This window comes from Prevotella sp. FD3004 (assembly GCF_000746155.1).
Lineage (GTDB): Bacteria > Bacteroidota > Bacteroidia > Bacteroidales > Bacteroidaceae > Prevotella.
This window is the reverse complement of record NZ_KN050820.1, coordinates 369,983-427,653: the sequence shown is the minus strand read 5'-3', so window position 1 is coordinate 427,653 and position 57,671 is coordinate 369,983. Positions and strand designations below refer to the sequence as shown.

The following is a 57,671-nucleotide window of genomic DNA, read 5'->3' as shown; positions in this document are numbered from 1 at the left end:
CGAACCCTGCCATGTGTAGCTCCAGCCACCATGCAGGCAGCGCATCTGGTTGGCGTTAGGACCAGTCAGCAGAATCTTCTTTCCCTTGGCCAGTGGCAGAATACCTTCGTTTTTCAGCAACACCTCAGACTCTTCTGCAGCCAGAAGAGAGGCTTTGGCAAACTCGTCGCAACCAAACTTCTCGAAACCTTTACCACCAGTGTTGGGCTCATCGAAGAGGCCGAGGCGATATTTTGCACGGAGGATACGGCGAACGGCATCGTCGATACGAGTCATCTTCACCTTGCCTTCGTTGACAAGCTCCTTCAGCAGGATGCAGAACTCAACGCTATAGGGGTCCATCGACATGTCGATACCAGCATTGATAGCAATACGGATGGCGTCCTTTTTGTTCTTTGCCACCTTTTCACGGGTGTACAGACTGTTTATATCAGCCCAGTCGGTTACGAGGAAGCCGTCCCACTGCAGGTCTTCTTTCAGCCATTTTGTAAGGTATTCGTAGCTGGCATGAAGGGGCACGCCGTTGATAGAGGCAGAGTTGACCATCATGGTGAGTGTGCCTGCGAGAGCTGCGGCCTTGAAGGGCTCGAAATATTTCTCACGAATCATCTGTGGCGAGAGGTAAGCAGGGGTACGGTCCTTACCTGTCCAAGGGGCGCCATAACCAAAATAGTGTTTGGTGCTGGTTCCAACATGGAAACGGTCGATGTGGTTATTGTCCTCACCCTGATAGCCTCTGATTTCGGCTACTACCATCTTAGAGTTTACGATGGCGTCCTCGCCAAAACTCTCATACATGCGAGGCCAGCGAGGATCGCGGCTCAGGTCTACTACAGGATTGTACACCCATGGGCAGTTAGCTGCACGACTCTCATAGGCAGTAATCTCTGCACCTCTGAAAGCCAATTCGGTGTTGAACGAGGCACCCAGGTTGATGGGTTGGGGGAAGAGTGTTCCGCCTTGAGTATAAGTGACACCGTGATTATGGTCGAGTCCGTAGATATCGGGGATGCCCAGATACTTCATTGACTTCTTCTGAATCAGTTGGATCCACTTCTGCCACTGTTCTACGCTTGAGGCGCGAGTGCCAGGGGCATTGAGAATAGAGCCCACCTTCCACTTTGAAATGAGTGTGTCGAGCATCGTCTCGTTGAGTTTCCATATACGCTTTGTCTCACCCTGATAGATATCAACAGGGAAGTTGCCAAGCTTGTCAAGGATCTCTTGATCCTTCATTTTCAGCACAGCCTCAATCTCAGAATCAGGTCTTCCATATTGCTGAAGTACAGAGCGCACTTTCTCGCGATCGATTTTAGCATTCTCAATTGTCATCTTGCCCATCACGTCGAGATTCAATTCAAGCATCTGTCCGATCTTCTCATCGAGTGTCATACGTGAAAGGGTTTTCTCAATTTTTGCCTCCAATGCCGCATCGCGGGGGATGGCAGGTTTCTGCGCCTGGGCACTGATGCTCACCAATGCAAAGGCTGCGATAAATAGGTTCTTTGTCGTCATATTGTAGATTAATATAAAAAATTTATCTGATTGCATAGAGATAGCCGAGCAGGGCCATCTTGCCACGCATGGTCTCACGAGGAGTGAACTCGCCGTTTACCCAGAAGTAACGCTGGTTGAAATAAGATTCCTGGCGTGGCCAACTGTTGTCCTTGCTATTTACGTTCCACTCTGGATAACAGTATTTCAGGATGACGCGGGCATCGCCTCCGTTATGGCCAGGCGACCATGTTTCTGTGCCGTTGAAAGGCGTCTGTCCTGGATGGCTCTCTGGAGCACCATCGTTGCGACCAGTGGTGTAACAGTCGGTGATATGGCGCTCACCCAGTCCTGTCATCTCTACAATGTTACCAGGATTGCGGCCCATCGCCCAGCTGGCTTCTGTATACATCACATGTTCCAGTTCCTTCTTGTGGGGTTTGTCGGCAATGTAGTGTGCCATCATTACCAGTTGCAGGTTCTGCGAAACCTGCCAGCGATCATCGTTGGCAGTACGGCGTGAAGGGCGTTTGGCCATGTGTGAGATGTTATATGTTTCTGCCTGGGCGTTGATGCTCGACTTCAAATTCTGGTAAACGTCAGCGAAATGGCGCTGATGGGGACAAGTGAGATAAGCTGCTGCGGCCCAAATTTGACAGAAGGGCACGAGGTCTTTGTTCTCTTCATGCATCACTCCGACACCAAAGAAGCCATGACGGCCCTTGCTGAAGATAGGCGACTGTGGGCTCTTAATTATGCTCTCCTCGACAAAAACCTTCTCCCACTGCTCATCACCGGTAAGGTTATAGAGGAAAGCAGATGCAAGCTGACGGAAGTCGCGGCCTCGCATCTGCATGCTACCAATGTCCTGCAGGTCGTCGAGTTGGTTCCACTCCTGCTTGGAGGCATAGCGGAAGGCTTTGATGGCTTCGTCGGTATAGTATTTTTGCAAGGAGTCGTTCTTCTGCAGACGGAAAGCCTCGCCAAGGATAGCACAGTTGGCGGCATTAGCCCATGCTGCCATCGTGGTACAGCCAGCCTGGAACATCACACTCCAGTCGGCACATGGATTGGTTACACCCTGTGAATAGGCTTCGCCATCGCGGATAGAGAGGAAGAAATCAACCTCATTGCGAGCCTCGTCGATGATATCAGGAATGCCATTACCGCTCTCACGGATACCCAGATTGTCGTCGGAAAGACGTCCGCCAGAGAGGATATAAGGCAGTAGCATATCGTAGATATTGCTGACATGTGCCAGATGGCGGTCCCAATCGAATGCATCGGAATGGCCACCCTTTACTTCTGTATTCACAGGATTGCCAGGCAGACGATGCTGCCAGAAGCGGGAATCCTTGAGAGACTTGAAATGGGGCTCGTCCCAAACATCTGTGCGCAAGTCGCGCCATTCCTGACAGAAGGGATGAAAATCGGTCTTATAAACTGTAAATCCCTTGGGATCGGTCTCGGGAATGAACTGGGGCTGACGGGGAACGGGCCATACATGCTCAGGATCTTTAGGCTCGCCAAGACGCATGTAGTAATAACCACGTACGGAATAGCGGAAAGGCTGGTAGTAGATGTCGGAAGCAATGTCGAAGTCCATGCTGCATCCCACATCCTCTACCACTAGGCGGTAGCGCCCAGGAACAGCCGACTTAAAGTCGATGTTCCAGACATCGGTACCTATGAGGTTCTTCTCGCCAGCCTCGTTTTTAGCCTCTGATGCCTGTTTCCAAAACTTGACCACACCAACATTCTTTTTCTTATTGGTCTTGATATTATAAAGGTATACCTTACGACCCTCCCATGAACGATAGTCTCTTTGTCCGCCGTCGCCCAGCCACTGATAAAGGTCGGCTGCATGAATCTGCTCTGTTGGTGAGTAACCTATGATATTGACATGGACAGCCTCTGACATGGTGTTCCAGATGTCGAAACATACAGTAGCAGATGATTGGTCGGAACCGATTCCACTAGGGATATTAACAGTGTAGTTACAACCCTGTTTCATGGATTGTGGTAACTGAAGAAAGAGCCAGTGGTCGCATTCGCTAGTTAGCGTATGGTCAGTATTCATCGGTTTTGATTTTCTCCATACCTTTAGGGGGTGTGAGGCAACAAAAGCTTTATCGTCAGTAGAACTAATCTGCCACAAAGCTGTTTGCTGAGCTTCTGGTAGTCTCAGGCGCTCACCGAATACAATGAGCGTGTCGTCGCCCTCGGCAAAAGAGTGGCCCAGATAGGCACTCGGACCAGTACCGTCATCGCGGTAGTGCACCTCACCGTCACGGAAATGTACCATGAGGTAGTCTTTGTCAATCACTTTAAGGCCTATGAGTTTAGTGGCTTCTGCCGGACTTGCCGATAGCAGGAAAAGACCTGCTAAAAAGGAGTGGAAATAATGTCTCATTTCATTCATATTTTGTTGGTATGGGTGCAAAGATACAACAAAAATGGCAGTTATGCGCACGGATAATAAAAAAAATTGTAAATTTGCACGCGAAAAGAGTCAAGAGTAACGACATGAAGCAATTTGGAGTGTATCTTTTTATACCGCTTATAGCGGTGCTTTTTGTTATGAACCTGCTCATGGGGTCGGTATCGATTCCTATAGAAGATGTGGTGCGTATACTCCTGGGTGATGAGACTGAAAAAGCGTCGTGGCAGTTTATTATTCTGCAATCAAGACTTCCTCAGGCTCTGACAGCGATGCTCTGTGGTGCAGCCCTTGCTGTGAGCGGTCTGCTGTTGCAGACGGCTTTCCGTAATCCTTTGGCTGGACCGAGTGTTTTTGGTATCAATAGTGGTGCTGGTTTGGGAGTGGCTCTTGTGATGCTCTTTCTTGGTGGTGGACTATCTGTTGGCTCGCTGCAGCTAAGTGGTTTTGCGGCCATCCTGATAGCTGCCTTTATCGGAGCCATGACGGTGATGGTAGTTATCTTTTTCTTTTCTTCGCTGGTACGTAACAATGTGATGCTGCTGATTATCGGTATAATGATTGGCTATATCTCTAATTCAGCCATTTCTTTGCTGAACTTCTTCGCTACCGATGAGGGTGTGAAGTCGTATATGGTATGGGGAATGGGGTCGTTTGGCGGTGTCTCGATGTCGAACATGCCAATCTTTGCCTTTGTTACATTGGCAGGTCTTCTTGGCGCTTTACTGCTTATCAAGCCATTGAATGCCTTGATGCTTGGCGACAGATATGCTGAGAATCTAGGTGTGAATATTCTCATGGTCAGAAACTGGTTGCTGATAGTAACCGGTGTTCTGACGGCTATTACAACGGCTTTTTGCGGTCCCGTGGCTTTCATCGGACTGGCTGTTCCTCATATCGCACGCCTACTGATGACAACTGACAATCATCGTCAGCTATTGCCTGCAACATTGTTGTGTGGCTCTGTGGTGGCACTTGTTTGTAATCTCATCTGTTTCCTTCCAGGTGAGAGCGGGGTGATACCCCTGAACGCAGTGACACCCCTGATAGGGGCGCCTGTCATTATTTACGTGATTGCCAGAAAACGTTAGCTAATAGCCGACGGCTATAAGTTGTTCACGCATAACCTTACGGGCTGTGCCAAGACGATGCTCTACCGACTTATAACCTTCACCTAACTCTTTTGATATCTCACCTACCTTCATTCCATTATAGATGTGAAGCCGATAGATGTTGCGACAATTTTCAGGTAGATGTGCTATTCCGTGTTCAAGCTGTTCCATGATTTCATGGGCCGAAAATACAGACTCCATAGAAGTCTCATCGCTGCACACACGCTTGATATAGTGTTCATATTGTTCAAAGGTGGTGTGACGGCGATAGTAGTCGATGATTTGTCGACGGGTTATTGTGTAGATTAACGCAGGCAGGGTTTCTGGGGTAACCATCTTATCGGTGGTCAGTAGGCGAAGAAAAACGTTTTGTACGATATCTTCCGACATACTGCTACCACCAAGACGGCTGCTGACATATGCCAGCAGCTCGTCGCGGTGTGTCATGTAATAGTTGGTTATCAGTTCTTGCATTGTAAACGAGCAGAAATCTATTCATTTACAACCTTTTGAATTGTTCCATCCTCATTGTAGAACAGACGCTGTACTTTTAATGAGCGTAGATGGGTGATATCATTACTCGGAACACAATCGTGGTAGAACAGGAACCACTCGTCCTTATACTCTACTATAGAGTGATGAGTCGTCCAACCTACTACCGGATCAAGGATAACACCCTGATAGGTGAATGGTCCGTAAGGATTATCACCGATGGCATAACACAGCATGTGACTGTCACCAGTAGAATAGCTGAAATAGTATTTACCATTGTACTTATGCATCCAAGATGCTTCGAAGAAACGGTGAGGATCACCGGCTTTCAGAGGCTCACCATTCTTATCGATAACAATGACGTTGCGTGGTGCTTCGGCAAACTGCTTTACATCGTCGCTCATACGAACGACGAAACTGGGCAGAGCAGGAACATCGGCTGGTGCGAAAAGCTGTGTCTTCTTATCGGCGGCAGGGCCGAGGTCGACGCCTTCCTTAATCAGCTTTTCCGGAGCCTGATACCACTGAAGCTGACCGCCCCATAATCCGCCGAAATAGCAGTATATCTGGCCATCATCGTCCTTGAATACACTAGGGTCGATACTCATAGAGCCACGGATAGGCTGAGGCTCAGGAATGAACGGGCCTTCAGGGGTGTCGCTGACGGCAACACCAAGGTGGAACACACCATTGTAGTCTTTAGCAGAGAAGATAAGGTAGTATTTGCCATCTTTCTCCGTTACGTCGTTGTCCCACATCTGCTTTTCTGCCCAGGGAACTTGGTCTACGTGGAGTATCATGCCATGATCGGTCACCTCACCGTTTTCCACATCATCCATGGAAATTACGTGGTAGTCCTTCATCTGGAAATGGCCACCATCATCATCAAAAGCAGCACCAGCCTCCCAGTCGTGAGATGGATAAACATAGAGTCGACCATTAAACACATTGGCAGAAGGGTCTGCATAATAATCTTTAGGGAAAAGATAACGCGGTTTCATATTTTCTTGCTTTGAAATTAATTAGTATTCTTTTTTCTCGGCCATCCGGCGGCGTGCCGCCAGTTCAGCCTGCATATTTTCGTTGAATTCCTTTGTAATCGGGTAGAAATAGAGAGCCATGACGCCTACGCAGAAGAGCAAGGCGGGTACAAGGCTTGATACGAGGCGAATGCCTTCGGTTGCACTTTCATTCTGTACTGACACATTGCCAGAGACATAACCGAACATAGAGATGATGATGCCAGCAATTGCACCGCCAAACCCTAGACCGAGTTTCAGAGCCAGAACGATGCCAGAGAAGCAGAAGCCTGTAGCTCTACGGTGACTCTCGTATTCAATATGGTCGGCTACGTCGCCAATCATTGCCCATAGCAGTGGTATGGTTGGAGCATATGCCAATGAACGGAGGAAATTGAGTACAAACATCAAACTGACATCTGTTGGGGTTGGAATATAAAAGAGGGCCGTAAAGAATGCTGTCATCGAAAGACAGACAATAAAGGTTTTCTTCTTGCCGTATTTGTTGGCGAGATATCGGGAGAAGCAAATCACACCAGTAAACTGAACAACGGCTCCCATCATGTTAAAGGCAGAGAAGCCGACGGAATATACATTCTCTTGCTCAATAGTAATAAAATGGGAAAGGAAATCGTAAAGCGATTTCTGGTCAACATTATATTGGAAATAGAAATTCATGGCTGAACCCCACATGGCCAATGTAATGAAGATAGCAAAGGTGAGAAGCGCCATTGCGTTCCAGGAAACACTTGAGACCGTATTTTTTACATCTTCCTTAATGCTTATCTGCTGCCTGGGAGGCGGTTGGATGCGTTCCTTTGTCACGAGGAAAGTGACTATAAAGAAAATGAGAGCGATGCAGGCAAAAATACCTATGGTACAACTCCAGCCATGTTGCAGAGTGCTACCTTTTGAGAAATGATCTACCAGAGGTAGTGTCAGTCCTTGAACCACAAACTGGGCAATGGTTACAACGACAAAACGAATGGTTGTAATACTCGTGCGTTCATGGATGTCGCTAGTCATCACACCGCCTAACGATGTATATGGTATATTGTTAAACGAATAGATCGACATGAGCAATACATAAGAAATGGTGGCATAAGTAGCAACCATTCCTTTTTCTTGAATGCCGGGGTTGTAGAACGCTAACATGTAGAACAAACAGAAGGGAATTGCAGTCCAGATAATCCACGGACGGAACTTTCCCCAACGTGTTGATGTGAGGTCTGTGAGAATTCCAATAGTGGGATCGACAATAATGGCGGAGATACTTGCAATCATCAGAACACTTCCTGCTATTGCTCCGTCCAGACCGAACACATCGGTATAGAATTTCAATTGGAAAATCATCATCATCTGGAACACCAGATTGGCTGCGGCATCCCCTAATGAGTAGCCGAGCTTCTCGCCTAATGATACTTTTTGTGATGATGACTGCTTCATGAAGAATAATAGAAATTTGCTGCAAAGGTAGTGAAAAATGGCTCATTTGACATTCTGATTTGTTACAGATGCTTTTCTAAATGTTTCATGGCAAAATAAAAAGATAAGTTTTGGCCATTTCAACGGGAGTTTTTAGTAAATTTGCAACTGAAATCAACAATTGTATGAAGAAGATCACATTATTCTTTGTTGCACTTTTATGCACCTCTCTCGCTGGCGCAAAGGTTATTTTGCCTCAGTTATTTCAGTCTGGTATGGTCATACAGCGTGGTAAGCCTGTTCCTGTTTGGGGTAAAGCCGATGCTGGTGAAACCGTGACCATCGCATTTAACAAGAAGGAATATACAGCTATTGCCGATGCAGAAGGTAAATGGCGCATAGACCTGCCCAAGATGAAGGCGGGAGGTCCATATACAATGACTATTGGTGAATTGACGATTGACAATATTCTCGTTGGTGATGTGTGGCTTCTCTCTGGTCAGTCAAATATAGATGTACATATTGAACGGGTTTATCCGCAGTATACCGAGGAGATTGATAACGATGAGAATACACAGATACGTTTGTTTCGTGTGCAGAACGATACCGATACGCACGGTGTCCGTGACGATATCCGTCCTACATCTATCAATTGGAAGACCCTTAACAAGAAGAACGCGTGGCCATTTTCAGCGGTTGGCTACTTTCTTGGCAAGCGTATGTTCGAGAAAAACAAGGTGCCACAGGGCATCATCGTCAATAGTTGGGGAGGTACACCTATAGAGGCATGGATATCGAAAGACTCTCTTGAGAAAGATTATCCCATGCTCGTGAAGCGCGTTCAGTTCTTTCAGAGTGACGACTATGTGAAAGAGCAGATGCAAGCCAATATGCTGGCTGAGCGTCAATGGCAGAAGATGCTTCAGAATGCCGATCCTGGTATTCAGTATAACTGGACGGCAACGCAATACGATGATTCAGGTTGGCAGGCCATAAACCAAAACAATTGGGGATGGCGCGGTACGGGTACCATTTGGCTGCGACAGCATATCAATATAGATAAGATGCACGCAGGAAAGCCTGCCCGATTGTTGCTTGGTACGCTTTTTGATCGTGATGTCACTTATCTTAATGGTCAGCAGATAGGACAGACAGGCTATCAGTATCCTCCGCGTCGCTATGATATCCCAGAGGGCTTACTTCGTGAGGGTGATAATGTGATTACCATTCGCTTTATCAACAAGTATGGTGTGGTTCACTTCCTTCCCGAAAAGCCTTATTTGATAGCTTTTGGTGATGATCGCTGTTCGCAGAATCCAATGCCTAAGGATGTCATCCCTCTTAGTGATATGTGGAAAATGCAGGTTGGAGCCGAGATGCCTAATTGTCCTAGTGGCGATGTATCACTACAGAATATCCCTACTACGCTCTATAATGCTGTGCTTTATCCCCTTGCTCCTTATGCCCTCTCGGGTGTGGTGTGGTATCAGGGTGAGTCAAACACGGGTGATCCTGCTCCCTATGCAGACTATCTGAAAAAGCTAATGGGTAGCTGGCGTAGCTGTTGGCAGGATCAGCAAATGCCTTTTGTTATTGTGCAGTTAGCTAATTATGATGGACGTCAACAGACTGCTTTCCCAAGGCCAATGACTCCCCAACTTATGCCAGTTAATAGCGGATGGGCTCAGCTTCGTGAGGCACAGCGCCTTGTCGCAAAAAGCGATAGTCGTGCAGAACTCGCGGTTATCAATGACTTGGGAGAATCGGTTGACATCCATCCTCTTCGTAAAAAAGAGGTCGCCGAACGTATTAGCCTTTGTTTTGACCGTCTTCTATATAATAATAAGGTGAAGCTTGCTCCAGAAGTCATTGCGTCTGAGGTGAACGACGGAAAAATCTTCCTTACCCTCGATCAACCCGTTCAATCTGGTAAACTTTATACCTTCGAGGTGGCTGGCGATGACGGTAAATTCCAGAATGCTGATGCAACCGCCGAAGGCAATCGTGTTATTATTTCTTCACCTCTTGCTTCTCACCACTCACCTCTCATAATCCGATATGCGTGGAAAGACAATCCTATAGCGGCCAATGTCCGTTCACTCAAAGGTTTGCCCATGAGTTCATTTGAAATAACAATTAATAACAAATAATAATTATGAGTACAACTAACGAAACCAAAGGCTTCTACAAGCTCTCTTGGCTCCAGCGCATCGGCTATGGGTCGGGCGACCTGGCGCAGAATCTGATTTTTCAAACGGTGGCATGTTACTTAATGCTTTACCTTACTACAGTATTGAAGATTAATCCGGCATTTGTAAGCGGACTGATTCTTTCTGTCCGTCTTATCGACTGTTTCTGGAGTCCTGTAGTTGGGCGTTATATTGATAACCGCAATCCGAGGTTAGGTAAGTATCGTACCTACCTTTTGTATGGTGGTATTCCTCTTACGATTGCCGCCTGCTTGTTGATGCTTCCTCAAGCTGCAACCTGGTCTACAGGCATGAAGATTGTCTATGCTACAGTCAGCTACACGACGCTGAGTATGATTTATTCTGTAGTAAACATTCCTTATGGCTCTATTATGGCCAGTATGACTCGCGACAACGACGAGGTACTGAAGCTTACATCTACCCGTATGGTATGTGCCAATATTGGTCAGATCGTAGTTCAGGCAGGTTTCCCCATTGGTCTTGCAATTGTTGCCCATACAGTTATCGACTGGAATCAGGCTTTGTTCATGGCCATTGGTACCATTCCTGCTTTCATAATTCTGCCATCTTTGCCAATGCTTAAGAGATGGTTGGGTAAGAAAGGTCTTTATTATATGCTTCTCTCCATCGGTTTTGTTGGCTTTGCCATCTTGTTCACCATTGGTAAGTTCTTTGATGTTGAGGGTCTTAATACCCTTGTTCAGGCAGCCAAGGTGATGACTGGCGTTGGACTTCTTGTCGGTTCGTTGATGTGGGCACTTGTGCCTGAGGTTATTACCGAGGCCGAATATCGTACAGGCAATCGCCCTGCTGCTACTGTTAATGCACTTGCTGGTGTGGCTTTCAAGGCAGGTTTCTCAATAGCAGGTTGGATTACCCCATTGGTTATGGGTATGATTGGTTTTGATCTGGCCAGCGAAGAGTCGGCTCTTCCTATCGATCCTGTTGCCTGGTTTACGGTTACTTGTGTATTTGCTGTTATCGGCTTTTTGCTTTTGCTTTACTGCTTCACTGGCTGTAAGGAGCGGATTGCCACCACACCCGAGAAACCTGTTACTTACGGCGAGATGTTTGCTGAGTTTAAGGCCAATAAGTGCCTTCAGCTGGTACTGAGCATCTTTGTAACCGTGTTCCTGGCTTCGTTCATCAGCGCACCAGTTAATGCTTATTACACGCACCTTGCCGAATATTCTGCCACAGCACAGAATGCCATTCTGGTGTTTACTTGTATTATTCCTGCTGCTCTTCTGATTGTTGTAGGATGTCTTGTTTATAAGTATCCTCTTACTGATGAGAGACTTGATGAAATAAACAAGGAGATTGAGGCACGTGGATAAAGAATAGCATTATTGCTTAAATAGAATTTAAGCCGAAAGTTTTGACGCTTTCGGCTTTTTTTGTATCTTTGCCGGCAAAATAGGAAACAACATCGATGAAAAGGATTATACGTTTAGGAATGATTGGGCTGTTGGTTGTTGTTGCCATTGCTATTCATGCCCAAGAAACCAAGCAGGTTTTTATTTATTCCCCAAGTGAGCGCGCTGGGCTACACATTGCCCAGCAGACGGAAACAGGTTGGAAAGAACTCGGTCAACTCTGTTCGTCGGATTATGGTACCTGGGGGGCTGAGAAACGGATGTACCATCCCTCGGTGGCTCGTGCTAACGACGGCTCATGGCGTCTGGTATTCCAAGTTAATGACAAGAGTCCGCTTTTTGCGGCGGCCTATTCAAAGGACCTTGTTAGCTGGCGTCCGCAGGATTATCCAATTATGACAACCAGCCAATGTTTGCAGCCCACCGTTTTTGCTAATGAGAATGGTTCTTTCGATATCTATTTCAAGACGAAAGGTGGTGAAAAACGTTGGGTTTCTGCCTCAAATGATTTTCGCCAGTTTAGTAAAGACGAGAAGAGCCTGATAGATGATGTGGCTTGGACACGTGATACTGCTATGGTAAATGGGCTGTCGGTGGATGGATGCCTGTTTGAACTCTCAGCCGCAGAGATGGGGGTGATAACTGATTATTTCAACCGTCTTGCCCAAGATGGGAAACAGAGTCAGGAACGTATGTATGAGGATGCTAAGAATTTTCCTGATTTGCAGCCTGTTGAAGCCGTGCTAACCATCACTAATCAGGAAAAGACGATTAGTGACAAGCTTATTGGCATCTTCTTTGAGGATATTAGCTATGCGGCTGATGGTGGCCTTTATGGTGAACTGATTCAGAACCGCGACTTCGAGTATGTACCCAAGGATCATCGTGGTTGGAAGGCTACGACGGCATGGAGTGCTTCGAAGCCTATTAACGTTGTGCAGGTTGATCCGCTGAGTAAGAACAATCCACGCTATGCCGTATTGGGAAACGACACTATCTATAATGAAGGCTGGGATGGTATTGCTGTGAATGCTGGTGAAAAATATGACTTCTCAATGTTCGTACGCAACTACAATGCCAAGAAGTCGTTCATAATCCAACTTGTCGATTCTAATGATGTAGTGCTGGCCAAAGCTACGCTAAAGACAGAAGGGAGTGATTGGAAAAAATATGATGCAGTGCTTACGGCAAAGCGCTCCTGCACAAAAGCCCGTCTGGCTGTGATTGGCGTAAAGGGTATAAAAGCGGGTATAGATATGGTTAGCCTCTTCCCGCAGGAGACGTTTATGCATCGCAAGAATGGTTTGCGAAAAGATTTGGCTCAGGTCATCGCAGACTTGAAGCCTAAATTCGTGCGATTTCCTGGCGGATGCATGAGTCACGGACAGGGGCTCGAAAATATATATCATTGGAATCACACCATAGGTCCGTTGCAGGATCGTAAGCCCGATTTCAATATCTGGGGCTACCACCAGACACGTGGGCTTGGATTCTTCGAATTTTTTCAGTTTTGTGAGGATATTGGGGCTGAGCCATTACCTGTTTTGGCAGCAGGTGTGCCTTGTCAGAATTCAAATAATAATCGTGATGGTATCGGTGGGCAACAAGGCGGTATCCCCATGGATCAGATGCCTGCCTATATTCAGGAACTTCTCAACTTAATCGAATGGGCTAATGGAGACCCGACCACCTCGAAGTGGGCCAAGATGCGTGTAGATGCAGGTCATCCAGCTCCCTTCAATCTGAAATATCTGGGTATTGGTAACGAGGATATCATTTCTACCGTTTTCGAGGAACGCTACGAGATGATTTGTCGCGCCATCCGTGAGAAGTATCCAGAGATAAAGATATGTGGAACCGTAGGACCTTTCCATGCTCCAAGCGCAGACTATCTTGAAGGATGGGATTTCTCGAAGAAACATTCGGATTTGCAGTATATGGTAGATGAGCATTATTATGAAAGTACTGGTTGGTTTATGCATCATCGTGATTATTATGATAATTATGATCGCCATATGCCCAAGGTTTATCTTGGTGAATACGCTGCTTCAACGCCGGAAAAGCGTCCGAATGTAGAGACGGCCTTGGCTGAGGCTCTGTATCTCACAGATATAGAGCGAAACGGTGATGTGGTGGAGATGACTTCCTATGCTCCTATGCTGGCCAAGGATGGTCATCGTAATTGGGATCCTGATATGATTTACTTCTCGAACACAGAAGTGTGTCCTACGCCAGCTTATGAGACTCAGCGACTGTTCTCTGTCAATAGCGGAGACCGCTATGTGGCAACATCGTTGTCGGGTATTCCTCTGCAACTGAAACATCGTATTGCTGCTAGTATGGTCCGCGACTCCAAAACGGGAAAGAAGTATCTGAAACTCGTTAATGCCTTGCCCGTGGAACTGACCATTAGCCTTAATGGTCTGATGATTCCTGAGGGGACATTGGCTGAGGGTTTCGATGGCCAGCCTGAAGAGCAAAGCGTAGAGGTGAAGAGTTTCGAAGTGAAAGGTGAAAAGATAGTCCTTCCACCTTATGCCTTTAGGGTGATAAGGTTATGAAAAAAGCCCTCGCTTATTGGCGGGGGCTTTTTTATTTCTGATTAAAGTTTGTATCTCAGCATAACCATTGAGTAAGGCTTCAACTGGAAGTCGAACTTCTTCTCAGCCTTGAAGGTCTCACCTTTTGTAAAGATAGGCTGGGCTTCATAGTTGTTCTCGTCGTCTGGCTGTCCAATGATGTAAGACCTTAAAGCAGGTTTCTTCATGGTCTTGAAACGACTCAAGTCAATGTGGGCAGTCTTTGTTTCGTCACTAGCATTGCAGAGCTTGACAAAAAGTTCACGCGTTTTGACGTTTAAGACAACTGACTGGCCGTAGTGTACATTCTCCATGGGTTGGCAAGCATCAGGAGCATCACCTTCAAACTTCACACAGTCGCCATAGTAATACTGACCAGCACTCTGTCCAAACATCTGCTGAATATAGTAGCTGCAAGTGAGATAAGTGCGCTGGTTGTCGAAATAGATGAGATCTGGATTCCAATTGGTGGCGTCCTTTTTGGCAAAGAGGGGAGCATATGAAGTCATAGATACTACATCACCGTTGCGTTCTACATGGAGCAGATACAGACCCTCCGCAAGCGCGTCAATCAGTTTCTTGTCCTTGGCAGCATATTCACCAAGGTAAACCTTTGTCTTGCGATCGCGAGGATAATTGTCATACTGTCGTTTGTTCAGGAAGTAGTCGCGGGGTTCGTAGTAATGTTCGTCGATGATTGGCATACCCGTTTCTTCTGCGAGTTTCCAACCGTTTTGGAAATCAGGATTATTGGCATGCGATCCAGGACCAGCTGTGCCAACGATAACGATTTCCGGATGAGCTTTCATTACGCGTTCATATATATATTTAAAGCGCTCGCAGAATTCTGGAGAGATTTTCTCCTCGTTGCCGAGGCCCAAATATTTCAGATTGAAGGGAGCCGGGTGACCAGCATCTGCACGCATCTTGGCCCACTTCGAGGTCGCAGGATCGCCATTGGCCCATTCAATAAGGTCGAGGGCCTCATCAACCCATTCATCCATCTCTTCCATTGGACAAGCATCTTGAGCCTGAGTGGGCCACATGTTCCAACCGCCGTTGGCGCCCTGACAGCTTACGCCAGCAGGCAGGATGGGTACTGGCTCCATGCCAAGATCCTCGCAGAACTGGAAATACTCATAGAAGCCCAATCCCATGCTCTGGTGGTAACCCCATGTATTCTTCAATCCTTTGCGCTGTTCTTTGGGGCCGATGGTGTTTTTCCATCGATATGTATCCCAGAAGCCATCGCCACCGCCATGAACTACGCATCCGCCAGGAAAGCGCATGAACTTGGGTTGGAGCTCTGCCAGAGCCTCTGCCAGATCTGTGCGCATGCCGTGCCCCTTATAGGTATCCTGAGGCATGAGTGATACCATATCGACATCAATCTCACCCTTATCGAGTACCAATATCTGAAGGACGGCCTTTGGGGAATACTCCTTGACAGAGAGTGCAGCTTCGTATTTCTGCCACGATTTACTGTTGATATTGATGATGGTATCAGCCAATAGTTTCGGATCCTTGGGAGGCCAGCCCATCTGGGGCTCTACGAGGGCGATTCGAATCTGTTTGCCTTTGTCGTCGATATTGCGGAAGAAGGCTGAGAAATTGTATGTCTTGCCGTCCCTTACCGAGATACCATCGAATCCGTCGTTCTGAATACCGAAACCTCTCCATCCGCGATAGTCATGATACTCCTTGGTGCGCTCAACGTGTAGGCGCATATAGGTGGGGTTGTTTGGATGGATACTATTGTCCATGCGTGGCTCAAGCCATCCTGTGGAATGTCCTGGGCGTATCATGCGCCAGAAAGTGCCAGGTCCCCATCCGTCGCGTTCAACGGGGCTGTACTCGAAGGATCCGTTTTGTACCAGTTCGGCATAGAGTCCACCATCAGCAGAACTGCTGATGTCTTCAAAAAAGATACCGATTAATTCGTCACTGATAGCCTTGCCGCCAGCTGGCGCAGTCATAGGCTTTTGGGCGCTGAGTCCCATCGTGGCTACCATCAGAAGGGCAGCTAAAGTTGCTCGTCTATTCATGTTGTATAATAAGTTAGAAAATTCCGACTGCAAAGATAATCAGAAAATCCCAAATAGCCATATAATTAGCAAATAATTATCTCATTTCGAATAGATTTGATACGTTTTTTATCTGACACTCCACTCGAAGAGTCCTGTGGCATTGTCTGTTGGCAGTGTTACCTCTAAACGCAAAGCCTTTGTCTTGACAGGATTGAAGTTGACTGTGCATGCTGTACCCTTGTCAGTGGGGTAATCAGTAACTCCAGTTACGGGCTGCCACAGGCCTTGAGCATTCTGATAGAGGATGCGCCATGACTGAGGTACGCGACATCCGCCCCAGGGGCCATCGTCGTACCAATAAACTGTTGCACTTTGGACAAGACTCTCCTGTGGAAATTCGTAGGCAAGCCATTCTGTGCAGTCTTTTTTAGGCCACCAATGGGTATAGGGTACGGATCGGTCGTTTTCATCCTTAGGAATCAAGCGATCGTTGATGGAGGATATGGCAGGCACTTCGCACGAACTGGTGACTTTGCTCTCTGATGCCAGTGTTACAGGCTGAGAGGGAGATGTGGCATTGAGGTCTTGGGGCAGCCATACACGCATCTTTCCTGAACCACGATGACACCATGCGTAGTATGGGATAAGTGTCAGCGTTTGGTCTTGAGTTTCAAGCTTGCCCGATTTATTGAGGTTCAGTGTCTGGGCATCGGTAATAAGGGTCTGAATGGGTGTGCCTGCTATCTCGCCTTTCCCGATACGGAATTGTGGGTTCTGGTTAATCAGGGTTGCCATAATGTCAAAATCGTTATCAGGATGTTCTGCACAATATACCAGCGGTCCACGCTCAATGCTCACCATGCCCCGATCTGCTTCTACCTTATTATTGGCACGTACGGTACGTGGCTCCATATCAAAGTGGATCTGAATCTTATCACCCTTCTTCCACTTACGGTCGATAGTGTAATACCCGTCATTCGTAACTTTTGCTACAACAGTTTGTCCGTTTACCGTGACTGAATAATCAAGACGCTTGTTGTCGGAATACTTGTAAAGGTTTGAGGGTAAGACCTGATTACGCACCCATCCTGGAATGCGAATCTTCATGGCGAACTGACCTGCTGTATTCTGATCGACAGAGACTGTGATGTCGCCATTCCAGGGATATTCTGTCGTCTGAGTCAGACCAACCTTTTTCCCTGCGACGCTCAGAATGCTTTTATTAGAGAGGAAGAGGTTTATGTATACATTACGATTCTTCACTGCATAAATGTAACCCGGCAGTGAGGGTATGAAACGGCAGATGTTACTTGGGCAACAGGCACAGCCGAACCAGGCCTGACGCTGATGCTGCCCCATTGACTCTAGAGGGTTGGGATAGAAGAATCCATCGCCTTTAAGCGATACACCGCTAATCAATCCATTGTAGAGAGTGCGTTCTAATACGTCATAGTACTTAGAATCACCATGAAGCAAGAATAAACGGTAGTTCACATATACATTGCCAATAGCGGCACAGGTTTCGCAATAGGCACTCATGTTGGGCAATTCATAATTCGCACCAAAGGCCTCGCCATTCGAAGTTGCTCCGATTCCGCCAGTGATATAGAGTTTCTTAGTGACAATATTATCCCAGATGGCATCAATGGCCTTAATGTATTCTTTATCTCCAGTGAGTGCAGCTACATCAGCCATTCCTGCATACATATAGGCGGCGCGAACGGCATGGCCTACAGCTTCATCCTGCTCAACAACAGGTTTGTGAGCCTGAGAATAATCATGAACGATGGTGGTCTTGCCGCGATAATCAAGGAAGAACTTGGCTTCATCAAGGTATTTCTTGTCACCAGTCAACAGGTAAAGTTTGGCGAGGGCCATTTCCGCAATCTGGTGTCCTGGTACGACACATGCCTGTCCCGGATTAGGGCCAACCTCCTTGCAAACGACATCGGCATAGCGGATGGCAATGTCGAGGAATTTTCTTGACCCCGTGGCTTGATAGTGGGCGATGGCTCCTTCTACCATGTGACCAAGGTTATAGAGTTCATGACTCAGGTCTTCTTCCATGCTCCAGCGCTTATCGCCAGCCCACTCATGGGGCTCTTTAGGGTTTTGGGTGCGCGAAGTGTAAAGATAACCGTCAGGTTCCTGAGCAGAGGCGATTATCTCAAGCACACTGTCTATATATGCCACCAGTTTCTTATCAGGATAGGTTTGTAGGATATAACTAGCGCCTTCAATAGTCTTGTAGGGGTCTGTATCGTCAAAGGCCAGACCTCCTACCTTGAATACTTTTGATGGATCCTTCAGATGCTCTGCCGCATTGGAGAAGTTGGTGTAACGACCTGTTTCCTCACACTTCGAGAAGGCGAGGGGGATGGTTACCTTGCGACTGGCTTCCAATCGTTGCCCCCAAAACGAGCCGGAGGCTACTTTCACACTTGTAAAAGGTACGGGGGTGATAGGATACCCATGTGCCTGTTCTTTCTGTGCGCTTATAGGCAATATCATGGTCATGCTCAGCGCGATTGTTGCAAACTTTTTCATCTTCTCAAATTTCTTAATTCTTAGTTACAATTTCCTCGGAACAAAGTGGAGGTTTCCTCGGAGTAAAATCCTACTTTATCCGAAGCAAACTCGGAGAGCTTTACAAAGATTGCATGATGACGGGATTGGTTTTCTGTTCATTCTTGTTAGCGTCTTCGATTTCTGCTGCAAAGATAGAAAAAATCTGTGGAACGGAAAGGTAATATCGTCCAAACTCTTGAGTAGAATCGTCCAAAAATGCCCATCCAGCCATGATTTAGACGATTTTTGTATCATCTTGGACGATATTGACAGACGGTTTCGCTATTTCTTTGTTATTTTGCATTTAAAATCGTAACTTTAACAAAAATCTAAAGAATATAACTAAAAATATGAAACAATGTTTTTTACTATTAGGTGCTGCTATCGTATCGCTTGCTGCCTCTGCTCAACAGATTGAGGAGGTGCCTTTTACGCAGGTACACCTTAATGATGTGTTCTGGAGTCCCCGCATAGAGGTGAATCGTACCGTCAGTATCCCCTCTGCCTTCCATGAGTGCGAGGTGAATGGGCGTTTCGATAACTTCGCCATCGCCGCCGGGCTGATTCAGGGTGAACATAGGGGTGATTTCTCATTCGATGATACCGATCCCTATAAGGTTATCGAGGGTGCCAGCTATTCGCTCGCTGTGCATTATGATGCCAAGCTCGATCACTATCTCGACTCTGTTATTAATATCATAGCTCAGGCTCAGGAGCCTGACGGCTATCTGACTACGTGTGTGACCAACAAATGTACGCGACTGAGCAGATGGTGGGGCAGCCACAGATGGGAGAAGATAAACTCGCATGAACTCTATAACTCGGGCCATCTCATTGAGAGTGCCGTCGCCCACTATCGTGCCACAGGCAAGAAAACCTTTCTGAATGTCGCCATTAAGAATGCCGATCTCGTATGCAAGACCTTCGGCCCTGATGAAGGACAGATTCATCGTCCTGGTGGACATCCTATTATTGAGATGGCTCTTTGTAAATTGTATAAGGTGACGGGCAACAAGAAATATCTTGAGGGAGCAAAGTATTTCGTCGAAGAGACGGGTCGCTGTACAGACGGACATCGGCCTTCAGAGTATTCTCAAGACCACAAGCCCATCCTACAGCAAGATGAGATTGTGGGGCATGCCGTGCGCGCAGGCTATCTTTACTCTGGGGTGGCCGATGTTGCTGCACTTACTGACGATAAGGCCTATTTTGAGGCTCTTGAGCGAATCTGGGAAAACATGTCGAGCAAGAAACTCTTCATCACTGGTGGTATCGGAAGTCGCCCGCAAGGTGAAGGTTTTGGTCCTAACTATGAACTATGGAACCATACTTCCTATTGTGAAACCTGTGCTGCCATCGCCAACGTCTATTGGAACTATCGTATGTTCCTTGCTACGGGCGAAAGCAAATATATTGATATTTGTGAACGTGCATTATATAATAATGTATTGAGTGGCGTCAGTCTTTCTGGTGACAGGTTTTTCTACGACAACCCCTTGGAGAGTGATGGTGAGCATGAACGCCAGAAGTGGTTCGGGTGTGCCTGCTGTCCTGGCAATATCACCCGTTTTATAGCTTCAGTGCCTGGATACATTTATGCCCGGCAAGGCAAAAATATCTATGTGAACCTCTATGCTCAGGGCAAAGCTAAAATAGGAAAAGTGGAATTAGAGCAAACCACCAACTATCCCTGGGATGGTCGAATCCGCATTAAGGTGACGAAGGGCGGTGGTAAATTCGCCATCAAATTCCGTATTCCAAGTTGGCTGAAAACTTCTCCTACAAACAACTCTCTCTACAAATATGTTGATGCAGCCCCTGTTTACACCATTACAGTCAATGGTGTAAAAGTGGCTGCAGAAACTGACGACTACGCTACAATCCAACGCTCCTGGAAAAAAGGAGACGTCATAGAACTGAACTTCCCGATGGAGGTCCGTCGCATCATTGCCAATGACAATGTCGAGGATGATCGTGGTAAAATAGCACTTGAGCGTGGCCCTATCGTCTATTGCCTTGAAGGATCTGACCAGGCCGACGGAAAGGTTTTCAACAAGTATATTCTTAACTCTGCTGATATTCAGGCTCACTTCGAACAGAATCTCCTCAATGGCATCGTAACTCTCAGTGGCGATGCTAAGGAACTCCAACTTTCTGGTGAGATAAAAGACGTAAAGTTCCACGCTATTCCATATTCTACTTGGAACAACCGCGGACCTCAGCAGATGGAAATATGGATTGCTAATACCCCAACAAAGGCTGTTGCAACCCCCGTTCAAACCATTGCCTCAAAGGCGCAGACCTTCTCAAACCGCGCTCCCATTCAGAATGATGCTCCAGAAACAGCTCCCGTCGATTCTTGGGCGAGTGGCGTGAACGACCAATGGGAACCTACTCGTAGTAGCGATATCTCAAAACCTTATCATTACTGGTGGCTGAAAGAGGGCTCTACCGAGGCTATCAGCTATCAGTTCGATCAAGAATACGAAGTAAGTAATGTACAGGTTTACTGGCTGGAATTCGACCATTATGACGGAAACTTCCGAACCCCAGAGTCGTGGCAGCTCTTCTATAAGGATGCTCAAGGCGAATGGCAGGAAGTAGAGGATCATAGTCCTTTTACCGTCAACAAAGACTGTTACAATAGCGTTGATTTCAAGCCTGTACGCACCATAGGTCTAAAGATTCTCGCCAAACTTCGTAAGGGAGAGTCTGGTGGCGTTCTCGAATGGAAAGTAAAATAAAACTATACATATTTATAATTCATGAACCTAAAAAAACAAATTGGTATGAAAAAACATTTTTTATGTTTGCTTTTGTTGGGCGGAACTCTCGGAGTCTACGCTTCAGAAAGCACATCACCAGCCGTTGCTGAGATTACTCAGCAGGGTGTGACAATGAAAGGTGTTGTTAAGGATGCCAAGGGCGAACCGATTATCGGCGCTACGGTAACTGAGAAGGGCACCAAGAATGCAACTGTTACTGACTACAATGGTAACTATTCTTTAACTGTTACCAATCGTAACACTGTACTCATCGTCTCTTATATCGGCTTCATCGCCCAGGAAGTCAAGGATGGCGGCGATGTGACGCTCCAAGAAGACAACGCGTTGCTGAACGAGGTGGTTGTCATTGGTTATGGTACACAGCGTAAGGGCGACATTACCTCAGCCATTACCAGCGTGAAGGCCGAGGATTTTGCACAAGGAAATATCCGCGACGCCGGCGCTCTGATTAAGGGTAAAGTGGCAGGTCTCACCATCTCTAATGGTTCAGGCGACCCCAGCTCAGCATCAAGCATCCGTCTGCGTGGCATCATCTCACTCTATGGTGGTAACTCTCCACTCGTACTGGTCGATGGTCTGGAAGGCAGTCTGAGCTCTGTCGCTCCTGAGAACATCGAAAGTATCGACGTACTGAAAGATGCCTCGGCAGCTGCTATCTATGGTACACGTGGTGCTGCTGGTGTGATTCTTATCACCACTAAGGCAGGTAAGCGTGAAGCTAAGACAACAGCCAACTATAGCGGTTATGTATCACTGGCCTCGTTCGGCAAAAAGCTCAACATGATGGACGGCGATGATATCCGTGCTGGCAAAACCAACTATACCGATCGTGGTTATGATACTGATTGGCTCGATGCCGTATCGCGTACAGCCCTCACCCATAACCACAACGTCAATATCAGTGGCGGTAATAAGAGCACTTCTTACAATGCCGACTTCACCTATCGCGACCAGCAGGGTGTATTCATCAACACTTATAGTAAGGAGATGCACTTCAACGGTGGGCTGTCGCACTGGATGTTCAACGATATGTTGAAGCTGCAGTTCAATATTCTGAAGCGTTGGCACGAGAATGGTCCAGTGGATGCTGCTGGTCAGATGGTATATCGTCAGGCCCTGATGCGTAACCCCACAGAGCCCATTTATGCCGAGGATGGTAACTGGTATGAAAACTTCGGTATCAACTATTATTATAACCCAGTAAGCATCCTGAACGAGCAGACTGGTGAGTACAAGACAGAGACCACCCGTCTGACAGGTAACATCACCTTGGAGCCTATCCGTGGTTGGCAGACTAACCTGATGCTCTCTACTGAGCGCTACAATGCCCACGACGAGGGTTACCAGTCGTCGAACTACTATGGTCAGCGTGCTGAGTACCGCACAGGCTATGCCTACCACAGCTATGCTTACAATAAGACCAACAATTTGGAACTCACTTCTACCTATAAACACCAGTGGGGTGATCATCGCTTCGAGGCACTCGTGGGTTACAGCTACCAGTATCAGGTCGATGAGAACTTCTATGCCAACAATACCAACTTCCTGAACGACTTTTTCGAGTACAACAACTTGGGTGTTGGTCAGTATTTGAAGGAAGGTAAGGCTGGTATGGGCAGCGGCAAAAGCGACGACACACTGATTGGTTTCTTCGGACGTGTTAGCTACGGTTTTGCAGATAAGTACAACGTGCTGCTCTCTATGCGTCGTGAGGGTTCTTCTAAGTTTGGTGCCAACAACAAGTGGGGTTCGTTCCCCTCTGCCTCTCTTGGATGGACCATCTCTAACGAGAAGTTCATGCAGGGCACTAAGTCGTGGCTCGATAATCTGAAGCTGCGTGCAGGTTTTGGTGTTACTGGTGTTGTCCCTGCCAGCCGCTATCAGTCGCTCACCACTTGGGCACTGGGTTCACCTTACTATTATGACAATGGTACCTGGAAACAGGGTTTGAAGGTTGACCAGAACCCAAACCCCGACCTGAAGTGGGAGAAATCAACTGAGTATAATGTCGGTCTCGACTTTGCCGTACTCGGCGACCGCATCTGGGGTAACATTGATGTTTACCGCAAGAAGACCGTCGATATGCTCTGGTGGTATGACGTACCTGTTCCACCAAACCTCTACAGCCAGACATTGGCTAATGTAGGTGAAATGCGTAACCAGGGTATTGAGGTGGCTATCAATGCCATTCCTGTTCGCACCAAGGATTTTGAGTGGAAGACCACTGCAACCTTTGCTCACAACGCTACTAAACTGCTCAGTCTGAGCAACGATCTCTACGAGACTGCCAACAAGCACTATATCGCTTATCTCGGCGAGCCTATTTCACTCTCTACACAGATTATGGAGGTAGGCAAGCCTCTCGGACAATGGTATGGTCTGAAGTCGGTTGGCGTCAGTGAGAACGGTCTCTGGATGATTGAGAATCCTACCACAGGCGAAATCGAGGAATTTAACGATAACATGCTGACCGATAAGGAAACTTACTATCAGAACCTGGGCAATGCTATTCCTAAAATCAATGTAGGTTGGAGCAATACCTTTAAGTATAAGGACTTTGATTTGAACATGCAGTTTACAGGACAGTTTGGTTTCAAGATTCTGAATGAGGCCCGTGCCTACTATCAGAACAATGCCGTGACCTATAACCGTCTGAAGGATGCTGCTGTGGCTCCTTATGCTGATGGCAACGTGCTGAAGCCTGCCCAGAAGCAGACCTTCGTCAGCTACTACCTGAGCAATGGTAACTACCTGAAACTCTCGAACCTGACACTGGGTTATAATGTTCCATTGAAGGTCAACAAGTATGTGAAGAACGTGCGTGCTTATCTCTCTGCCGACAACGTGTTCACCATCACCTCATACAATGGTCTGGATCCTGAGCTCTCGAATGGCGATCCCCAGTACTCTGGTATCGACAGCCGCGACAAGTATCCTACCATCCGTACTTATACATTTGGTTTAAATGTTACATTCTAAAACAGTTACTACAATGAAAGCAATATACAACAAATTCATCGTTTCCGCTATGGTGGGGGCCGCAGGCCTGACTATCGGAGGATGTACTGACCTTGATGAGACCATTTATTCACGCTTGGCCTCTGAGAAGTACGAGTTTACTGATGCCGACCTCGAAGCTACCATAGCTCCAGTATATAGCAGTCTGCGCGACGTGTATTGGGGATGGTTCGGTATGGCCGACATTATGGACGAGAGTTCCGACGTGTGGGGCATTCCTAACCGTATCGGTATCGGCTGGGGTGACCTTTATATCTCCCTGCACAAGCATGAGTTTAACTCGGGTATCGGACACTTCTCTGTGAACTGGGGTAACAACTACGCTGGCGTCAACGCCTGCAACCAGATTTTGGCCAACGAGCAGGTGGCTAGTAGCGAACTTATCAAAGCACAGGTACGTGCCTACCGCGCCATGTACTACTACAACCTGTTCGACCTGTTCCGTAACATCCCTTTGGATACCACTTTCGTTCATCCTGATGGTTGGACTCCTGAACAGGCTGATCCTGAGGTAACCTACAAGTGGATTGAGAACGAGCTGAAAGAAGTGGCCGACCAGTGTGGCGACGACATCTCGTTAGGCAAACTCAGTAAGTATGCAGCCTACATGCAATTGGCTAAGCTCTATCTGAACCACGATGCTTGGTTCCCTAACAAGAAAGACAACTCTTACTATCAGAAGTGTATCGACTGCCTGAACATCATCATCAACTCTGGTAAGTTCTCTCTGGCAGCCAACTACAGCGACAACTTCTTAGAGGATATCTCTGCCTCGCCTGAGATTATCTTCGGTATCGTGTTCGAGAACAAGTATGCCAGTGGTAACTTTATGGCCAATCTTTGGATTCATAATGCAGGTCGTGCCCGCTGGAACTTCTCAGGATGGGCCACTGGCGGCGGTATCGTATTCCCGCAGTTCCTCGATATCTACGAGGATGGTGACACCCGTTTGGAAAACACTTGGACGGGCGGTCCGCAGTATGCTCTCGATGGCAGTCCTATCCTTCTCGATGGCGAGCCTCTCGACTACACTCGAGAGATTCACAGTATTGACAATCCTGGCTGTTATCCGATGGAGAGTTGGCGATTGGTGAAGTATGAGATCAAGAGTGGTGACTTTGGTTCGAGCTATGACGACGTACCCTACTATCGTTATGCCGACGCCCTGCTGATGAAGGCTGAGTGCCTACTCCGCTTAGGTGGCTACAACGGTGAGACCGAGGATGATGCTGCTGCATTGGTTACTCAGGTACGTGCCCGTAACTTCAAGGCCGACCCATCGAAGGCCAAGGTTACCGCAGCCCAGCTGAAGGGTGGCAGTAAGTACAACTACGGACACCGCGAGAATACTGGAGAACTGGGTGGTGCCGACAACTGGGTAGAGAACTACCAGGGTGGCGACGACATCGAACTGGGCGGACTGCTCGATGAGCTGGCTCGTGAGTTTGTTTGCGAGGCTCACCGTCGCGATGACATTATCCGCTTCATGATTAAGGGTACCAATATGAATGTGTACTGCGGCAAGTCGTGGTTCTGCAAGGATCCCGAGGCCGACCGCCATACCGACATATTCCCTATCCCTCAGGATGCCCTTGACGGCAACCCCAAACTGAAGCAGAACCCTGGCTATACAGCTGCAAACTAAGGGATGAATAGGGATATATAGAATATAATGATGAATAAATGTAATAATGTAAAAGTATGAAAAAGAACATATTATATATAGCAATGGCTTGCATCGCCTTGGGTTTCACTGCCTGTAGCGACGACCCAGAGGATGCTGTCAGCAAGCACGTCTATGGCCCCGACGAGTCGCCCTATCTCCGTGCGGATGCCGATGCCACCATTTCCTTGAATGCGGAGTTCCGCAAGGGACATGTCACTCCAAAGACCGTCTATCTGAAAGACTATGCCGAGCAGATTCAGACCAAGATGAAGATGACTGTCGATGACATGCTGGCAGGCATCGAGTCGGGCAAGGTAGCGTTCCACAGCATCAACACAGCTCGCGGTATCTGGGATATGAGTGCCATGACCAAAGGCGACGGCTGGTGGTATAATAACAATGGCGCTGTCGTTAGTAACGACGGTGTGGCCAGCATCGAACTCGACAAGGCTGCCAAGGCTCTCGTTCTGAACGTGCCCGAAGGGTCTGCCGCCGGTCTCTCGATGGCGGCCAACGTCGGTTTTGCTGTTGTGAACGGTAAGGACTACGACCAGTATGTCCGCTTTACAGTTAACTTCTCGATTACCGACCCCGGCACGATCATTCAGGATATCACCATTCCCGCCGGCGACTATGCGAGCTACGAGTTTGACCTCACGTCTATTGAGAATGCCATCAATGCCTGCTTCGGTATGACATCGGCAGACTTCATCGCTACGATAGCAAACACAGAGAACGATATTGCTATGTACCTTGCTGACGACAATGGCAACTGGGATACGACATCAGGCTATACAGCTGGTGGTATTGGTCTCTGGGTTGACGTAGACCATAAGGTATGTAACTGGAGTGGTAACGGCTATGCTGCTGGTAACTTCTACTATATTGAGACTCACGCTGACGACAAGACCGTTGGCATTGGTCGTGCCCCCGGTGTACCTTCCGGCACGAAAGCCAAAGTACACTTTGTCTATGCAAGCAAGAGTGATGCCACCAGATTTATAGAGTTTGTATTAAATGCCACATTTGAATAACTATCATATGAAGAATCTATCCAGACTCATGAGCAAGAGCGCCTTGGTTGCGCTCTTGGCTCTCGGTCTCTTGGCTTGCACCAGCGACGACGAGGTGATTTTTGGCAACATCACCATTGCGGAGAGCGAGCTGAATAAGACTGTTGAATGGGACGAGGTGGAGAGTTCCATTACGTTCACCGCCAACGATAAGTGGACTGCCAGCGTCAGCGATGTGACCACCCGTGCCGCCAACACGAAAATCGAATGGCTTACGCTGACTGTGAATAGTGGTAATGCTGGCGAGGTAAAAATGCCATTCTGTCTGAGAAAGAATGACTCAGAGTTCTATCGCGACGCACAAATTGAGATTCGCTGTGGCGATAAAACCTCAATCATCAACGTTCACCAGAACCAGAACCCAGATGCTGTGCACACTATGGACAAGTCGCAGGTTGAGAACTTCGATAAATATATCTGTCCAGGCAAATGGAATGAGGGTTTTGAGAAGGGTGTGGATAATATGCTGCGCGACGATGCCAAGTGGAGTTTCTGGCGCATGAAGCAGAGTGAACACTTCTTCGTATTCTGGGAGCCAGGCTTCGGCTACGATCCCAATGGTAGTGATGTGCCTGCCGCCCTACGTGTCAATATCGACGATCTGCTGCAGAAGGCAGAGCAGTTCTACACCACTAATGTGGAGAAACTGAAGATGGTGACCGTGGGTCAGGGTAAGAGCAACCTCGACAAGTATAAGATGCAGATCTACCTGCTTTATCAGGAGGATTGGCTAGCCACAGGATCTGGTTATGACAACCAGATTGGCGCCCTTTGGGTGAACCCTTCAACATGTCAGCCTGTTGGGTCTACTATCGCCCATGAGATAGGTCACTCGTTCCAGTATCAGGTGAGCTGTGACAAGCTGCTTAACGGCCAGGCCGAGGAGACCAGCTATGGTATGAATGGCGGCTTCCGCTATGGCTTTGGAGACAATGGTGCAGGCGGCTGTTCCTATTGGGAGCAATGCGCTCAGTGGCAGTCATTCCAGGACTATCCTGAGGAATGTTTCACACAGAATTCCAACGTATCAGTATGGCTTCGTTCGCACCATCGCCATTTCAATCATGAGTTCATGCGCTATGCTTCTTACTGGCTGCCTTACTTCCTGACCCAGAAGCATGGTATCGAGGCATACGGACGCATCTGGCAAGAGAGCACCTTCCCGGAGGATCCAATACAAACCTATGCCCGCCTGTTCTGTGGAAGTGATATGGAGAAGTTCTACGATGAGTACTACGAATATGCCGCTCGTTGTGTAAACTACGACTTCGATGCTGTACATCAATACCTCGCCAATAACGAGAGTGCTGCCAACTATAGCACTAATATGCTACCAAAGAACGGCGGCTTCCAACCTACTTACGACAACTGTCCTGGCACGACGGGCTTCAACGCTATTGAACTGAATGTGCCTAAAGCAGGAACCAAGGTGAAGGCCAATCTGAAAGCTGTGGCTCCTGGTAGCGAACTGGTGAGTGGCGATGTTGGTAAGGTGGTAGATGGTGACGGTAACACAAAAGGCAATGTCACAACTTATAACCAGCAGACGAACACATCCTCTGCCTATCGCGTTGGTTTCGTAGCCATTTGTGGTGGAAAGTCTGTTTACGGTACGATGGCGAAGGGCAAGGATGCTGTTGCTGAAATGCAGATTCCCGCCAATACCGATAAGCTCTATCTTGTGGTTGTAGCTACTCCGACAGATTATCAGCGCCAGGCTTGGGACGACGATGAGACTAATGACCTACAATGGCCTTACAACGTGAAATTCGAGAATACTGGCGTAAAAGGCTTCATTGACATCCCTTCAGGCAATCCCGAAAGTGTAAATGTGGCAACAACGAATATTACGGGTCTTGATGCTGCCAACGACAGCTGGGTCGACATCGGATATAATCTGCTTGAGAATGGCCAGATGGAAACGATTGCCAAGGCCTTCAAGATGCAGCCAGCGGAACTCGTTGCAGCAATCATTCCACGTGGTGATGAGGCTGTGACTCCTACAGAGGGCAAGATAGCCTTCGGCCTTACGCAGCCCGATGGTAGTATTTCCTACAATTATTCTGCCAATGGTATCGGCTTCTGGATGACGGCTGCTGGTGCTCAGACAGGATGGGGTAACAACCATGTCTTCTACTTTGAGTACGACGGGGCCTACACTCTGAATATCGGCCATCTGCCTCCTGGTGATACTGCTGTTGTAGGCAAGGGTGACGTGCTGACCTTCAAGCCCACGCTTATCTACACAAAGGATGGGAAGACATATACAGCCGTTATGACTATAAAACTACACTTCTAATTATTTTTGGGGCGATGCAAGGACTTATATCCGACATCGCCCCTTATTACATTAAGCAAACGAAATGTTCCCACGGTGGGAATATAAAGTTCCCATGCTGGGAATAACAGGTTCCCACGGTGGGAACTTTTGCTTTTCCGGCATGTTATTCGAAGTTCCAATCTGTTACATAGTGGTCAAACCTGATGCCGTCGGTGTTGCCATACTGGGCAATGATGCTTATGATATCTTCCTGTTGCCTTGGTGAAAGCATCTTTTCGCCGTTATGTATGCGGTAATAGGCGCTCATGCCGCTACCCAGATAGCTGTGTACGCTTTTGCGTGCTTCGGCCCTCAGGTATTTGGGAACATTGTTATAGAGTTTCTTGAAGCCCCAAGCCTTTTCTATCAGTTTCTTTTCGCAGAAGCAATGACAATGGCCCTCTTGCCAGGCTATGGGATAAACGGCTGGTCCATAATAATGCCCTTCGGCCAGCAGCAGTCCTGCCTGATGGTGCATACATTTTTCTTTGTCAGCACATTCTCCGTTAAAACACCGAGGATATCCCCAAGGTATATCTTCTGCTTTTAGTTCTTTTTCTTCCATATTTGTTTCTGTGAGTTTCATTATGAGGATGCAAAGGTAGGCAAATTTTCAGAAAAAACACCACAAGTCTGAAGGAAGCTGTTGTTTTGATTATTTTTGATATGTATCAATAAAAACTCTGTGTCCGCACACAATTATGTATAAATGCTTTGTTGAAATCAAAAACCGTCGTACCTTTGCAGCGTCAAAAGTAAAATTAGGATAACGTTTAAAAAGTTAAAGCAGGACAGCATGAAGGCTGTCTTGAGTAAAAGAAAGGGTAAAAAGATGAAAAAGATGATTTTGACAATGGTAGCAATGCTGAGTATGACAACTGCAATTGCAAAGAACGAGACCGCAGCTAACGTAAGCAACGTAGAGGCTTATGACTTGAATATTAATATGAATAAGCTCTCTGATGCCTTGAAGCTGGCTGACGACCAGAAGGAGGCTGTTGAGAACATCCATAACACTTTCAAAGCTGAACTGATGTTTGCCACACAGTACAGTAAGAATGATTGCGATGCAAGAGTTAAGCGTGCTATCGAGAACGATGTGAAGTGGATGCGTTACGTTCTCACAGACGATCAGATGCATACATATCTGATTCTGCTTAACGCCACAATCAACAATCGTGGTATCAACAAGTAAATTCGATCAATTAGTTTTTTTAACTAATATTATTTAGTTTTGTGTATAGAGGCATTCCTTATGGGATGCCTCTATTGTGTTATAAGGGGCCTGTCATTGTTGATGGGAATTATATGTCGGATGCACAAAAAAGCAGAAACGCTTGGTTGTGTCGAGTAATTTGTTTACTTTTGCAACATGAAGCGAAGAATGCTGCTACTAACACTTTCCTTACTATGTCTTTTGCCCTTAACGGCCAAGGATGGCTTCCGCTATCGCAGTCTGACAATGAACGACGGGCTGGCCGCTAATGCCGTACGCAATATCGTTCAGGACTCCTACGGCTTCATCTGGTTCGGTACGGATAATGGTCTTTGCCGCTATGATGGTACGCAGATACAGTCTTACCGCATTAACGAACTGGGAATCAACCAGTATGTGTCGACGCTGATGGCTGCCGAAGGGGGATTATATGTAGGAACAGACAAAGGCGTATTCCGACTCAGCCTTGAAAAGCATATCTTTGAGAAACTACCTATGAATATACACTCCACGGTGACGAGCATCGATTCTGATAAGGATGGTAATCTCTGGGTGTCGACCATTGGAGACGGTATATGGCAATATGTTCCAAGAACGAAGAAGACGAAACATTATGGCATCAAGGAGGTTGGTGGGGCTGTAGCGCAGGTACTTGTAGACAGCGAGAATAAAATATGGACCGTAACAAACTGGGGGGAGACTGTTATGCAAAGATTGAATCGTCTGCACGACCGTTTCGAACCCGTCAGTCTTACCATTGGTGGTGAAAAGCTTCAGGCCAACTACGGCGCTTTAAGAATGCTACAGACCAAGGACGGACGGATATGGCTCGGAACCTGGGAGAAAGGACTGCTGTTGGTGCATGGTGATGGTCAATTAGAACAGATGCTATCACCGACATTATCGAAAGTCGGCTCTCATATCCATACGCTTTACCAGCGTTCTGACGACTGTATCTGTATTGGCTGCGACGACGGACTCATCAGTTTTAATCCCAAGACACGCGCATGGGAGCGTTTGCTGGAGCAAGGCAGCCTGGCCGATCGTTTTGTCTATGCCGTCACTAGTGACAGCGAGGGGGGACTCTGGATAGGTACTTTTTATGGCGGCGTGACCTATATATCGCCTGTAAGTAAGCGCTTTGACGCCTTTTCTATCGAGACAGGCCTGAGAGGCAACGTCATCTCCCATTTTTGCGAAGACAAATACGAACGTATCTGGATTGCCAGCGACGATGGTGGACTGATGTGCTATTCTCCAAGAGAGAATCGTTTTATAGATTATCCACACCAAGATGTATTGGGACGCCAAAATGCCCATGCCCTTAGTTTCAGCGGCGACGAACTCTGGATAGGTACTTATACTAATGGTGTGCAAGTGCTGAATATAGAGACGGGTGCCTTGCGCCAATACACGCCAAGTACGGATCCGCATTCTCTTGATAATCCTAGTTGCTATGCCCTTTATACCGATAAGCGCGGTTGGATATGGGTAGGGACGATGGACGGACTGAACCTTTATAACCGTGAAGCAAATCATTTCGAGCGTATTGGCAAGACCAATGCTATGATAATCGACATTGATGAAGACAGAAAGGGTAATATCTGGATTACGACACAGGGCGGCGGACTTTGGCGTTGTGGTATCAGGGATAAGAAACTCAAACAATATCTGCATGACGACAACAATCACTACTCGTTACCTGATAATCAGGTGAATTGTACATTAGTAGATGAGAGTGGCTGGCTTTGGATAGGAACTCTTAATGGCCTCTGCTGTTATGATGCAGAACAAGACTGCTTCAATTATATCAGTCTTGACGTACCCAACCGCAACATTATGAGTATCATAGAGAACAACGGCGTTCTGTGGCTTTCAACCGATCACGGCATTGTCAGTTATGAACCTGGTGCGAAGGGTAATTCTCAAACACAGCATCCACAGACACAACGCTTCACATTACACGACGGACTTGTCAGCGAACAGTTCCAGCCAAATAGTGGATTGAAAACTAAAGACGGTCGGATATATTTTGGCAGCACAACAGGCTTTAACGCCTTTTATCCTTATCAGATTAAGGCCAACAGCGTGATACCACCAGTATATATAACCTCGATGAGTATCCTCAACCATGAGGAATATACGGCAGAAGGTCTTCCTGTCGACCTGTCTCTAACTAAAGAGTTGACTTTAGGTTATAGTGATGCAAAGATGATTACGTTCTCGTTTGCATCGTTGAGCTACTGCTCTCCCGAGAAGAATCAGTATGCCTATATGCTTGAAGGTTTCGATCGCGATTGGAACCATGTTGGCAATCAGAACCGCGCCACATATACCAATATCCCTGCAGGAACCTATCTGTTTCGTGTGAAAGCAACAAATAACGATGGAGTGTGGTCAGAAAATGAGGCCACGCTTAGAATCGTGGTTCACCCGCCATTCTGGTGGAGTTGGTATGCCAAGATAATCTACTTACTGCTATCAGTGATTGCCGTGTGGTATTATGTAAGATTCCGATTGAAACGAGCAGAACACCGACATCAGTTGGAAATACAAAAGCTAAATGAGAAGAAGGATAAAGAAGTGCGCGAGGCTCGCCTGAACTTCTTCACGATGATAGCCCATGAGATTCGTACACCAGTATCGCTCATCATTGGTCCGCTGGAAAAGATGATGAAATCGTCAAGTTTGTCTATTCTTACTAAGGAGGAATCTGGAGTGATGGACGATCTGAAGGTTATCGATCGTAATGCCCGTCGTCTATTGGAGCTTGTCAACCAATTACTTGATTTCCGTAAGGTGGAACAACAGAGTATGGTGATGCGTTTCGCTCCGCAAAACGTTCATGAACTAATGGAAAACATAAGTGTACGTTTTGCTCCAACCTTCGAACAAGGGGGTAAAAGGTTTATGGTGGATTATCCTGATGAACACTTTACAGCCATGATAGATAGGGAGGCAATCACAAAGGTGATTAGTAATCTGTTGACGAATGCAAACAAATATACTAAAGACGAAGTACGACTGAGTTGTATAACAGAACCCGATGGTGAGCATTTTCGTATTATTGTTGCCGACAATGGTATTGGTATTCGAGAGGAAGATTGTGTGCGTCTGTTTGAGCCATTCTTCCAGGCTCAAGGTAATAAGCCTGGTACAGGCATCGGTTTGAACATCGTTAAAAATATTGTGGACTTGCATCACGGAACCATCTCTGTAGAATCGGAGGTGGGCAGAGGAAGTAAGTTTATCATCGTGCTGCCAGTTGGTCAGGATGTTGTCACGACTATCACCGATAAGGGAACAACGATTGTCCAGCCTCATGAAACGGGAGATTCTGATTCCCGCCAATCAATATTCCAATCATCTGGGGTTCAATCAAAGCCCTCGCTTACTTATGATGGTCAGACCATGCTTCTCGTCGATGACTCAGAAGATATGGTTAGTTTTCTAAAAGAGAATTTCCGTGGGAAGTATAATGTTGTTACAGCTGGTGATGGTTTCGAGGCCCTCGACCTCTTACAGAAATATGAGGTCAATATTATTATCTCAGACTGGATGATGCCACGCATGGACGGTTCAGAACTCTGCAGACGGGTGCGTCTTAACCCGCAGACCAGCCATATCCCATTCATCATGCTCACCGCTAAGACTGATGACGACTCAAAAGTGGAGAGTATGGATATGGGAGCTGATACTTACATCGAAAAGCCATTCTCTTTACAGTATTTAGAGGCCTGCATCCGAAATATACTTCAGATGCGACGCAGGCTGATGGAAAAATTCTCTACGCAACCATTGGAGCCTGTTACAGAAATAGCCAGCAACCCGACTGATAATGAATTCCTATTGCGTATGAACAAGATTATTGAGGAAAATTTCTCTAATTCAGACTTGAATGTCAACTTTCTTGCTGACAAACTGAATATAAGTAGAAGCGGACTGTTTGCTAAGATTAAAACGCTGGCAGATGTCACGCCAAACGAGATGATACAAATCATACGTCTGAAACGGGCAGCCCAACTATTGCATAGTGGACAGCATACTATCAGCGAGGTAGGTTATATGGTGGGTTTTTCAAATCCTTCTTATTTCTCAAAATGCTTCCTGAAACAGTTTGGTATTCGGCCTGCCGACTACGTAAAATCTAGTAGAAACCATGTTTGATAATAAATTGTGTATAACGATACCCTATGATGATTTTCCATGTTTTTTTTTCGAATATCCCGAAAAATATTGTATCTTTGCAACCTCACACATTAAAATCTTATAAAGACGGTAATTCTCAGGAGCATGAAGCAAACAATGAACAAAGCCTTGACCATCTGTCGCTTACTGCTGTATATGGCTTTAATATTCGTTTCTTGTCAAAGGCATCAAGATGTTTCCTTATCACCTAAGGCGGATACTGTGGCATGGGCTGATAGCCTGATTAGCGAAACACTTGCAACGAACGATAACGATCGTGTAATAGCCCTTGTTGACAGCTTGGAAAACGCTGGTGCCATCTCGTCTCTAAAAGCGAACTTCAGAAGAGGTTATGCCTATGAACGGAAAGGTATGAGGTATTATACAGAGTTGTATTGGAAGAAAGTGCTTGAGGAGAAGAAACCAAGTCAGGAAGATCTTGAATCCTATATCCATGCCGCCTCATTTCTTGCTAACCGTCAGAATTCAAAGAGTGATTACGAAGGGGCTATTCGGACAGCATCAAAGGCTTTGGAAAAGATTGATTCCACAAAGAATCCTAAACCGCTTTTCAAGGCGATGCTCCTGCAGACTGTGGGCACCTGCCTGATAGAACTGAAACAAAGTTCTGAGGCTGACCATACTTTTGATGAGGCATTCGCTCAGTTCATGTTGGCTGTTGAAGGTGACAGTACTGATCACTGTATGCGAAACGCCATTATCGGATTGAGCAATATTTCGAAGAACTATCTTCAGAAAAAGCAGTTGAAGAAGGCTGCATTTTGGGTGAATCGTGCAGATTCGTTGCTTACCATCTTCAAGAATTTGCCTGACTCTAAGAAAGACAAGATCGATAAGATGCAGGCCTTGATATTGCATAACCGGATCGGTATTGCAAAATCACATGGGAACTTAGAGGAAGCAGAGAGGTTGTTCACGGCATATCAGGCCACAGATTATGCCAAAACAACGGATGGGCGAATGAAGTCTATAAGCTATCTGATGAAAGCCAAACGCTATGAAGAAGCGGTTAAGAACTACGCCCTTCTTGATGGATGGATAGACAAGAAGAACGGGACGCTGTCACTGGAAACTATTCGTAAACACTATACAGGCAAGTTCAAGGCTAATGACAAAGCAGGGCACAGAGATTCTGCATTGGTGGTGGCAAGAACAGTGTTTGCCGCCCTTGATTCTGCCATTACCGACTTTCAGAATAGTGAGATGGAAGAGTTGACCGCCATTTATGAGATACAGCAGAAAGAAGCTGAGATTTCAGAACAGCAAAAACAGAATGAGATGCTGCGACAGCGCTCACGGTTTACGACGGCGGGTATTGCAATGGTCTTAGGTATAGCAGCCATGCTGGTATTCCTTGTTATCAATAACCGATGGAGTCATAGGTTGGAAATAAAGAACCGACAATTACAGCGTGAGCGAAACGTTGTCGTGGCACAGAACAAACAGCTTGCCATAGAGCGTGACCATGCCAAGGCTGCCTCGAAAGCGAAGACAGCTTTTCTGCAGAGTATGACGCACGAGATACGAACGCCTCTTAATTCTATTAATGGCTTTACACAGGTTTTAACGACGAAAGACTTTGAACTTTCCGATGAGGAGCGACTCGACTTTAGTCAGCGCATACAAGATAATACAAGGTTGCTGACCAACATCCTTGACGACCTTATCCTGATTTCTGAGATGGAAAGTGGTAATGAACTGCAGGCACCAGAAGAATGTGTTGTAGCCAGTATCGTGCTACAGGCAGCAGATGCTGTCCGTCAATTTGTGGCTCCAGGGGTGACGTTTGATAGTAATTGGAGCGTGTCTGATGACTGTACCGTCATAACTTATCCACAGATGATTCTTCAAGTTCTCTCGAAACTACTTGATAATGCTGTCAAATTTACCACAGAGGGAAATATCACTCTAAATTTAGACAAGGAAGAGGAAAAACTCCATTTCTCTGTTGTCGACACAGGTCCTGGCATTCCTGCCGATAAGCGGGAGTATGTTTTCGAACGTTTCTCAAAACTCGACAACTTTGCACAGGGAACAGGTCTCGGTCTTACTGTCGCCCGTATGGTTGCTGAACGACTCAATGGTACGCTCACGCTTGATACCGAATATAATGGCGGTTCTAAATTTGACTTTATTATTCCTGTCAATCAAAACGCATGAAAGAAAGACTATTATCACTCATGGGCTTCTCTTTTCAAAGAGACAACCTGAAGATTGAAATCATTTCTGGGCTGACAACCTTTATTACCATGGTCTACATATTAGCCCTTCTGCCCAATATGTTTGCTCCGTTAGGCGACAAGGGATTTCCTGTAGATTCGATGTTTACTGCAGTTGCCCTTGCCTCTATTGTTGGTACACTCTTCATGGCGTTTATCGGTAAGCGTCCTTTCGGACAGGCTCCAGGACTAACTCTCAATGTGTTCTTTATTGAGACAATATGTATTTCTCTCGGCTATCCGTGGCAGTTTGCCCTTACGGCTGTATTTATAGAAGGTCTGCTTTTTGTTCTTATCTGTATGAGTAGCCTGCGACAGATTATTTTTGAGATGGTACCAACCTCGTTGAAATATGCAATCGCTGCAGGTATTGGTTTTTTCATAGCCATGATAGGATTCAAGAATAGCGGTATATTAGCAGAAGGGACGGTCTTTAGTCATCTGGATACACTGACGACTCCTGCTTCAATGCTATTCTTGTTCGGACTTGTAGTAACTGGAGCATTTACGATTATGCATGTCAAGGGAGGATTGTTATTAAGTATTGTTATCATCAGCCTTATGGGCCTCTTGGTGGGAGAGACGACTATACCAGATGGTATTTTCTGTCTGCCTCCCTCTCCCGCACCGCTTTTTTGTAAGTTTTCGTGGAGCTATCTCCTATTGCCAGATTTTTGGGCCTGCGTTCTGACGATGCTTTTCTTTGACATCTTTGATACCCTAGGTACTGTGGTTGGTGTGATGACTTGTTCAGGTATTATCCGCAAGGATGGTCGTATTCCCCATCTGCGCAACATCATACTCAGCGATGCATTGGCCACATCGGCAGGTGCCTGCCTTGGCTGTAGCACAGTAACGGCGTACGTTGAAAGTGCGACAGGATTTGCCGAAGGAGGGCGTACGGGTGTATCTGCCCTCGTGGTTGCCCTGTGTTTTGTTGCAAGTCTCTTTTTGGCTCCGTTGTTCCTGGCTATTCCTGCAGCCGCTACCGCACCCGTCATGGTTATTGCGGGCCTTTACCTTTTTGGCATCATACGCCATATCAAACTCTCTGATCCTTTAGAGGCTATGCCAGCTTTTCTCACCATTTTGCTTATGCCTGTCACAGGAAGCATCACTGATGGTATTATCATAGGCTTGTCCTCTTATATCATTCTTTCATTCCTTTGCAGATGGTTGAAAAAGAAGAGTAATAATTGAATCTTTAACAACAAATAAACATAGATTATGATGAAACGAATTCTGACTATGACTAGTCTTCTGGCACTCTTTGCTAGTACGACTTTGGCTCAGCAAAACGGGTATCCCTATACCCAAGTTCCTTTTACTTCGGTAAAAATTGCACCAAATACCTTTTGGGGCGATCGTATCAAGGCTGCAAGGGAGGTGACGATTCCTTTAGCATTCTCAAAGTGCGAGAGTGAACATCGTTATAAGAATTTCGAGATGGCTGCCTACACGTTGCAGCATCCAGGGCATTCTGGTTTGCAGACAAAGGAATGGGATGTTTCGAAATTCATGGGTTTTTCGTTTGATGATACTGATGTCTATAAGACTATAGAAGGTGCCTCGTATGTACTTCAATCTTTCCCGGATGCAAAACTGAAGGCTTATATTGATAGTGTGCTTGACGTAGTAGCTGCTGCCCAAGAACCAGACGGCTATCTCTATACCGCCCGAACCATCAACCCCGAGCATCCGCACCAGTGGAGTGGTAAAAAGCGTTGGGAAGTGGAGGAAATCCTAAGCCACGAGCTTTATAATCTTGGACATATGGTGGATGCGGCTTGTGCTCACTATCAGGCTACGGGGAGTACAAAATTTCTCAATATTGCCAAGCGTTATGCCGACTGCGTGATTAAAGAGGTTGGTGCTGCTGATGGTCAGGCCTGTGTGGTTCCTGGTCATCAGATTGCAGAGATGGCACTCGCCCGTCTGTATGTTCTAACAGGCGAGAAGAAATATCTTGATGAGGCCAAGTTCTTGCTTGACTATCGTGGTAAGACAGGACGTAAGGATCTTTATTCTCAGAGCGATAAGCCCGTAGTTGAGCAGACGGAGGCCTGGGGGCACGCAGTACGTGCTGGTTATATGTATGCCGGTATGGCTGATGTGGCCGCCCTCCTCGGAGACTCAAGTTATATCAAGGCTATTGATACGATTTATGAAAATATTGTGGGCAGGAAGTATTATCTGACAGGTGGAGTTGGAGCTCGCCATTCTGGTGAGGCCTTTGGTGCTGATTATGAATTGCCAAACCTGACTGCTTATAACGAAACCTGTGCTGCCATCTCAATGGTATATCTTTTTGAGCGCATGTTCCTGCTCCATGGTGACGCTAAATATATAGACTGTTTGGAACGCACCTTGTATAATGGTGTTATTAGCGGTATGAGTGTTGATGGAGGAAAGTTTTTCTATCCTAACCCTTTGTCAAGCGATGGACACTATCGCTTTAATGCAGACAATACGATGACGCGTCAGCCTTGGTTTGGTTGTGCTTGTTGTCCTTCTAACCTCTCTCGTTTTATCCCTTCTATGCCTGGTTATGTCTATGGTGTGCGTGATAATAATCTCTATATAAACCTTTTTGCTGCCAATACCGCGACAATTCAGGTCAATGGCAAGAATGTGACCATCGAGGAGAGTACAGAATACCCATGGGATGGTGATATTGCCATTAAGGTGCTTCAGAATAAGGCAAAGGCGTTTAATATGATGATTCGTATTCCAGGATGGGTGCAGAACCATGTTGTGCCAAGTGATCTTTATTCGTTCAGCGACGATGTTCTCTCTGGCTATGAAATTATTGTTAATGGTCAGAAGATGAAAGGTGAATTACAGAATGGTTATTTTGTCATCAATCGCAATTGGAAAAAGGGAGATGTTATTCGGATTCACTTCGATATGCCCGTACGAACGGTTATGGCAAATATGAAAGTGGCTGATGACAGGGGGCGTATCGCTGTGGAGCGCGGACCATTGGTTTATTGTGCAGAATGGGCTGACAATGATGGAATAAATCCTCACCATCTTTTGCTTGCTCGCCATCCGCAGTTTGAACTGAAGACTGCCTATGGCATTCAGAACACAGAAGGTGATGGTAAAACTTTTAATGTAACAGCTATTGCAACAAAAGCTCAGGAAGCCTCAATAACTAGTGAGGGTAAGCTTGTTGCTAAAGATGTTACGGTGAAACTTATTCCTTATTATGCTTGGAATCATCGTGGTGCAGGGAGGATGGATGTATGGATAGCCAGAAGTCTTTCCGGTCTTGATGACTAGAATATATTCATAATTTAAGAAAGGTTCTGCATCGTGAGATGTGGTACCTTTCTTAAGGTTATATAATGCTTTTTCGAGTACTTTCTCTTATCTCCAATCTTGCGTTAACTATTAAATTCTGTATTTGAGAATCTCCATTAATCTGATCTAGTAGCAGTCTGAACGCTTTGGTTCCAATCTCTTTTATATTTTGTTTCACAAATGTCATACGTGGTGTTGACATCCCAGAAACCCAATCACTCATAAAACCTATAATTGATACATCTTCTGGAACATGCAATCCCTTACTGATGACAACCTGAATGGAAGATATTGCCAAAAGACCATGAGATGCGATGATTGCATCAGGAGGTTCTGGCAGACAGAGCAGTTCTAATGTTTCGGATAGTCCTGCATTAAAACTGATATAGTCGCACTTTACTAATTCTTTCCTGACAGCGATACCTCTTTCATGTAATGCTTCAATATAACCATGCTTACGATCGGCAGTTTGTCGCATCTGATTAGGACCCCCTAAAAAGGCGATACGTTTGGCACCACCATCAATCAAATGTAGAGTCGCTTGTTTCGCCAGCGATTCATCATTGATGGTTATTGATGAGAAATTTGAGCCTGCAACTCTGTCGAACAACACTAATGGGATGTGGTTCTTTTTTATCCGTTCCAAATGGCTATAATCTGTTGTCTCTTGTGAAAGGCATAGGATGATACCTTCCACATGCATGCTTTCAAGATGTTCAAGACATTCAATCTCGCCTTTATATTTGTCATCGGAATCTGTCACGATACACATAAATCCAGCTTTACGGGCTTCATCTTCAACGCGCTTCACAAAATGAGCATAATAACTGAAAGACATGTCGGGTACAACAATCCCTATTGTTTTTGTTGTGTCATATCGAAGACTCGTGGCAAAAGGGTTTGGTCGATAATTATATTCTTCTGCAAAGTGCTTAATTTTTAATCGAAGAGTTTTGCTAACTCCTCCAAGACCATTTAACGCCCGAGAAACCGTAGAGACATTTATTCCAAGGTTTTTAGCGATATCGCGCTGTGAGATACGTTTTTTCACACTTTTCCGTTTATTACGTTACACTCTTACAAAAGTAGCCTTTTCTAACAAAACAATAACGAAAAGGATGCACGAATTATTGCGCAACGCGTTGCGTTCTTGGCGAAGTAAATAACCACCTGCTTTCACAAACAGGTGGTTTTCAATAAATTCATATATAAAACTATTGTGTTGTGTTGGGGAATGGGATATTTGATTATATCTCCTCCAATATTGCAAAGAAACAAAAATATATAAAGAAAAGCAATAATATAATACTAGAAATCAGACGCAACGCGTTGCGTCTCTAAAAGCAGAAGTTTGGAAATACTCAAATAAATTTGGTATTTCGCTCACTTATTCGTACCTTTGCACCCAAATTAGAATAAATACGTATTTAAAGTAATGGAAAACAAGAGATTCAGGCGTACGACCGTTACGTCGGCGCTACCATACGCTAATGGCGGCGTACATATCGGACACCTGGCTGGTGTATATGTACCTGCTGATATCTATGTGCGTTATCTTCGTCTGAAGAAGCGCGAGGTATTGTTCATCGGCGGAAGTGATGAGCATGGTGTGCCCATTACCGTTCGTGCCCGTAAAGAGGGTATCACTCCTCAGGATGTGGTTGACCGCTATCATAAGATGATTAAGGATTCGTTCGAGGAGTTTGGTATCTCGTTCGATATCTATAGCCGTACTACTAGTGAGACTCATCATAAGTTTGCTGCCGAGTGGTTTAAGAAACTCTACGACGAGGGCAAGCTGACTGAGGAGACTACTGAGCAGCTTTACGACGAGGAGGCTAAGCAGTTTCTGGCCGACCGCTATGTAACTGGTGAGTGCCCACACTGCCACAACGAGGGTGCCTATGGCGACCAGTGTGAGAAGTGCGGACGCGATCTGAGTCCTACTGAACTTATTAATCCAAAGTCAACAATCTCAGGTTCTACTCCTGTACTGAAGAAGACCAAGAACTGGTATCTGCCTCTGAACGAGTATCAGGACTGGTTGAAACAGTGGATTCTGGAGGACCACAAGGAGTGGCGTCCAAACGTATATGGACAGTGCAAGAGCTGGCTTGATATGGATCTGCAGCCACGTGCAATGACTCGCGACTTGGATTGGGGTATCCCTGTGCCTGTAAAGGATGCTGAGGGTAAGGTGCTCTATGTTTGGTTCGATGCGCCTATCGGCTATGTATCAAACACCAAGGAACTCTGCGAGAAGGAGCCTGAGAAGTGGGGCAACTGGGAAAAGTGGTGGCAGGATGAGGATACTCGTCTGGTTCACTTCATCGGTAAGGATAACATCGTGTTCCACTGCATCATCTTCCCTGTAATGATGAAGGCTCACGGCAAGTATATCATGCCTGACAACGTTCCTGCCAATGAGTTCCTGAACCTTGAGAACGATAAGATCTCAACCTCTCGTAACTGGGCTGTATGGCTCCATGAGTATCTGGTTGATATGCCTGGTAAGCAGGATGTATTGCGCTATGTACTGACAGCCAATGCACCTGAGACAAAGGATAACAACTTTACTTGGAAGGATTTTCAGGATCGTAATAACAACGAGCTCGTAGCTGTTTATGGCAACTTTGTAAACCGTGCTCTCCAGCTCACCAAGAAGTATTGGAACGGTGTAGTTCCTGCTTGTGGAGAGTTGCAGGATGTAGATAAGCAGGCTCTTGAGGAGTTCAAGGATGTAAAGGCTAAGGTTGAGGCTCTGTTGGAGCAGTTCAAGTTCCGCGATGCTCAGTTTGAGGCTATGAACCTGGCTCGTATCGGTAACCGCTATATCACAGAGTGTGAGCCTTGGAAGGTTTGGAAGACTGATCCAAAGCGTTGCGAGACTATCCTGAATATCTGTTTGCAGCTTACAGCTAACCTCGCTATCGCCTTTGAGCCATTCCTGCCATTCAGCAGTAAGAAGCTCCGCGAGATGCTGAACATCAGCAGCTTCGAATGGGAGCAGCTGGGTAGCACCGACCTCCTGGAGGCTGGTCATCAGTTGGGCGAGGCATCTCTGCTGTTCGAGAAGATTGAGGATGAGGTTATCCAGAAGCAGCTCGATAAGCTTGAGGCTACCAAGAAGGCCAACGAGGCTGCTAACTATAAGGCTGCTCCTATCAAGGATACAGTAAGCTTTGAGGAGTTCGAGAAGCTTGATATTCGTGTAGGCTTGGTAAAGGATTGTCAGAAGGTTAAGAAGAGTAAGAAACTCCTGCAGTTCACCATCGACGATGGTTCTGGTACCGATCGTACCATCTGCTCGGGTATTGCTGCCTTCTACGAGAATCCTGAGGAATTGATTGGTAAGCGTATCCTCTTTGTGGCCAACTTTGCGCCTCGCACCATGATGGGTATCGAGAGCCAGGGTATGATTCTGAGTGCTGTGGATGCCGACGAGAGTCTGAGTGTGGTTACAACCACTAAGGATGTAAAGCCAGGTAGCCAGGTAGGATAATTATAATATAAAATTAAGAAGAGGCTCACTTGAAAAACTTGTGAGCCTCTTTTTTATTATTGTTTGGTAGCTTTCTGCATACCATCAAAGAATTTCTGTTGCAAATCCTTAGCCAGTTTGTTTTCAGGATTCAGCTTCAGGGCCTTTTCGTAACATTGCATCACCATCAGATAGTAACGCTGGCCGTTTACAGTAGGATTCTGTACGATGCGGGTCATGTATAGATAACCTGTAAGCGTACTAATGTCTGATTGGTCGGCATTGCCCATATGTTTCATCTTCTCGATGGTCTGCTCGGTTTCTTTCAGCAGATTCTCTGTCTGTTCTGCCTGAGGGTTCATTACCGAATAATTCAGCGATTGAAGTGCCATCTGATACTTAGGTTGAATGCTGTCTGGATACATAGCGTCGATACGCTTCAATTCTGCAATACTAGTCAGATAGTTCTGGGGGGAAGGTTCCTGCAATCGAGAGAGGGATTGCATCAGGAGATTATCCATCTTTGCCTCCTGAGCATTGACATTTACAACTGCGGTCAATAAAAGAACCATTACACACACGTAAGTTTTAAAAATTTGAGATGTCATAAGCTTTATTATTTTTAAGTGAAACAAATATTCCGATGTAGAAGAACCGGTCGCGCGAGCTTAATACGGATTTTCCCTGTGTATCGTAGCCATGTATATTGGTGCGGCCAAGCATGTTGTTGAGTGAAGTATATACAATCACCTTGGGACTAACAAGGAATGTCACGTTGGCGTCTACGCTATTATAATGAGGAGTCTTGCCCATAGGGAACTCTCTGCCGCTGGCATACGAATCGGATAGTCCTAAAATGACCTTGCCAAAGTTGTATTTGAGAGATACTCGCAGATTGTGACGAGAGGCGTAATCTGGTGTACATAGCCTGGTATAATCCAGATAGTAACGCTCAGAGTCGTTGAAGGAGTAGGATAGTATCGTGGTGAGACGCTTAATTAGCGAGTTGTTTTCAAGAAACACATCTAGCCCCTTGCTTGAGCCATAACCGTCAGCGGTATAGGTGTTGGTATTGTACAGAGGTAGGTTCTTGTATTTCTTATAGTAAGGCTCTATTCTCAGTACTGTATTCTCTGTTTGGTACTGCATGCTCACGATGCAATGATTGGCAGTACACTGTTCCAATTGTTTCTGGCTGATGGCAATATAGTCGTCCTGAGCTGTCTGGCTATAGCGTCCGTACATGGCCGAAAGTTGGAAATGTTTGTTGGGTATGTAGCTCAGCGTTGCGCGAGGCATCAGTTGGAGCTTGTCAATATAACTGACATGCTCAGTTCTTGTCGAAAGGTTCAGGAACAGACGAGGCATCAATCGGACCTGTGCGTCAATGTGAGCAGCCATCAGATTGTAGTCAAGATTATATTCGTTTGCTTCGTATCGCTTAGAACTGTTACGGATGTAGTCTTCAATTCCTGCCGACATCTTTAATACGGGTGAAAATACCTTTCTGAGTTCTGTTTTCAGATGAATCTCGTTACGGCGATTGTGGTAGTGGTCGCCAACAATTTGAGCGTCATCAATATCGTTGAGTACCGTTGAATTTGCTATACCTGTAAACAAACTGTATCCTCGTCCGATATTGGTCTTATATGTTACATTGGCATAGAAATTGTGTTCTTTGAGCGAGAGTGACCTGTTGTCTATATGCTGTCCTACCGAAGTTAGGTCGTAACCCACATACGATTTCAAAATGCTATTCTGCGAGAATTCCTTCTTGTATTGTGCCTCGCCCGAAAGCTTACGGTAGGGACGCGTGAAATCCATGCGCTGAGTAAACAGCTTATCGTAGAGTCCCATGCTTGTATAGTCGACGTTAAAGCCTAAACTGCTATTCTGGAAGGCCTTTGTCCCACCGATGTTCCAGTCGACCAGCGATGCGCTTATACCCATCTTGTCGCTTGTTGCCATATCTGTGGTCTCCATTGGAAGCACTGAAGACAGGGCTTGTCCGTATTCACCACTGTAGCCGCCCAGTGAGAAATTGATACCTTTGAACAGGAATGGTGAGAAACGTCCGCGTACCGCGTTGTTCTGTACATTCGTTGAATAAGGTACGAGCACGTGCATACCATTAACAAAAGTTTGGCACTCCTCACTCTCACCACCTCTCACGTATAGCTTACCATCTTCGCCCACCTTTTGCGTTCCTGGCAGGGTTTGTAAAGCTGCTACGACGTCGCCGCATGAATTACCCGACATCACGACATCGAGTGCATCCATTGTTTTGAAGTTGTCGCTTTTGCCGAAATTGAATGTACTAGCAGTCACAACCACTTCGTTGATTGATGTGGCCTGCTCGTGCATAATTATCTTCAGGTCATTCATCTTGCTTACGTCTGTCGTCAGCAGATAGTTCTCGAAGCCGATAAATGTCACCTTGATAGTCAACTCGCCTTGTCTGGTCGTTGTAAAGTCGAATCGTCCAAGCGAGTCGGTTAGACAGCCGTCTATCGTACCTATTATAAACACATTGGCACAAGCCAGAGGCTCACGCCCATCACTTACAATACCCGAGATTCTTGTCTGGGCAGTCAGATGGCAGGTAGCCATCAACATTAGAATTGAAATAATCAGTCGCTGTTTCATGCTGCAAATATATGCATGAAAAGTGAAGCCACCAAATTCTGCTGACGGACAGCTAGAACTGCTGATGAAAAACTATTCCGAAAGCTGAATGACTAGAATTCAGGACGACTGACTAAGCAATAAAAGACTTGAGTTTAGGTACAAAAGAGCGTGAAACGGGTATGATGTACTGGCTTCCTTTCAGTATAAGCTGATAGCCGTTAGAGTTACCTCGTGCTGACGTGATATTATTCAGATTTACCACAAATGAGCGATGGCACTGGAAGACATTCTCATAATCCTTCAACTCGTCGAGAACAGCAGTTAGCGTGGAGTGAACCTCCTTGCTGGTCACCTTGCCCTCGCATAGATAGCTTACCATCACATTGTTCTTCTGAGCTTCTATGTACAGCAGATTATTAAGCGGTAGCGTCAGGTCGTTTCCTCTCACGTTGCTGTCGCTGATAGTTATTACGACATTTTTCTGCTCTTCTGCCGTATTGCTGAGGAGTGTCTCCATCTGGTTTCTCAGGTGCCGATTATATTCTAGAAACACAGAGAAAACGGTGATGATGGCACCAATGATGAGAGCCCAATATAGGAAAAGAAGGAATTCGTTGATGTTGGCCTGATAGGAAGCGAAGAGAAAGTTACAGATGGCAATAAACACAATCATGCCTAAGATGGCTACTCCCTCATGCCAAATGCGCCAAGGCTTGATGTGACGATATAGGAATCTTAATACCACACCAGTATAAACAGCTGTGCAGCAGAAAGTAATTAGCCCGAATATCAGCGCCGCCAGCAATTTGTTACCTGGATACATAGCAAAGCCGAAAGGCTGTAGCAGATAAAGGATAAGGAATACGATGGTGCTGGATATTGCACTGTCTCTCAGCCAGTGTATATCTTCGGAGAACGGATATTTTCGGGTAAGTATCGACATCGTTATTTAACCTTTGAAGTCATAGGACTGCGCACTCCCTTGTAGCTCTTCAGATAGGCCTTGGCACTTCCAAAGGAGAGGAACATGTCGAGTCGTACGGGAATGTGGTTCTGATCGTCTGTGATATAGAACCGTATAAGCTCCTTGCTTTTACCCTCTTCGCGCTCATAGAACGAGAAAACCATGCAGCGAAACTTCTCCTTAGAATCGTTCATCTTGAAAGTCTCTTTTCCACGGTATTCGAGCCATGAGTTCGATAGGTAGCGCGCATCGCTGATAGGCATGGGGATGACTTCACCTTTCTTCATCTTGGTACCATCGAAGTTGCGTGCACGGAGGAAGATTGACATCATGTCGTAGATGCAGGTGCGGTAAGTGCTGGTTTTCCACGTGTGCTCTCCATGATGGTTGATACGATGTTTTTTTAGCTGACAGAGGCCGTTGGGGTAACTATACCATATCTCGTCTACATAATAGCGGTCGCCTTCGCGGGCTCCCTTGCGGTAGTAGAGGGGGGAGAGGTCGGGATTGCAGTAAGAGAGCAGCGTATCCCGCATCATGAAGTATTTGTCGAGCTTGTTGTTGCCGCGGGTAATCAGATACGACTTCCATGCATCTTTTCCCTCGAAACGTGCCATTTTCGTGTCCATCGACGCCGTTCCAACCTTCATCCAGATGAATTTCCAGTTGAAGTAGAGGTCATAGTCAAGTTCCTCTCCGCTCTTAAAGGCCGTGTTGGCTATACCACACTGAGCTGAAGCTGTGAATATGGAACAATGGATAGCGAACAGCGCAAATAAAAATATTCTCTTCATACCTTATTATCATTCTTTTACGTTGATTTTTCCATTATATGTGATGCCCATTTGCTGAGCGCGCTGGGCGTTGCGGTTTTTAAGTTTCTTGTCGGCATCGGGTTTCTGCTTGGTGATGGCGCTTGGTTTCTGATGGAAACGAGGTACAGAGGCGACATTCCACGAATGGCTGATGTCCCACTTCTCCTTGCACTCTATCTCGCGAGGATAGTAAAAGACGTCCTCAGCCTGAAGATCGGCATCGTAGTCGCCAGTGTCCCAGATGCCGTTACCGTTATTGTCGATAAAAGCGCGGATGTAGTACTTGCCAGGTCTTACGTAGTTAAATTGAGCCACATGACCGGCCACATGTGCCTCTTTCACTACTGCATCGGAGGAACTAAGCAGCTGAACAACCATCAGCGAGTCTTCAACTCCCGAGATAGTGAGTTTCAAGTTGCTGTATTCATCGGTCGAACGCACCTTGATGCCTTGTTTGAGAGGGTTGGACACGTTGCCATAGATATCCTCAAAGGCTGCTGAGTCGACCTCAAGACTATATTCGATGCCAGGGCGCCAGTCGGCCAAAATCTCGAAGTTGCGGAGTTTGTAGGGCATAGGTTGCAGGCGACATGTGGATTCGTACCACACGGAGTCTATCATGGAATAAAGGTGTACGGCCGATGTGTCGCAGCGCAGCAGGGGTGCAGGCATCTCAACCGTTACAATGCCGTCAGGGTCCATCGATGCGGGTGCGTCGTATTTCACGTCAAGCGGCTTTACAGGATAGATTGAGTCATAGTTCTCACCGCGCTTCTTGCGCTTCTCCTGATCCTTCTGCCACTGCTCCAGCTCCTTGGCTTGATTCTTCAGTCGCTTCTCGTATGGTGTTTTAGCTAAAATGTCGAGTGTGTCAGTCTGACTCACAAGGCTGCCCAGCGTGTCGGTCATCATATAGCTCACTTCCATACGGAGTGTGTCCTGATTGATGAGCGTGGTGTCTCGCAACCAGTAGTGTATCGTATCCTGCTTCTCGCCTGTCTCAACCACGAAGGCATCTGTGGCGTTGAAGTTCAATCCCTTGATGACAGGCAAATCCTTGTGACCATAGCTGAAATACATTGAGAACTTCTCGGCGTCTACGCGTTCCGTCTTAATCAGATAGCGGTCTGTCAATGTATGGGTGAAAGCCAATAATGTGATATTGTCGGGTAGGTAGTGAGTATAGGGTACTCGTATAAGGTTGTCAATATGCAAAGAGTCGCGCCAGACGGTGTCTATGCGGATATCTGGCCTTGACGAAGTCTCAAACGTGTCGTGGTTGAATGCCATCATTTCACTCTTCTGTGTAAAGCGGAAGTCTCCATCGGCATCCTTCAGCGCGTAGGCGCGATAAATGCCTGGCGCAATGCCTTTCACCACGAAATGGCCGCGGCTGTCTGTGCGCGAGATGCGTAGCATGGGCTTGGTCTTAAAGGCTGAGTCGGCGAGGTCGGCATAGAGTCCCACGGCGATTCCCTTGATAGGCTCTAGATTGCTGGCGTCGAGCACGTAGCCCGACACTTCGAAGGTGTCGATTTGCTCGCCTGTAGAGAAACTGTAGGTGAACGAGCCCATGGGGTTGCCCTCATTGTTGTCAGAGATGGCGTCGCTGAAGTCAATGGTGTATGTAGTATTGGGCATCAGCGAGTCTTGAAGTTCTACCACGACCTTCTTTCCTGAAGCTTTAATCTCGGGCATTTCAAGTTGGGGTGGCGACACGATAACCTTGTTGGTAGCGTCTTCAAGTTTGATATATTCATCGAATAGGATGGTAATCTTCTTGCTGTCGACGTTGACTGACTTATCGGCAGGCATGCTGCTTAACACCTTGGGAGGGTCGTCGTCGAACCATCCCCCGTCGGGATTACCCATACGGGCGCAGGCAACAAAAAATAGAAGGGTAAGAAGCTGGAAAGGAAAGAAGAGGTTTCTACCCTTATACCTGTTAACCATCATATCAACTATTCGCTTCATTTCTTGCCTTTTTTTACCTTTTTACTTTGTTTACCTCTTTCTTTACTTTTGCAGCGCCAGCAGTTGTTCTATTGTGTCGCGTGAGTTGCTTAGACGGGGCACCTTATGCTGTCCGCCTAGTTTGCCGCGCAATTTCAGCCAGTCGTTGAAGAGATTTTCACGCGCCTCGACAATCTCCAGGTGCTGCAGCGTGATATCCTTGTAGCGCTTAGCCTCGTAGTCACTGTTGATTTCCTGTAACTTCTGGTCGAGCAGGTCGGAGAACTGCTGCATGTCCTCAGGGCGTTTAGAGAACTCAATGAGCCACTGGTGGCGGCACTTGGCTTTCTCGTCCATAAACACGGGCGCTGCCGTATATTCCAGTACCTCGGCGCCCGTCTGTTCGCAAGCGTAGGCCAGGCCCTGTTCTGCGTTGTCGACAATCAGTTCCTCGCCAAAGGCGTTGATGAAGTGCTTGGTACGCCCGCTGATGATGAACTTATAGGGGTTGGTCGACGTGAATTGTATCGTGTCGCCAATCTCGTAGCGCCATAGGCCGCACGAGGTCGAGATGACCATCGCGTAGTTCTTCCCCTTCTTAACGCCCCAGAGAGGTACGATTTCGCCCCCGTCCATGGGTATGAACTCGTAGAATACGCCATAGTCGAGCATCAGCAGCAGCGACTTATCTGCGGGGTCGTCTTGTATGCCGAAGAAACCTTCGCTGGCGTTGTACGTCTCCATATAGTGCATGCGGGATGAGGTGATGAGCTGCTCGTATTGTTTGCGGTAAGGTGTAAAAGCCACTCCGCCGTGGAAGAACACCTCGATGTTCGGCCAAACCTCTTCAAGATGTTTTTTGCCCGTGATGTCCATCATACAGGTCAGTACGGAGAGCATCCATGAGGGAACACCAGATATGTTTGTGACGTTTTTTGTCATGGCCTCGCGGGCTATCCGCTCACGTTTCACCTCAAAATCGCTAAGTAGAGCCGTTTTTTTCTTCGGAACACGCACCAAATTGGCCAGTGGATTGATGTTTTCGATGAGAATAGCGCTGAGATCGCCCACAAGCGAGTCCTTCAGGTTGTAATTCGGCGCATGACTGCCTCCGAGAATCAGACTCCGGCCGTCGAACAGACGCGATTTTGGGTTGTTTCTCAGGTAGGTGGCCACCGAGTCATACCCTCCGGCATAGTGAATATCGTGCAAACCGTCACGGCTTACGGGTATGAATTTAGACTTGTCGTTGGTTGTTCCACTCGATTTCGCAAACCACTTTACGCGCCCTGGCCACAAAATATCCGTCTCGCCTTGGCGCATACGGTCGATGTCGCCCTTCAGTTCTTCGTAAGTATTCACTGGCACATGGGCCCTGAAGTCGTCGTAGCCCTTGATGGCCATAAATGCATGGTTTCGCCCGTATTCCGTGTCTTTGGCTTTCTGTGTCAGCCGCTCCAGCACAGTCCTCTGCAAAGCCTCGCCCTCGTTCTGATGCCGCTCCAAAGCATGCTGACGGGGCACAAACAGTTTTCCTATAATTTGAGTCAGACTCATTTTTTCTTTATATTGCGCAATTTTGGTGCAAAGATACTGAAAATCGGACGAATCACCAAATTATTAAATAATTAAGCCCCAAAATTTTGCAGTTTTAAAAAAAATTATCTTTGCGACGTGATACATCTATTTGCCAGATTAAAATTAATATGAAGAAACAGAATTGTTGGATTCTTGTGCAACCCTATTCTATGGTGCTGTCGTGTATACCTCCTGTGAGAATGCCCGTGCTGACACGCCTGCACAGCAAGTAGAGACCACGGAACTTATACGTACCAGTCAGAGTTTGGACGGAGCCGAACTGCCCGACTATCTACTAAGGCGTCCCGAACTCGTTGCTGTGAAATACGTGTTTTCGCTAGGTGTGAAACTAGGGTGGCATTACCATGTAGCCATAAACTACAGCGTGCTGAGAATCGGCAGAATCGGTGGTTGAAATTTGGAGAATGTGGAAAACCGTACGTTTGCAAACGAATTCAGAAACTCTGGAGCCAGGCCTTCAGTTCGAACACGACATTGTAGTGGTAGGGAAATGATTCGCGATAGCCCCATCCGTGGCCGCCCGATGGGTAGATGTGCAGAGAGGCGGGCACGTCGTGCTTGTATAGTTGTTGATAGTAGTTCAGGCCGTTGGCAGCGGGCACGGCCTTATCGTCATCACTCAGGGCAAGGAAAGCACGGGGTGTGGTACGGTTCACTTGCAACTCGTTGCTATACTCGAACTCTAGCCGCTTCAGCTCCTTCTGGTCTTTCTTGTCGTCGCCGAAAGTGCCTAGAAAATTATCGTGTGATCCCTTATGAGTGAACCCCTGATCCATTGTGATAACTGGATAGAAGAGAATCTGAAAGTTGGGCGCAGCGTCGCCAGTGGCGTGAGTGGCGATGGTAGAGGCGAGATGACCGCCGGCAGAGAATCCCATGATGCCGATATCGCTCTTGTGGATGTGCCATTCGGCAGCGTGCCGGCGCACGGTCTTGATGGCCTCCTCGGCATCGGAGATGGGTACCATACGATTACCGTGGGGCATGCGATACTTCAGAACGATAAGTGCAATGCCTTGGTTGTTGAAGAAGGTGGCCCACTGATGCCCCTCGTGGTCCATAGCCAAATGGCTGTAGCCGCCTCCTGGACAGCACACCACAGCGCGGCCACTGGCCTTTGCGACATCGGGCAGGTAAACGGTAATTTCGGCTTTGTCGTTGGCGTCGCTGCTTGCCACAGCGGCTTCGTTAGGCCACAAATCCATAGTTGCTCCTTTCTGTGAGAAGGACGCCGCAGACACGCCAAGGAGTAGCATCGTGAGTATTGATTTCAGACTTTTCATCATTGTTTTGGTTATAAATTTCTATGCAAAGGTACTACTTTTTTGTCCACTACTGACACTAAAGGTACAAAATTAAGAAGTTTTAGTGCAGTTTGCCCCTTTCGTTGAGGTTTTTTCAGAACATTATACTATCTTTGCAGGCGGAAACTTGAAACTATCCTGTATAATGAAAAAGATTCTCGCTTTGATGGCTCTCGTCGCATTGGCGACGCTCGGCGCACAGGCCAAAGTTAGGTTGCCCCACATGATTGGCGACAACATGGTATTACAACAGCAGACCGACGCCCGCCTCTGGGGGTGGACGCAGCCGGGTAAGATGGTGAGGGTAACGGTGTCGTGGAGCAAGGACGTAGTGACGGCCAAGGCCGACAAGCAGGGACAGTGGCTCGTAAAGGTAGTGACGCCTAAGGCCTCGTACGAGCCGCTCTCAATCACGTTTGATGATGGCGAACCCCTGACTATTCGCAATGTGGTGGCAGGTGAGGTCTGGGTATGCGCGGGACAGTCGAATATGGAGATGCCCGTGAAGGGCTTCGGTATGTGTCCCGTAGAGGGCTATAATGACGTGGTTATCGACGCAAAGAACCATCAGGGCGTCCGTTCGGTGAAGATTCCAAGTGTCATGTCCTCGAAACCGCTCAACGATGCCCTGTGCGAGTGGCGTGTGTGCTCGCCCCGAACTGTTGGGGAGTTTTCGGCTACTGGCTATTTCTTCGCCCGCAAGATGCACGAGGCGCTCGACATACCTATCGGACTCATTGAAGCCAATAAAGGAGGTACGCGCGTGGAGAGCTGGCTGACGAAAGAGAATCTGGAGAAATATACCAACGACCCTACCGATTCGGTTGAGATATGCAAGAGGTGGGTTGACTACGACTATCACCGTTCGCTGCTCTGGGGCAACGGCACCTTCAATCCCATCCTGAACTTCACTGTGAAGGGCATACTCTATTATCAGGGTTGCTCGAATGTAGGCGACCAAGGCAACCAGTATTCAGAGCGTATGAAGCTGCTGGTGGAGCAGTGGAGAAGTCAGTTCGCCCTCGGTGAAATACCCTTCTACTTCGTGCAGATTGCGCCTTACAGATACGACGACGATAACAACGCGACAAACGGTGCGCTGCTTCGCGAACAGCAGTTTAAAGCCCAGAGCCTTATCCCGAACAGCTCGCTGGTGTGCATCAACGACCTAGTCTATCCCTACGAGTTCTCGCAGATACACCCCACTCAGAAACAGCAGGTGGGCGAACGGCTGGCTTACACGGCTCTGAATCGCGACTATGGCTTCGAGAGTATCATGTATAAAAGCTCGTCGTTCAAGGATATGCTGATAAAAGGCGATGCTGTGTTCATCCATCTTCAAGACAATTATTGGGCTGATGCACCATTCGAAGACATGCAGGGCTTCGAGGTGGCTGGCGACGATAAGATTTTTTATCCCGCCAGTGCGCAGCACTTTTGGCAGCCAGGCGGCGCTTATTGGGATGAGGCTATCCGCATCTCCTCGCCCAAAGTGAAGAATCCCGTAGCCGTGCGCTATTGTTTCAAGAACTTCCAGACGGGTAACGTGAAGAATGCTGGCAACCTGCCGCTCTTCCCCTTCCGCACTGATAATTGGTAAACCGCCATGGAAAAACATCCTTTAGCGCAATTCCATTTTTGCCCGAGATGCGGCAGCCAGCAATTCGTGATACACAATGCCCTGAGCAGGCATTGTAACAACTGCGGTTTTACCTACTATCAGAACCCACGGGCTGCCACAGCGGCTTTTATCCAGAATGCTAAAGGTGAGCTGTTGGTGGCGCGTCGCGCAAAGGAACCTGCAAAAGGCACGCTCGATCTACCAGGCGGCTTTGTCGACAATGACGAGACGGCCGAGGAGGGCATGGCACGTGAAATCAAGGAAGAGACGGGACTCTGTATTTCGCCAGAGCATGTGGAATACATGTTTTCCGTGCCCAACATCTACAACTATTCAGGCATGGACATCCACACGCTCGATCTATTCTTTTTCTGCCGTGTGGGCGATGAGGCTGTGGTGAAGGCTGCCGACGACGCTGCAGAATTAGCCTGGATGCCGCTGAGGGTGTTGAATCCAGAACTCTTTGGACTGCGTTCTATCCGCGAGGCTGTGAGTCGGTTCTTAGTGCAGAATTGTTAATAAAAACAAAATTCCTATATATATATAAGGTGGAAGAAACTTTTTTGCTTACTTTTGCAGCCCGAAAGAAATCATAACAAGACAAAAGTATGCAGAAAAACTTAGTGATTGTCGAGTCTCCAGCTAAGGCAAAGACCATTGAGAAGTTCCTTGGAGATGACTTCAAGGTGATGTCAAGCTACGGACACATCCGTGACCTGAAGAAAAGAGAGCTGAGCATCGACGATAAGACTCTGGAACCAGAATACGAGATTCCAGAAGAGAAGACTAAACTGGTGGCCGACCTCAACGCAAAAGCCAAGAAAGCAGAAAAGGTATGGCTCGCATCCGATGAGGACCGTGAGGGAGAAGCCATCTCTTGGCATCTGTGCGAGGTGTTGGGGCTGGATAAGCAGAAAACCAACCGCATTGTGTTCCACGAAATCACAAAACCCGCAATTTTGGAAGCCATTGAGCATCCGCGCCATATCAACATGGATTTGGTAAACGCCCAGCAGGCACGACGCGTGCTCGACCGCCTAGTGGGGTTCAAACTCTCCCCAGTTCTTTGGCGCAAGGTGAAGCCAGCTCTCTCGGCAGGTCGCGTGCAGAGCGTAGCTGTGCGTCTCATCGTAGAACGTGAGCGTGAGATTCAGAATTTCCAGAGCGAGGTATATTATAACGTAAATGGTGTCTTCGCCATTACCAATGTCGATGGCTCTGCTTCAGAGGTAAAGGCCCAGCTTGCCAGTCGTTTCAAGACAGAGCAAGAGGTGTTAACATTCCTCGAGAAGTGTAAGGAAGCAACCTTCACCGTGGAGGGCATATCTAAGAAACCCGTCAAGCGTACACCGGCTCCGCCATTCACCACATCGACACTCCAGCAGGAGGCAGCCCGCAAACTTGGTTTCTCAGTAAGTCAGACTATGATGGTTGCTCAGCATTTGTATGAAAACGGACGTATTACCTATATGCGTACCGACTCTGTAAACCTCTCTAAACTCTGTCTTGGTGCTAGTAAGAACGAGATTGTCAGTCTCTACGGCGACAAATACAGCAAGACCCGCCAGTATCATACCAGTGCAAAGGGTGCTCAGGAGGCGCACGAAGCCATCCGTCCTACCTACATGGATCAGGCTGAGATTGAAGGGACTGCTCAGGAGAAGCGGCTCTACGAACTGATTTGGAAACGCACCATCGCTAGCCAGATGGCAGATGCACAGATAGAGAAGACAACAGCCAACATCCGTATCAGCGGCACTGACGAGTATTTCGTCGCACAGGGTGAGGTCGTGAAATTTGATGGTTTCATCAAGGTCTATCGCGAGTCGCTGGATGATGACGATCAGCAAGACGAGTTTGGACATATTCTTCCGCCAATGAAGGAAGGGCAGCAGCTGACACGCCGTGAAGTGTTGGCAACAGAGCGTTTTACCATGGGTCCGCAGCGCTATACTGAAGCCAGCCTTGTACATAAGATGGAGGAACTCGGAATTGGTCGCCCTTCAACTTACGCTCCGACTATTTCTACTATTCAGCAGCGCGAATACGTGCAGAGAGGTGATAAGAAAGGCGAGGAGCGCCCATACTCTCTCTATCAGCTGAAGGGTAAGCAGGTGACTCAGAAAACCAGAAAGGAAATGGTTGGCTCAGAGAAGGGCAAGTTGCTGCCTACCGATATCGGAATCGTGGTAAACGACTTTCTGATGGAACACTTCAAGGAAATTATGGACTACAACTTCACTGCCAAGGTGGAGCAGGATTTTGATAAGATTGCTGAAGGCGATGAGAAATGGACTGACATGATGAAGCAGTTCTATAAGAGTTTCGAGCCAACGGTAGAGAAGACAATGAACAGCCGTCAGCAGCACAAGGCTGGCGAACGTCAATTGGGTAAGGACCCCAAGACGGGAAAACCCGTATTTGTGAAAATCGGGCGTTTCGGCCCCGTAGTACAGATTGGTACTGCCGATGACAAGGAGAAACCCCAATTTGCGCAACTGCCCAAGGAGCAGAGCATGGAAACCATCACCCTTGAAGAGGCGTTGGAGTTGTTCAAACTACCACGCGAGGTGGGAGAGTATGAAAACAAGCCTGTAACCATCGGTGCTGGCCGTTTTGGTCCCTATGTACTCCACGACCGCCAATATACTTCACTGCCGAAGGGAACAGATCCGATGACTATAACCCTCGACGAGGCTATTGCACTCATTCAGGAGAAGCGTCAGCAGGACAGCAAGAAGCACATGAAGT

The 57,671-nt window shown here is 47.0% G+C and carries 36 protein-coding genes (2 of these 36 running past the window's edge); 19 read left to right on the top strand and 17 right to left on the bottom strand.

Translation table 11 applies throughout. The features are described 5' to 3' along the window. Positions 1 to 1,515: the 5' portion of a glycoside hydrolase family 3 N-terminal domain-containing protein gene (locus T325_RS12160; protein WP_036914408.1), read on the bottom strand. The gene continues 957 nt to the left of window position 1, outside the view; only the first 1,515 of its 2,472 coding nucleotides appear in the window; its start codon is at positions 1,513 to 1,515; the stop codon falls past the left edge of the window. 22 nt (positions 1,516 to 1,537) lie between these two features. After that, complete coding sequence (locus T325_RS12155) at positions 1,538 to 3,916, bottom strand: glycoside hydrolase family 9 protein (protein ID WP_231622237.1); 2,379 nt, start codon at positions 3,914 to 3,916, stop codon at positions 1,538 to 1,540. Positions 3,917 to 4,020: 104 nt separating this feature from the next. Here T325_RS12155 and T325_RS12150 point away from each other — a divergent pair, with 104 nt between their 5' ends. Beyond that, positions 4,021 to 5,025, top strand: coding sequence for an iron ABC transporter permease (locus T325_RS12150; protein WP_036914406.1), 1,005 nt, complete (start codon positions 4,021 to 4,023; stop codon positions 5,023 to 5,025). Here T325_RS12150 and T325_RS12145 read toward each other — a convergent pair whose 3' ends face one another. Genes T325_RS12145 through T325_RS12135 form a run of 3 tightly spaced genes read right to left on the bottom strand, consistent with a single transcriptional unit; the run spans position 5,026 to position 8,003 of the window. Continuing rightward, positions 5,026 to 5,520, bottom strand: a complete 495-nt coding sequence (locus T325_RS12145; RefSeq protein WP_036914405.1) for an RNA polymerase sigma factor — start codon at positions 5,518 to 5,520, stop codon at positions 5,026 to 5,028. It abuts the gene before it with no gap. Positions 5,521 to 5,537: 17 nt separating this feature from the next. After that, positions 5,538 to 6,539 (bottom strand): glycoside hydrolase family 43 protein, encoded by a 1,002-nt coding sequence (locus tag T325_RS12140; protein WP_036914402.1) that lies wholly within the window; start codon positions 6,537 to 6,539, stop codon positions 5,538 to 5,540. A gap of 21 nt (positions 6,540 to 6,560) precedes the next feature. Continuing rightward, positions 6,561 to 8,003 (bottom strand): MFS transporter, encoded by a 1,443-nt coding sequence (locus T325_RS12135; protein ID WP_036914400.1) that lies wholly within the window; start codon positions 8,001 to 8,003, stop codon positions 6,561 to 6,563. 164 nt (positions 8,004 to 8,167) lie between these two features. On the opposite strand from T325_RS12135, the gene T325_RS12130 reads away from it, so the two are divergent. The 3 genes from T325_RS12130 (at position 8,168) to T325_RS12120 (ending at position 14,129) form a co-directional block, all read left to right on the top strand. Continuing rightward, complete coding sequence (locus tag T325_RS12130) at positions 8,168 to 10,132, top strand: sialate O-acetylesterase (RefSeq protein ID WP_036914397.1); 1,965 nt, start codon at positions 8,168 to 8,170, stop codon at positions 10,130 to 10,132. Positions 10,133 to 10,137: 5 nt separating this feature from the next. Then, positions 10,138 to 11,529, top strand: coding sequence for an MFS transporter (locus T325_RS12125; protein ID WP_036914395.1), 1,392 nt, complete (start codon positions 10,138 to 10,140; stop codon positions 11,527 to 11,529). Positions 11,530 to 11,624: 95 nt separating this feature from the next. Continuing rightward, the gene (locus tag T325_RS12120; protein WP_036914393.1) at positions 11,625 to 14,129 is read left to right on the top strand and encodes an alpha-L-arabinofuranosidase C-terminal domain-containing protein; all 2,505 of its coding nucleotides are present in this window, start codon (positions 11,625 to 11,627) and stop codon (positions 14,127 to 14,129) included. Between the two features lie 41 nt (positions 14,130 to 14,170). On the opposite strand, the gene T325_RS12115 is transcribed toward T325_RS12120, so the two are convergent. The 3 genes from T325_RS12115 to T325_RS12885 all read right to left on the bottom strand — a co-directional run bounded on the left by T325_RS12115 (position 14,171) and on the right by T325_RS12885 (position 18,974). Continuing rightward, positions 14,171 to 16,192, bottom strand: coding sequence for an alpha-L-arabinofuranosidase C-terminal domain-containing protein (locus T325_RS12115; RefSeq protein WP_036914390.1), 2,022 nt, complete (start codon positions 16,190 to 16,192; stop codon positions 14,171 to 14,173). A 108-nt stretch (positions 16,193 to 16,300) separates the two neighbouring features. Continuing rightward, positions 16,301 to 18,721 carry a glycoside hydrolase family 127 protein gene (locus tag T325_RS12110; protein WP_036914388.1) on the bottom strand — a complete coding sequence of 807 codons (2,421 nt, stop codon included), beginning with the start codon at positions 18,719 to 18,721 and terminating at the stop codon, positions 16,301 to 16,303. 100 nt (positions 18,722 to 18,821) lie between these two features. Then, positions 18,822 to 18,974 carry a hypothetical protein gene (locus T325_RS12885; protein ID WP_181020764.1) on the bottom strand — a complete coding sequence of 51 codons (153 nt, stop codon included), beginning with the start codon at positions 18,972 to 18,974 and terminating at the stop codon, positions 18,822 to 18,824. 118 nt (positions 18,975 to 19,092) lie between these two features. Here T325_RS12885 and T325_RS12105 point away from each other — a divergent pair, with 118 nt between their 5' ends. From T325_RS12105 to T325_RS12085, 5 genes are read left to right on the top strand one after another with little or no spacing between them, the layout of a single operon-like run. Beyond that, on the top strand, positions 19,093 to 21,486 hold the full coding sequence (locus tag T325_RS12105; RefSeq protein ID WP_036914385.1) for a glycoside hydrolase family 127 protein: 2,394 nt from the start codon (positions 19,093 to 19,095) through the stop codon (positions 21,484 to 21,486). Positions 21,487 to 21,531: 45 nt separating this feature from the next. Further along, entirely contained in the window at positions 21,532 to 24,507 is a 2,976-nt protein-coding gene (locus tag T325_RS12100) for a SusC/RagA family TonB-linked outer membrane protein (protein ID WP_231622236.1), read from the top strand. Positions 24,508 to 24,520: 13 nt separating this feature from the next. Next, entirely contained in the window at positions 24,521 to 26,191 is a 1,671-nt protein-coding gene (locus T325_RS12095) for a RagB/SusD family nutrient uptake outer membrane protein (protein WP_036914383.1), read from the top strand. Between the two features lie 56 nt (positions 26,192 to 26,247). Further along, the gene (locus T325_RS12090) at positions 26,248 to 27,246 is read left to right on the top strand and encodes a DUF4859 domain-containing protein (protein WP_036914381.1); all 999 of its coding nucleotides are present in this window, start codon (positions 26,248 to 26,250) and stop codon (positions 27,244 to 27,246) included. Between the two features lie 7 nt (positions 27,247 to 27,253). Next, positions 27,254 to 29,584 (top strand): DUF6055 domain-containing protein, encoded by a 2,331-nt coding sequence (locus T325_RS12085; RefSeq protein WP_036914571.1) that lies wholly within the window; start codon positions 27,254 to 27,256, stop codon positions 29,582 to 29,584. 145 nt (positions 29,585 to 29,729) lie between these two features. Here the strand turns inward: T325_RS12085 and T325_RS12080 are convergent, their stop codons facing one another. Further along, positions 29,730 to 30,170: a DUF6078 family protein gene (locus tag T325_RS12080; RefSeq protein ID WP_036914568.1), complete on the bottom strand. Its 441-nt coding sequence runs from the start codon at positions 30,168 to 30,170 to the stop codon at positions 29,730 to 29,732. Positions 30,171 to 30,437: 267 nt separating this feature from the next. Here T325_RS12080 and T325_RS12075 point away from each other — a divergent pair, with 267 nt between their 5' ends. The 5 genes from T325_RS12075 (at position 30,438) to T325_RS12055 (ending at position 40,534) form a co-directional block, all read left to right on the top strand. Beyond that, positions 30,438 to 30,800: a hypothetical protein gene (locus T325_RS12075; protein WP_036914566.1), complete on the top strand. Its 363-nt coding sequence runs from the start codon at positions 30,438 to 30,440 to the stop codon at positions 30,798 to 30,800. A 177-nt stretch (positions 30,801 to 30,977) separates the two neighbouring features. Further along, positions 30,978 to 34,988 (top strand): hybrid sensor histidine kinase/response regulator transcription factor, encoded by a 4,011-nt coding sequence (locus tag T325_RS12070; RefSeq protein WP_036914379.1) that lies wholly within the window; start codon positions 30,978 to 30,980, stop codon positions 34,986 to 34,988. A 126-nt stretch (positions 34,989 to 35,114) separates the two neighbouring features. Continuing rightward, positions 35,115 to 37,190, top strand: coding sequence for a sensor histidine kinase (locus T325_RS12480; RefSeq protein WP_081911226.1), 2,076 nt, complete (start codon positions 35,115 to 35,117; stop codon positions 37,188 to 37,190). Further along, a complete protein-coding gene (locus tag T325_RS12060) occupies positions 37,187 to 38,449 on the top strand; it encodes an NCS2 family permease (RefSeq protein ID WP_036914377.1) in 1,263 nt (420 codons plus the stop codon). The genes T325_RS12480 and T325_RS12060 overlap by 4 nt, the downstream gene beginning before the upstream one ends. Before the next feature lie 30 nt (positions 38,450 to 38,479). Continuing rightward, a complete protein-coding gene (locus tag T325_RS12055; protein ID WP_036914562.1) occupies positions 38,480 to 40,534 on the top strand; it encodes a glycoside hydrolase family 127 protein in 2,055 nt (684 codons plus the stop codon). A 58-nt stretch (positions 40,535 to 40,592) separates the two neighbouring features. Here the strand turns inward: T325_RS12055 and T325_RS12050 are convergent, their stop codons facing one another. Continuing rightward, positions 40,593 to 41,606: a LacI family DNA-binding transcriptional regulator gene (locus T325_RS12050; protein WP_036914374.1), complete on the bottom strand. Its 1,014-nt coding sequence runs from the start codon at positions 41,604 to 41,606 to the stop codon at positions 40,593 to 40,595. 384 nt (positions 41,607 to 41,990) lie between these two features. On the opposite strand from T325_RS12050, the gene metG reads away from it, so the two are divergent. Continuing rightward, positions 41,991 to 44,057 (top strand): methionine--tRNA ligase, encoded by a 2,067-nt coding sequence (gene metG / locus T325_RS12045; protein ID WP_036914371.1) that lies wholly within the window; start codon positions 41,991 to 41,993, stop codon positions 44,055 to 44,057. A 56-nt stretch (positions 44,058 to 44,113) separates the two neighbouring features. On the opposite strand, the gene T325_RS12040 is transcribed toward metG, so the two are convergent. From T325_RS12040 to T325_RS12015, 6 genes are all read right to left on the bottom strand, one after another. After that, positions 44,114 to 44,608, bottom strand: coding sequence for a hypothetical protein (locus tag T325_RS12040; protein ID WP_036914368.1), 495 nt, complete (start codon positions 44,606 to 44,608; stop codon positions 44,114 to 44,116). Between the two features lie 16 nt (positions 44,609 to 44,624). Next, positions 44,625 to 46,682: a TonB-dependent receptor gene (locus tag T325_RS12035; protein ID WP_081911224.1), complete on the bottom strand. Its 2,058-nt coding sequence runs from the start codon at positions 46,680 to 46,682 to the stop codon at positions 44,625 to 44,627. Between the two features lie 112 nt (positions 46,683 to 46,794). Then, on the bottom strand, positions 46,795 to 47,607 hold the full coding sequence (locus tag T325_RS12030) for a LytTR family DNA-binding domain-containing protein (RefSeq protein WP_036914366.1): 813 nt from the start codon (positions 47,605 to 47,607) through the stop codon (positions 46,795 to 46,797). A gap of 2 nt (positions 47,608 to 47,609) precedes the next feature. Further along, positions 47,610 to 48,422 (bottom strand): DUF3108 domain-containing protein, encoded by an 813-nt coding sequence (locus T325_RS12025; protein WP_036914363.1) that lies wholly within the window; start codon positions 48,420 to 48,422, stop codon positions 47,610 to 47,612. A 9-nt stretch (positions 48,423 to 48,431) separates the two neighbouring features. Beyond that, the gene (locus T325_RS12020) at positions 48,432 to 50,417 is read right to left on the bottom strand and encodes an Ig-like domain-containing protein (protein ID WP_081911223.1); all 1,986 of its coding nucleotides are present in this window, start codon (positions 50,415 to 50,417) and stop codon (positions 48,432 to 48,434) included. Between the two features lie 42 nt (positions 50,418 to 50,459). Then, positions 50,460 to 51,953 (bottom strand): GH3 auxin-responsive promoter family protein, encoded by a 1,494-nt coding sequence (locus tag T325_RS12015; protein WP_036914357.1) that lies wholly within the window; start codon positions 51,951 to 51,953, stop codon positions 50,460 to 50,462. 166 nt (positions 51,954 to 52,119) lie between these two features. Here T325_RS12015 and T325_RS12010 point away from each other — a divergent pair, with 166 nt between their 5' ends. Further along, entirely contained in the window at positions 52,120 to 52,389 is a 270-nt protein-coding gene (locus T325_RS12010) for a cupin domain-containing protein (protein WP_051949881.1), read from the top strand. A 40-nt stretch (positions 52,390 to 52,429) separates the two neighbouring features. On the opposite strand, the gene T325_RS12005 is transcribed toward T325_RS12010, so the two are convergent. Continuing rightward, a complete protein-coding gene (locus T325_RS12005) occupies positions 52,430 to 53,278 on the bottom strand; it encodes an alpha/beta hydrolase (protein WP_036914556.1) in 849 nt (282 codons plus the stop codon). Positions 53,279 to 53,444: 166 nt separating this feature from the next. Here T325_RS12005 and T325_RS12000 point away from each other — a divergent pair, with 166 nt between their 5' ends. From T325_RS12000 to topA, 3 genes are all read left to right on the top strand, one after another. Beyond that, on the top strand, positions 53,445 to 54,899 hold the full coding sequence (locus tag T325_RS12000) for a sialate O-acetylesterase (protein WP_036914355.1): 1,455 nt from the start codon (positions 53,445 to 53,447) through the stop codon (positions 54,897 to 54,899). Positions 54,900 to 54,905: 6 nt separating this feature from the next. Next, positions 54,906 to 55,439 carry an NUDIX domain-containing protein gene (locus T325_RS11995; RefSeq protein ID WP_036914352.1) on the top strand — a complete coding sequence of 178 codons (534 nt, stop codon included), beginning with the start codon at positions 54,906 to 54,908 and terminating at the stop codon, positions 55,437 to 55,439. Between the two features lie 89 nt (positions 55,440 to 55,528). Continuing rightward, positions 55,529 to 57,671, top strand: partial view of a type I DNA topoisomerase gene (topA, locus tag T325_RS11990; protein WP_036914349.1) — the 5' portion only. The gene runs 170 nt beyond the window's last position; only the first 2,143 of its 2,313 coding nucleotides appear in the window; the start codon lies at positions 55,529 to 55,531; its stop codon lies beyond the right edge, outside the window.

Bases quoted from the DNA above. Each gene is read 5' to 3' on its own strand.
- T325_RS12155 (WP_231622237.1), bottom strand. From the start codon at position 3,916: ATGAATGAAATGAGACATTATTTCCACTCCTTTTTAGCAGGTCTTTTC.
- T325_RS12150 (WP_036914406.1), top strand. From the start codon at position 4,021: ATGAAGCAATTTGGAGTGTATCTTTTTATACCGCTTATAGCGGTGCTT.
- T325_RS12145 (WP_036914405.1), bottom strand. From the start codon at position 5,520: ATGCAAGAACTGATAACCAACTATTACATGACACACCGCGACGAGCTG.
- T325_RS12140 (WP_036914402.1), bottom strand. From the start codon at position 6,539: ATGAAACCGCGTTATCTTTTCCCTAAAGATTATTATGCAGACCCTTCT.
- T325_RS12135 (WP_036914400.1), bottom strand. From the start codon at position 8,003: ATGAAGCAGTCATCATCACAAAAAGTATCATTAGGCGAGAAGCTCGGC.
- T325_RS12130 (WP_036914397.1), top strand. From the start codon at position 8,168: ATGAAGAAGATCACATTATTCTTTGTTGCACTTTTATGCACCTCTCTC.
- T325_RS12125 (WP_036914395.1), top strand. From the start codon at position 10,138: ATGAGTACAACTAACGAAACCAAAGGCTTCTACAAGCTCTCTTGGCTC.
- T325_RS12120 (WP_036914393.1), top strand. From the start codon at position 11,625: ATGAAAAGGATTATACGTTTAGGAATGATTGGGCTGTTGGTTGTTGTT.
- T325_RS12115 (WP_036914390.1), bottom strand. From the start codon at position 16,192: ATGAATAGACGAGCAACTTTAGCTGCCCTTCTGATGGTAGCCACGATG.
- T325_RS12110 (WP_036914388.1), bottom strand. From the start codon at position 18,721: ATGAAAAAGTTTGCAACAATCGCGCTGAGCATGACCATGATATTGCCT.
- T325_RS12885 (WP_181020764.1), bottom strand. From the start codon at position 18,974: ATGGCTGGATGGGCATTTTTGGACGATTCTACTCAAGAGTTTGGACGA.
- T325_RS12105 (WP_036914385.1), top strand. From the start codon at position 19,093: ATGAAACAATGTTTTTTACTATTAGGTGCTGCTATCGTATCGCTTGCT.
- T325_RS12100 (WP_231622236.1), top strand. From the start codon at position 21,532: ATGAAAAAACATTTTTTATGTTTGCTTTTGTTGGGCGGAACTCTCGGA.
- T325_RS12095 (WP_036914383.1), top strand. From the start codon at position 24,521: ATGAAAGCAATATACAACAAATTCATCGTTTCCGCTATGGTGGGGGCC.
- T325_RS12090 (WP_036914381.1), top strand. From the start codon at position 26,248: ATGAAAAAGAACATATTATATATAGCAATGGCTTGCATCGCCTTGGGT.
- T325_RS12085 (WP_036914571.1), top strand. From the start codon at position 27,254: ATGAAGAATCTATCCAGACTCATGAGCAAGAGCGCCTTGGTTGCGCTC.
- T325_RS12080 (WP_036914568.1), bottom strand. From the start codon at position 30,170: ATGGAAGAAAAAGAACTAAAAGCAGAAGATATACCTTGGGGATATCCT.
- T325_RS12075 (WP_036914566.1), top strand. From the start codon at position 30,438: ATGAAAAAGATGATTTTGACAATGGTAGCAATGCTGAGTATGACAACT.
- T325_RS12070 (WP_036914379.1), top strand. From the start codon at position 30,978: ATGAAGCGAAGAATGCTGCTACTAACACTTTCCTTACTATGTCTTTTG.
- T325_RS12480 (WP_081911226.1), top strand. From the start codon at position 35,115: ATGAAGCAAACAATGAACAAAGCCTTGACCATCTGTCGCTTACTGCTG.
- T325_RS12060 (WP_036914377.1), top strand. From the start codon at position 37,187: ATGAAAGAAAGACTATTATCACTCATGGGCTTCTCTTTTCAAAGAGAC.
- T325_RS12055 (WP_036914562.1), top strand. From the start codon at position 38,480: ATGAAACGAATTCTGACTATGACTAGTCTTCTGGCACTCTTTGCTAGT.
- metG (WP_036914371.1), top strand. From the start codon at position 41,991: ATGGAAAACAAGAGATTCAGGCGTACGACCGTTACGTCGGCGCTACCA.
- T325_RS12040 (WP_036914368.1), bottom strand. From the start codon at position 44,608: ATGGTTCTTTTATTGACCGCAGTTGTAAATGTCAATGCTCAGGAGGCA.
- T325_RS12035 (WP_081911224.1), bottom strand. From the start codon at position 46,682: ATGAAACAGCGACTGATTATTTCAATTCTAATGTTGATGGCTACCTGC.
- T325_RS12030 (WP_036914366.1), bottom strand. From the start codon at position 47,607: ATGTCGATACTTACCCGAAAATATCCGTTCTCCGAAGATATACACTGG.
- T325_RS12025 (WP_036914363.1), bottom strand. From the start codon at position 48,422: ATGAAGAGAATATTTTTATTTGCGCTGTTCGCTATCCATTGTTCCATA.
- T325_RS12020 (WP_081911223.1), bottom strand. From the start codon at position 50,417: ATGAAGCGAATAGTTGATATGATGGTTAACAGGTATAAGGGTAGAAAC.
- T325_RS12015 (WP_036914357.1), bottom strand. From the start codon at position 51,953: ATGAGTCTGACTCAAATTATAGGAAAACTGTTTGTGCCCCGTCAGCAT.
- T325_RS12005 (WP_036914556.1), bottom strand. From the start codon at position 53,278: ATGAAAAGTCTGAAATCAATACTCACGATGCTACTCCTTGGCGTGTCT.
- T325_RS12000 (WP_036914355.1), top strand. From the start codon at position 53,445: ATGAAAAAGATTCTCGCTTTGATGGCTCTCGTCGCATTGGCGACGCTC.
- T325_RS11995 (WP_036914352.1), top strand. From the start codon at position 54,906: ATGGAAAAACATCCTTTAGCGCAATTCCATTTTTGCCCGAGATGCGGC.